Here is a 40,758-nt window from a genome sequence, read left to right on the forward strand (position 1 = left end):
TCACCCTCTCGGGCTTTCCTCCGGGCGCTTCCCTTCGGTCTTGCGTTTCCGACTCTATCAGATCCTTTTCTCGGCCTGACCCCCAGTCAGCGGGGTTTGTCTTCCCGGCCCTTGGGCCGTTCCGACGAGTGAGACTTTAGCGGATTCCCGGCTCCCGAGCGAATCGGGGGCCTGCGTCCTTTCGAACGCGGATTCCTCATTTCGCGAATACACATGCCAATGAAACGACGGCAGACGCAGACACGACTGTCACCGAGTAGTGGTGGTACTTGCGGAATGGCTGTCCGGGGACCGACCGGAGTCGGCGCTCACGTCGGACAACTCGGAGAACAGTACGGAGGGACCCCGGGCGTGTCAACTTCGCTGCGGACGGCACCCTTGCGTCGTACTCTGGGACGCGTGACGACGCGTACGTGCACCCAGTTCTGGTGGGCCGCCTGACGGCGGCCGTACGCACGTATGCACTCAACGGCCGCCGCTTCGGCGGCCGTTCTCGTTTCTCCCTCCGGAGGCCGGCCGGCCGGTAGCGGCGGTCCCGACCAGGAGGTGGAGAGATGAGTGGAGAGATGAAGCGGGTCTTCAGCGGGGTCAAGCCGACCGGGCATCTGACGCTGGGGAACTACCTGGGGGCGATGCGGCAGTGGGCCGCGGTCGACCAGCACCGGGCCGACGCGCTGTTCTGCGTCGTGGATCTGCACGCCCTGACCGTGGACCACGATCCGGCGCGGGTGCGACGGCTCAGTCGGCAGGCGGCGACGCTGTTGCTCGCCGCCGGGCTCGATCCGCGGCTGTGCACCGTGTTCGTGCAGAGTCATGTGGACGAGCACGCCCGGCTGTCGTACGTACTGGAGTGCGTCGCCACCGACGGGGAGATGCGGCGGATGATCCAGTACAAGGAGAAGTCCGTGCGCGAGCGGGAGCGCGGCGGGAGTGTGCGGCTGTCGCTGCTCACGTACCCCGTGCTGATGGCGGCGGACATCCTCGCCTACGGGACCGACGAGGTGCCGGTGGGCGAGGACCAGGCGCAGCACGTGGAGCTGGCGCGGGATCTCGCGGCGCGGTTCAACCACCGGTACGGGCGCACGTTCGTGGTGCCGCGGACGACGGTGCCGAAGGTGGCGGCGCGGGTGATGAACCTGCAGGAGCCAACGTCGAAGATGGGCAAGTCCGACGACTCCGGGCCGGGCATCGTCTATCTGCTGGACGAGCCGGACGTGATCCGCAAGAAGGTGATGCGCGCCGTGACCGACAGCGGGCGCGAGGTCGTCTACGACCCGGAGGCGCGGCCCGGGGTGGCGAATCTGCTGGAGATCCTCGCGGCGTGCTCGGGAGGGGACCCGGCGGATCTGAGCGGTGCGTACGCGTCGTACGGCGCGTTGAAGAAGGACACCGCGGAGGCCGTGGTCGAGGTGCTCAGGCCCGTGCAGGAGCGGCACCGGGAGCTGTGCGCGGATCCCGGTCACGTGGAGGAGGTGCTGCGGGACGGCGCGGAGCGGGCCAGGGCGATGGCGCGGCCGACGGTGGACGCGGCCTATCGCGCGATCGGGCTGTTGCCGGCCGTTTCCGGGGCGGAGGCCGTGCTGAACGCGGCCCGGTAGGCGCGCGGGCTGGTGGCGAGGCGCGAGGCGAAGTGCTGGCGCATCGTGACCTCGCTGCCGAAGCCGGCGCGGCGGGCGACCTCGGGCATGGGGAGGTCGGTGCGTTCGAGGAGTTTCTGCGCGGCGGCGAGGCGCTGGTCGAGCAGCCAGCGCAGCGGGGTGGTGCCGGTCTCGGCCGTGAAGTGGCGGGCGAAGGTGCGCGGGGCCATGCCGGCGCGGGCGGCCAGGGCGGCGACGGTGAGCGGTTCGTGCAGGTGGCGCAGGGCGTGGTCGCGTACGGCGGCGAGGGCGTCGGCGTCGCGGTCCGCGCGCGGGGTGGGGCGCTCGATGAACTGGGCCTGGGTGCCGGCGCGGAAGGGGGCCGTGACCATGGCGCGGGCGATGGTGGCGGCGGCCTCGGCGCCGTGGGCGGTGCGGACGAGGTGGAGGCACAGGTCGATGCCTGCTGCCGTACCGGCGGCGGTCCACAGGTTGTCGTCCTCGATGAACAGCGCGCCCGGGACGACGGTGACGCGGGGGTGGTGGGTGCGCAGGAGGCCGACGAGGTTCCAGTGGGTGATGGCGCGGCGGCCGTCGAGGAGTCCGGCCTGGGCGAGGGTGAAGGCGCCTCCGCAGAGCGCGGCGATGGTGGTGCCGCGCGCGTGGGCCCGGCGCAGGGCGGCGAGGACGGGGGCCGGTGCCGGGGTGAGGTGGTCGTCGAGGCCGGGGACGACGACCAGGTCGGCGCGGTCGAGCCAGCTCAGGGTGCGGTCGGGCTGGAGGGTGAGGCCGCCGCGCATCGGGACCGGGGTGGTGGTGTCGGGGGCGACGCGGCGCAGGTCGAAGGCGGGGGCGCCGCGGTCGGTGCGGTCGGCGCCCCAGACCTCGGTGATGACGGAGACGTCGAAGGCGCGGATGCCGGGGAAGGCGACGAGTGCCACGCGGTACATGCCTGGCAGTAAACCATCGATCGATGTCTTTTGACCCTCTGGGGCGGGCGGTGTGCGGGCGGCAGGATCGAGGGCATGGAGATCGCGGAGAACGCAGCGCTGGTGGTCGTGGACGTGCAGAAGGGCTTCGAGGAGCAGGCCTTCTGGGGGCCGCGGAACCATCCGGAGGCCGACGGCAACATCGCGGCGCTGATCGACGTGTGGCAGGCGTCGGGGCGGCCGGTGGTGTTCGTGCGGCACGACTCGGTGCAGCCGGGGTCGCCCCTGCGGCCGGGGCAGGCGGGCAACGACTTCAAGGAGTACGTGGCACAGCGGCGCGGGAAGGGGGCCGGTGGCGAGCTGCTGGTGGCGAAGAGCGTGAACTCGGCCTTCTACGGGACGCCGGATCTGGACGCCTGGCTGAAGGGGGCGGGGATCTCGCAGGTCGTGCTGGCCGGGATCCAGACCAACATGTGCGTGGAGACGACCGCGCGGATGGGCGGGAACCTGGGGTACGACGTGGTGGTGGCGTTCGACGCGACGTACACGTTCGACCTGGCTGGGCCGTTCGGCTGGCGGCTGGGCGCGGACGAGGTGGCGCGGGCGGCGGCGGTGTCGCTGCACGGGGGCGGGTTCGCACGGGTGGTGAACACGGCGGAGGTCGTGGCCGCGGCGAGGTGACCGCCCCCGGCGGGCGGGTCAGCTGCTGCCGGAGGCCAGTTCGCGGCTGCGGTCGCGGGCGGCTTCGAGGGCGGCGATGAGGGCGGCCCGTACGCCGTGGTTCTCCAGTTCGCGGATGGCGTTGATGGTGGTGCCCGCGGGGGACGTGACGTTCTCGCGGAGCTTGACCGGGTGTTCGCCGCTGTCGCGGAGCATCGTGGCGGCGCCGATCGCGGACTGGACGATCAGGTCGTGGGCCTTGTCGCGGGGCAGGCCGAGCAGGATGCCGGCGTCGGTCATGGCCTCGACCAGGTAGAAGAAGTACGCCGGTCCCGATCCGGAGAGGGCCGTGCAGGCGTCCTGCTGCGACTCGGGGACGCGGAGGGTCTTGCCGACGGCGCCGAAGATCTCCTCGGCGTGGGCGAGGTGTTCGGCGGTGGCGTGACTGCCGGCGGAGATGACGGACATGGCCTCGTCCACGAGGGCGGGCGTGTTCGTCATGACGCGGACCACGGGGGTGCCGGGGGCGAGGCGCTCCTCGAAGAAGGCGGTCGGGATGCCGGCGGCGCCGCTGACGATCAGGCGGTCGGCGGGGACGTGCGGGGCGAGTTCGTCGAGGAGGCTGCCCATGTCCTGCGGCTTGACCGTGAGGATCAGGGTGTCGGCGGTCTTGGCGGCCTCCGCGTTGCTGACGGGGGTGACGCCGTAACGGGTGCGGAGTTCCTCGGCGCGTTCCGGGCGGCGGGCGGTGACCAGGAGGTCGGCCGGGGCCCAGCCGGCCCGGATCATTCCGCTGAGCAGGGCTTCGCCGATCTTGCCGGTGCCGAGGACTGCGACTTTCTGGGTCATGGTGCGGGGCCCTCCGGGGGTTGCGTCGTCCAGGTTCATCCTCGCACCGGGGGTGGGCCGGTGGCTGGGTTGTCCGGTGGGCGGACGCCGGGCCGGGGCGGGCGGGGGCGGCACCGGACGGAGGGCTCTCGCAGCCCAGCGCTGCGCAGTGCCGCCCGCGCCCGCCCGGTGCCGCCCGAGCGGCGTGGTCTGCCGCAGGTCACTGGGTGCGGCGGCGGAGGGTGGCCGCGCCCAGGCCGAGCACGAGCAGCGCGCAGCCGGCGACGATCAGGACGTCCCGTACGAAGGCTGTCGTCATGTCGGTGTGGTGGAGGACCTCGTTCATGCCGTCGACCGCGTAGGACATGGGGAGCGCGTCGGAGACGGCCTCCAGGGCGGGGTGCATCCTGTCGCGCGGGGTGAACAGGCCGCAGAGGAGGAGCTGGGGGAAGATCACCGCCGGCATGAACTGCACCGCCTGGAACTCGGAGGCCGCGAAGGCCGAGACGAAGAGGCCGAGGGCCGTGCCGAGCAGGGCGTCGAGCAGGGCCACCAGGAGCAGGAGCCAGGGGCTGCCGGTGACGTCGAGGCCCAGGAGCCAGACCGCCAGGCCCGTGGCGAGGGCGGACTGGACGACGGCGAGCGCGCCGAAGGCGAGGGCGTAGCCCGCGATGAGGTCGCCCTTGCCGAGCGGCATGGCGAGGAGGCGTTCGAGGGTGCCGGAGGTGCGTTCGCGCAGGGTGGCGATGGACGTCACCAGGAACATCGTGATCAGCGGGAAGATCCCGAGCAGGGAGGCACCGATGCTGTCGAAGGTGCGGGGGCTGCCGTCGAAGACGTAGCGCAGCAGGAGCAGCATCAGGCAGGGGACCAGGATCATCAGCGCGATGGTGCGCGGGTCGTGGCGCAGCTGGCGCAGGACCCGGGCGGCGGTGGCCGCGGTGCGGGACGCGTTCAGGGCACGGGGCGCGGCGGCGGGGTGCGTGACGGTGGGCGTGGTGGTCATCGGATCCGCTCCTTGTCGCGGCCTGCCGCCGCCGCCTCGTCCACGAGGTGGAGGAAGGCGGCCTCGACGGTGTCGGTGCCGGTACGGGTGCGCAGGGCGTCCGGGGTGTCCTCGGCGAGGATCTCGCCCTCGCGCATGAGCATGAGGCGGTGGCAGCGCTCGGCCTCGTCCATGACGTGGGAGGAGACGAGGAGGGTGGCGCCGCGGTCGGCGGCGATGGCGTGGAAGAGGGCCCACAGGTCGCGGCGCAGGACGGGGTCGAGGCCGACGGTGGGTTCGTCGAGGACGAGGAGTTCGGGCGCGCCGAGCAGGGCGACGGCGAGGGAGACGCGGTTGCGCTGGCCGCCGGAGAGGTTGCCGGCGAGGGCGTCGGCGTGGCTGGTGAGGTCGACGTCGGCGATGGCCCGGGTGACGTTCTCGTGGCGGCGCTCGGCCGCCGCCCGGCCCGGGTCGAGGATCGCGGCGAAGTAGTCGAGGTTCTGGCGGACGGTGAGGTCGTCGTAGACGGACGGGGCCTGGGTCACGTAGCCGACGCGGTTGCGCAGGGTGGGGTGCCCGGCGGGGCGGCCGAGGACGTCGAGGGTGCCGGTGACCTTGGCCTGGGTGCCGACGATCGCGCGCATCAGCGTGGACTTGCCGCAGCCGGAGGGGCCGAGCAGGCCGGTGATCCGGCCGCGGGGGACGGTGAAGTCCAGGGCGCGCAGGACGGTGCGGGGGCCGCGGACGACGGTGAGGCCGGTGGCGTGGACGGCTGGGGGGTCGGGAGCGGGGGAACCATAATTCATCATGTGAGGAATAATGCTCCTGGGAGTGGGAGGCGTCAAGGAGGGTGGGGCGGGGCTGAGCGGGGATGGGATGGGGTGGGGCGGGCCGGGCTGGGCCGGGCCGGGCGCGGATGCGGGGTCCTCGGCGGTCCGGCGGTCCGGGGTCCTCGGCGATCCGGCGGTTCAGGGTCCGACGGCATGACGGCACGGCGGCGCGACCGGCCTCGGGGTGAGCGGCCTCGGGATGAGCGCAGGCGGCTGTGCGCGGAGCGTGGCAGCCGTGGGGGAACGGTCAGCCCCGGCGGCCGGGGCTCCTCTTCACCGGGTTGCCCGAGCGGCGGGACGCGCGCTTCTCGTGCCGGGCGAGAGCCGCCTCGTACTCCTCGCGGTGGAGTTTTTCGCCCGGGGCCTCGACGAGGGAGCGGACGAAGTACGCGAGGAGGGAGCCGACGAAGCCGATGGCGAGCAGGCCCCGCAGGGCGGACCGGCGCTCGGGGTCGGGGCGTCGGCCGAACGCTCCCCAGGTGTGACTGAAGGCCAGGGCGGTGCAGACGGCGAACACCAGTGCCGTGAGCAGCGTGACGAAGGTGCCGGTGTCGGCGATCCGCAGGCCTTCGTGGGCCAAGCGCAGGACGAGGCAGGAGCCGGCGGTCAGGGCCAGCGAGCCGACGGAGGCGGCGACGCGGCGGGCGGCGTAGCCGCGGTCGTGGTGCAGCCAGGTCGTGCCGAAGAAGCGGAGGGGCTCGGGGCGGGGCCCGGCCGGGACGGTGCCGTCGGCCGGTTCCGCCGGGCCCGCGGGGTGCTCCGGGATGCCGTTCGCTGCGCTCACGCGACGATTATGGCTCCGTACGCCCGCGGACCCGGGCCGGGCTCGGTCCTTGCCGTGTGGATCGTCCCGGCGGCGCGGGGCCCGGCACGCTCCGGCCGACCGGGACACGCCGCATCTCACGGCTGAACCAATCCGCACCTCACGACCCGGACGCACCGCACCTCACAGCCAGGCCGCGCCCCACCTCGAAGGCCGAGCCGATCCGCACCACCTCACGACCGGGACGCACCGCAGCTCACGGCCGGGCCGGCCCGCACGACAGGTCAGGTGCGCCGGACCTCACGGCCAGGCCGATCCGCACGACAGGTCAGGTCCGACGCCGTGTCCGGCCCGGGCCGCACCGGGCGTCGCACGGCAGGTGCCGTGCCGCCGGCCCGCTTCGCGGACGCGGCCTAGGCACAGCGCGGGCGGATGTAGCCGTCGCTGCCCGTGTTGACGTAGGTGTCCGAGATGAACTGGCCGTTGGCGATGTTGTCCCAGATGTTCGACGTGCCGTACGGGCCGGTGACCCAGGTGCCCGGGGACTGGCAGTTGATGGCGACCCGAGTGCCCTCGGGCAGGACCTTGATGATCGGGTAGTTGGTGCCGGGGCCGCTGCGGACGTTGACGCGGTAGCCCGGGGCGATCGAGTAGTAGCGGGTCGCCGTGGTCTCGGCCATCGCCACGGACTCCGCCGGGCCGTTTTCGGCCGCTTCGGCATGGTTGACAGACATGAAGAACCTCCCCCGTTGCACCCCATGACGCCATGGGGTCGCGTTGATACCCCCGAATCACGCCACGGACACCTGTGGGCGACTCGCACGGGGAGGCTAGCAAGCCCCCTCTGTCCCGAACGAGTCATCGACTAGGCTCCGAGCGTCGCGCGCGCGGACGAAACACGGGGGTGGTCCCATGGCGCCACAGCGGAACGCCGGAGCGGGCGCGGAAACGGAACTTCCGGAGTACGCCGGTCACTACCGTCTCGAATCCTGTCTCGGGTCGGGCGGCATGGGTGTCGTGCATCTGGCGCGCAGCACCTCCGGGATGAAGCTCGCGGTGAAGGTCGTGCATGCCGAGTTCGCCCGCGATCCCGAGTTCAGGGGACGTTTCCGGCAGGAGGTGGCGGCGGCGCGCAGGGTGAGCGGTGCCTTCACCGCGCCCGTCGTGGACGCCGATCCGGAGGGCGAACGGCCTTGGATGGCCACGCTGTTCATTCCCGGCCCGACCCTCGCCGAGCACGTGAAGCGGAACGGGCCGATGGACGCCGCCCAGCTGCGCCGGCTAATGGCCGGGCTGGCCGAGGCGCTGCGCGACATCCACCGGGTCGGCGTGGTGCACCGGGACCTCAAGCCGAGCAACGTCCTGCTCGCCGAGGACGGGCCGAAAGTCATCGACTTCGGCATTTCCCGGCCGAAGGACAGCGAACTGCGTACCGAGACGGGCAAGTTGATCGGCACGCCGCCGTTCATGGCGCCGGAGCAGTTCCGGCGACCGCGCGAGGTGGGGCCCGCCGCCGACGTCTTCGCGCTGGGGTCGGTGCTGGTGCACGCGGCGACCGGGCGGGGGCCGTTCGACTCCGACAGTCCCTACGTCGTCGCCTACCAGGTCGTCCACGACGAGCCCGACTTGAGCGGCGTGCCGGACGAACTGGCCCCGCTCGTGCTGCGCTGCCTCGCCAAGGAGCCCGGCGAACGGCCCACGCCGGACGAGCTGATGCGCGCACTGCGGTCGGTCGCGGCGTCGTACGACACGCAGGCGTTCATACCGGCCCAGCGGACCGGGGAGGGCGCGTCGCCGCCGAAGCCCCGCGCCGCCGGGTCCGCGCCCGCCGCCCCGCGCCTGCCCCGCAAGCGCGCCGCGCTGCTGGCCGCCACGGCGCTGGCGCTGGTCACCGGCGCCGGCACCGCCTACCTGCTGGTGGACGACGCCTCCCCCGGGCCGCGTCAGACCCCGGCGGGCGCCTCCGCCCCCTCGGGCGACTTCCGTCCCTGGACGGCCGCGCCGGCGTCCGGGAAACCGGGCATGCCCCGGTGCGCGTACGGCGCCGAGCGTCTGGTGTGCGTGCGGCCGGGACAGCTCAGCGCGCTCGATCCGGCGGACGGCCGTGTGCTGTGGCGACGTGCCCTCGACGGTGCCGGCGATCTCTCGGAGGCGCCGGTCTTCTCGGGCGGGTACGCGCACGTGCGGACGCACGCCGGGAGCCGTCTGGAGGCCGTCGACCCGGCCTCCGGCAGGCGGGTGTGGGAGCTGGACGTCTCCGCCTACCGCGCCTCCCGCCACGCGGGCGGCATGCTGCTGCTGACCGCCGCCGACGGGCGGGTCACCGGCGTGGACAGCAGGACCGGCGAGGCCAGGTGGACCCGGCGGGTCGCGGACGTGCGCAGTCCGTACTTCGCCTCGTTCGACGGCGCTCCGTACGCCCTGTCGGCGGCCCCGGCGGACGGCGGGACGCGGACCCGGGTCACGGCGGTGGACCCGGACACCGGCGACGTGCGCTGGGATGTGCGCCTGAAGGGCGAGTTGACGCCCGTCGGCATCGCGGACGGCAGCGTCGTCCTGCTGGCCGGCAGCGGCAACTACGGGGAAGTCGGCAGCGTCGTCCGCTACGACCCGGAGTCCGGCACTGCCCGGCGGGTGGCCCTGAGCGTCCCGCTGGAGCAGGCGCAGGCCACGGTGCGCGGGGACCTCGTCTGTCTGCTGGGCCTCGGCGGTTCCCTGGCGGTCGTCGACATGGGCTCGGCCACGCAGCGGTGGTCGCTGGAGACGTCCGTGAACCGGGGGTCGGCGCCCGTCACCGACGGGCGGCACGTGTACTTCACCGGTGCCGACGGACGCCTGCTCGCGGTGGACGCCGTAGACGGCCGTCTCCTCGGCCAGACGCGGGCCCGCCTGGGCGGCAACGCGGACCGGCTCGTCGCCACGCTGCCCAGGCCCCGCATGGCCGGCCCGGCCGTCTACGCCACCGCGCCCGACGGCACCGTCTTCGCCGTCGACGGGCGCAGCCCTTCGGCCTGGTAGGCCCCGCCCGCCCGGATCGCTCGGCCTGGTTCCCGCCCGCCCGGCACGGATCACGAAGGGCCGCCCCCGTCGCGCGGAGGCGGCCCTTCGTGATCCGTGCCGGGGGCGGCCTTCCTGATCCGTGCCGGAGGCAGCCCCTCGTGATCCGTGCCTGGGGCGTCAGCCCAGCTTCGTCACGTCCCGCACCGCGCCCTTGTCCGCGCTCGTGGCCATCGCCGCGTAGGCCCGCAGGGCCGCCGAGACCTTGCGCTCGCGGTTCCTCGGGGCGTACGCGCCGTTCAGCGCCTGCTCGCGGCGGGCCAGCTCGGCGTCGTCGACCAGGAGCTCGATCGCGCGGCCGGGGATGTCGATGCGGATCCGGTCGCCGTCCTCGACCAGCGCGATCGTGCCGCCGGAGGCCGCCTCCGGGGAGGCGTGGCCGATGGACAGGCCGGACGTGCCGCCGGAGAAACGGCCGTCGGTGACCAGGGCGCAGGCCTTGCCCAGGCCGCGGCTCTTGAGGTACGAGGTCGGGTAGAGCATCTCCTGCATGCCGGGGCCGCCCTTGGGGCCCTCGTAGCGGATGACGACGACGTCGCCCTCCTTGACCTGCTTGGTGAGGATCTTCTCGACGGCCTCCTCCTGCGACTCGCAGACCACCGCGGGACCCTCGAAGGTCCAGATGGACTCGTCGACGCCGGCCGTCTTCACGACGCAGCCGTCGACCGCCAGGTTGCCGCGCAGCACCGCCAGGCCGCCGTCCTTGGAGTACGCGTGCTCGGCGGAGCGGATGCAGCCGCCCTCCGCGTCCTCGTCCAGCGTGTCCCAGCGCTCCGACTGGGAGAAGGCCTCCGCGGAACGGACGCAGCCGGGGGCCGCGTGCCACATCTCCACCGCCTCCGGCGACGGGGAGCCGCCGCGGATGTCCCACGTCTTGAGCCAGTCGGACAGGGACGGGCTGTGGACCGAGTTGACGTCCTCGTTCAGCAGGCCGGCGCGGTGCAGTTCGCCGAGCAGGGCCGGGATGCCGCCCGCGCGGTGCACGTCCTCCATGTAGTACGTGCGGTGCTTGGCGACGTTCGGCGCGACCTTCGCCAGGCACGGCACGCGGCGCGACAGGGCGTCGATCTCGGTGAGACCGAACGGCACCTCCGCCTCCTGGGCGGCGGCGAGCAGGTGCAGGATCGTGTTGGTCGAGCCGCCCATCGCGATGTCGAGGGCCATCGCGTTCTCGAAGGCGGCGACGGACGCGATCGAGCGGGGCAGGACCGTGTCGTCGTCCTGCTCGTAGTAGCGGCGGGTGAGGTCCATGACCGTCCGCGCCGCACGCACGTACAGCTGCTTGCGGGCGGTGTGCGTGGCCAGCACCGTGCCGTTGCCCGGCAGGGACAGGCCGATCGCCTCGGTCAGGCAGTTCATCGAGTTGGCGGTGAACATGCCGGAACAGGAGCCGCAGGTCGGACAGGCGTTCTCCTCGATGCGGAGGACGTCCGCGTCGGACACCTTGTCGTTGGCCGCCTCGACCATGGCGTCGACCAGGTCCAGCGTGCGGACCGTGCCGTCGACCAGGGTGGCCCGGCCGGACTCCATCGGGCCGCCGGAGACGAAGACCGTGGGGATGTTCAGGCGCAGGGCCGCGTTGAGCATGCCCGGGGTGATCTTGTCGCAGTTGGAGATGCAGATCAGGGCGTCGGCGCAGTGGGCCTCGACCATGTACTCCACGCTGTCCGCGATCAGGTCGCGCGACGGCAGGCTGTACAGCATGCCGCCGTGGCCCATCGCGATGCCGTCGTCGACGGCGATCGTGTTGAACTCGCGCGGGATGCCGCCCGCCTCGACGACCGCCTCGCTGACGATGCGGCCGACCGGCGCCAGGTGGGTGTGGCCGGGGACGAACTCGGTGAAGCTGTTGGCGACCGCGATGATCGGCTTGCGGCCGATGTCCGCACCGGGTACACCGGAGGCGCGCATAAGGGCGCGGGCGCCCGCCATGTTGCGGCCGTGGGTGACTGTGCGGGACCTCAGCTCGGGCATCGTCGCTCGCTCCTTCGGAGAGTTGTGACTCCCGTCGAGCGTACGCCCGTCATCCGGAGAGCGGACAACGTGTCCGGATCGCGGGACGAACGTCTCAGCCGCGCGGGCCCGGCTCAGGGTCCGGTCAGATGCCCCTGCACCACCGGCGCCACGCGCGCGACGATCTGCTCCGGATCGGCCGTGGCCAGCGGCTCCACCTTGATCACGTACCGGATCATGGCGACCCCGACGAGCTGCGCCGCGGCCAGCTCGGCGCGCAGCTGCGCGTCCGGCAGGTCGAGCCGGTCGGCGACGCGGCGCAGCAGCTGGGTGGCGATCAGGCGCCGGAACACGGCCGCGGCGGCCTCGTTGTTGACGGCCGAGCGGACGATCGCCAGCAGCGGGGGCCGGGTCACCGGGTTCTCCCACAGTCCGAAGAACATGCGGGTCAGCCGCTCGCCGACACCGTCGAGCGGCCCTTCGAGGACCTCGTCGCGGACCTTCAGGGCGGGCGCGAAGGCCACCTCGACGGCCGCTTCGAAGACCTGTTCCTTGGTACCGAAGTAGTGATGCACGAGCGCCGGGTCGACGCCGGCCGCCTTGGCGATGCCGCGCACGGACGTCTTCTCGTAGCCGCGCTCGGAGAACTCCTCGCGGGCGGCGGTGAGGATGCGGCCCCGGGTGTCGCCGGACTCCGTGCGCGGCGGCCGGCCCCGGCGCCGGCCGGGTGCGGGGGCCGCCGTGGGGGCGTCGCCCGTGCCGTGCGTCGCCGGCTCGGCGTCGGTCATCGCCGCTGCACCCGTGCCGCCGACGCCAGGTGCAGGCGCGTGAACGCGAGCGCCTCGGCGAGGTCGGCCTCCCGCTCGGCGCTCGACATGGCGCGGCGGGTGTTGACCTCGATGACGACGTGACCGTCGAAACCGGTCAGGGCCAGGCGCTCCAGCAGCTCGGCGCAGGGCTGGGTGCCGCGGCCCGGGACAAGGTGCTCGTCCTTGGCGGAGCCCCGGCCGTCCGCGAGGTGGACGTGACCGAGCCGGTCGCCCATCCGGTCGACCATCTCGAGCGCGTCGGAGCGGGCGGTCGCGGTGTGGCTGAGGTCGATCGTGAAGTGCCGGTAGTCGTCCTTGGTGACGTCCCAGTCGGGGGCGTAGGCCAGCATCTCGCGGTCGCGGTAGCGCCAGGGGTACATGTTCTCGACGGCGAACCGCACGTCGGTCTCGTTCGCCATGCGCCAGATGCCGTCGACGAAGTCGCGCGCGTACTGCCGCTGCCAGCGGAACGGCGGATGCACGACGACCGTGCTCGCGCCGAGCTTCTCGGCCGCCGCCCGGGCCCGCTGGAGCTTGGTCCACGGGTCCGTGGACCACACCCGCTGCGTGATCAGCAGGCAGGGCGCGTGCACGGCGAGGACCGGGATGCGGTGGTAGTCGCTGAGTCTGCGCAGCGCCTCGATGTCCTGGCTGACCGGGTCGGTCCACACCATGACCTCGACCCCGTCGTACCCGAGGCGTGCGGCGATCTCGAAGGCCGTCGCCGTCGACTCCGGATACACGGAGGCCGTGGACAGGGCGACCTTCGCATCCGGGACGCGCACGACTGGCTCTGCCATGGTGGACAGATTACGGGGTGCGGTGGCGCGGACGCGGGGTGCCTCCTGGCCGTTGTGGTGTTTGCCACGGACCCGTGCCGGCCGGCCGCGCGGTCACCCCGGTCACCGCGGTGTCACTCCGCGGGCATGTGGTCGAGTCGGCGCAGGATGATGCCCTCCCTGAGCGCCCACGGGCAGATCTCCACCGACTCCACGCCGAACAGGTCCATCGCGCCCTCGGCGACCAGCGCGCCCGCGAGGAGCTGGCCCGCCCTGCCCTCCGAGACGCCCGGGAGTTCGGCGCGCTCGGCGGCGGTCATACCGGCCAGGCGCGGCACCCAGGCCTCCACGGACTGCCGCTTCAGCTCGCGCTGCACGTACAGGCCCTCGGCGGAGCGGGCGGCGCCGGCTATGCGGGCCAGCTGCCTGAACGTCTTGGACGTCGCCACGACGTGGTCGGGCGCGCCGAAGCGGGCTATCTCCCCGACCGTACGGGCGATCTCCGTACGGACATGGCGGCGCAGCGCCCTGACGTCCTGCGCGTCGGGCGGGTCGCCGGGCAGCCAGGCGGCGGTCAGGCGGCCCGCGCCGAGCGGCAGCGACACGGCCGCGTCGGGCTCCTCGTCGATGCCGTACGCGATCTCCAGGGAGCCGCCGCCGATGTCCAGGACGAGGAGCTTCCCGGCCGACCAGCCGAACCAGCGGCGGACGGCGAGGAAGGTGAGCCGGGCCTCCTCGGCGCCGGTGAGGACGGTGAGCTCGACGCCGGTCTCGGCACGCACGCGTGCGAGCACGTCGTCGGCGTTGCGGGCCTCCCGCACGGCGGAGGTCGCGAACGGCAGCAGGTCCTCGACGCCCTTGTCCTCGGCGGCCACCAGGGCCGCCTGGACGACCGCGACCAGCTTGTCGACGCCCTCGGGGCCGATCGCCCCGTCGTCGTCGAGGAGTTGGGCCAGGCGCAGGTCCGCCTTGTGCGAGTGCGCGGGCAGCGGGCGCGCGCCCGGGTGTGCGTCCACCACCAGCAGATGCACCGTGTTCGATCCCACGTCGAGGACACCGAGTCTCATGTACGGAACGCTACTGCCCGCCGCGCGGCCCGCGGCCCCCGCGTGGGTGGCGAGAGCGGTCCCGCCAGGGGTGCCGGGCGACTTACCCTGGTCGGGTGCCAAAGACGAACAAGGCGAAGAACGGCAAGAGCGACAAGAACGGCAAGACCGGCAAGAACAGCGAGAACGACAAGAGCGCCAAACTCCGCAAGAAGGACAAGGTGGCCGGGAAGGCCGGTTCGGCCATGGGTTCTTCGCAGGTGACCGTGCCGGGAGCGGAGCAGCAGGCTCCGGTGGGCGACGAGAAGGGGATCGACTTCGCCCGCGCGTGGGTGGAGTTTCCCGATCCGGCGGACGACGAGCAGGTCTTCCGCTGCGATCTGACATGGCTGACCTCTCGCTGGAGCTGCATCTTCGGCAGCGGCTGCCAGGGCATCCAGGCGGGCCGCGCGGACGACGGGTGCTGCACGCTGGGCGCCCACTTCTCCGACGAGGACGACGAGCGCCGGGTCGCCGGGCACGTGGCGAGGCTCACGCCGGACATCTGGCAGAACCACGCCGAGGGCGTGCGGGGCGGCTGGACCGCCGTGGACGACGAGGGCTCCCGGCAGACCCGCCCCTTCCAGGGCTCGTGCATCTTCCAGAACCGGCCCGGGTTCTCCGGCGGCGCGGGCTGCTCGCTGCACATCCTGGCGCTGCGGGAGGGCCGCGAGCCGCTGGAGACCAAGCCGGACGTGTGCTGGCAGCTGCCGGTCCGGCGGACGTACGACTGGATCGACCGGCCCGACGACACGCGCGTGCTGCAGGTGTCGATCGGCGAGTACGACCGGCGCGGCTGGGGTCCGGGCGGCCACGACCTGCACTGGTGGTGCACGTCGGCGACCTCCGCGCACGGCGCGGGCGACCCGGTGTACGTGTCCTACCGGGCGGAGCTGACCGAGCTGATGGGCAAGGCCGGCTACGACCGCCTGGTCGAGCTGTGCGAGCAGCGCCTGTCCTCACAGCTGCCCCTCCTGGCACCGCACCCGGCGGACCCCACCGGCTGAACCGGCTGAACCGGACACCTGTCGGCCACGAGGGTCTTTCGCTACGACGCCACCCGGCCCGAACGGCGACGGCTCACCCCGCGGACCCCGCCGCCGGACCGCACACCCGCCGGCCACGAGAGCCTTTCGCCACGACGCCGCCCGAGCCGAACGGCGGCGCCTCCGGGGACGACGACGGCCGGCCGGTCGGCTCACCCGGCGCACCCCGCCGACCGGCCCCCCGCCGGTCACCGGGACCTCCGCTACGACGTCGACGGACTCGGCGCACCGCTGCCGCTCGGCGGCGGTGACGAACCGCCCGAGCCGGACGGCGACGGCTCACTCGGCGACGCCTCCGGCGGCGACGACGGCGGGTCGGTCGGCTCGCTCGGCGTGGGCTCCGGGGGGGCCGGGGCGGACGGCGTCGGCGACGGGCTCGGCGGCGGGCCGCCCGGACTGCTCGGCACCGGGGCGGGACGGGGGCCCGGGTCGGACGGGCTGGGCGCCGTGCCGTACCCCTCGATGGAGACGACCGAGCCCGCCGGGGCGACGGCGACGCGCGCGCTCCAGTACCCGGACGGCTCGCGCAGATGGTCGACGTACACCTTGACCGTCAGCGTCTGGCCGGGCCGCAGCGTGCCCGAGGACTGGCTCAGGTACAGCCAGGACGCCCGCGTGGACGCCGACCAGCGCACCGGCGCCGAGCCGGTCGCGGTGAGGGTGATCAGCGTGGTGTCGCCGCTGTGCCCGGCCGTCACCGCCAGGGCCGCCGCGCCCTTCTTGCCGCTGCCCGTGACGCTGACGACCTCCACGGACACGTCGGGGCCGCCGCGCCCGAACCGGCCGTCGGGGGTGCTGGCGTTGCCGGCGTTCTCGGAGCCGCCCGCCGTCTCCCCGTCGAGCGCGCCCGGGCCGTGTGCGTCTGGCGCGCCGGCCGAGTGGCCGCCCTCGGCCTCGCCGACCGGGGTGCCGCGGTAGGCCGCCCACAGGGCGAGCACGGGCGCGGCGACGACCGTGGCGACGACGGTCGTCGTGACGGCACGCGTGCGCAGCCGGTCCCGCCGGGCGGCCCGGTCCCGCGGGTCCATCGGGAATCCGCGCCGGTCGAAGCGCGGGGCGTGCCCACGCGCGCGCGTGGCGTGCGCCATCGCGGCGTGCAGGGCGGCGCGGGGCGCGACCAGCAGGGGCAGTTCGGCGGGCGTGACGGCGGTGCCCGGCCAGCGGCCGGGGATGGCGCGCTCGGCCGTGCGGCGGCAGCGCGGGCAGTCGTCGACGTGCCGGACGAGTTCGCGGCGCAGCGCCGAGCTGAGGACGAGCTGGTTGTCGCCCGTGAGGTGGGCCACGCTCGGGCAGGTGCCGGTCTCCACGACGGCGAGGGCCGCGCGCGTGCGCTCGACCTCGCAGGCGGCGGCGGCGAGGAGCTCCTTGGCGGCGGCCGGTTCCATGCCGACGACGGCCGCGACCTCGTGCGGGGCGAGGTGGTGGCGCACGGCGAGTTCGAGCGCCTCGCGCTGCTCCGGGGTGATCCCGGCTGCCTCGGGCCAGGCCAGCAGGGCGAGTTCGTGGCGGCGGTGCTGCTGGACGTCCTCCGGTACGGCCGGCCCGGTGGACCGTTCCGCCCGTTGCCGGCCGGCGCCGGACCGGCCCGCCGCGTGGGTGCCCGGACGTTTCTGCTGAGCCGCGGCGAGCTTGCGCAGGCACGACCAGCGGGCCAGGGCGTACAGCCAGGCCCGGCGGTCACCGGCCGACTCCGGGACGTGCCGGCCGCGCCGCTCGGCGAGCGCGAGGACGTCGCCGAGGGCGGCGGTGGCCGCGTCGTGGTCGCACAGCACGGACAGGCAGTAGGTGAACAGGCCGTCGAGATACGGCTCGTAGCGAGCGGGCGGCCGTTCCGCCAACGTACGGGCCGCCGCGTGGTCGCGCGCCTCCCGGCGCGCCCGGTGCGCGCCGGTCGTGCGGGTCGGGGTCTGCGGACTGCTGCTCATCATCCGGCGACCGTAGGCGCCGGTGGACGCCCCCTTCCTCCCCCTTGAGCACTTTTAATCCGTACGGGTGAAACGATCCCTCATAAGGGGGCCGGGGCCAGTTGTTCGAGGAGCGTCACGGCCTCGGCGGCCCGTTCGCAGCGGGCGGCCGGTGCGCGCCGGTGGGGATCGGACGGCCCGTTGTCGGTGCCGGGGGCTACGGTGCACCCATGGCTGCCCGTACGAAGACCACCAAGGACCGCCCGTCCTACCGCTGCACCGAGTGCGGCTGGCAGACGGCCAAGTGGCTCGGCCGCTGCCCCGAATGCCAGGCCTGGGGCACCATCGACGAATACGGCACGCCCGCGGTCCGTACGACGGCGCCGGGGCGCGTCACCACGTCCGCCCTGCCCATCGGCCAGGTCGACGGCAAGCAGGCCACGGCCCGCTCCACCGGCGTGCCCGAGCTGGACCGGGTGCTCGGTGGCGGCCTGGTGCCCGGCGCGGTGGTGCTCGTCGCGGGCGAGCCGGGCGTCGGCAAGTCCACGCTCCTGCTCGACGTGGCGGCCAAGTCGGCCAGCGAGGAGCACAAGACGCTGTACGTGACGGGCGAGGAGTCGGCGAGCCAGGTCCGGCTGCGCGCCGACCGCATCAAGGCCATCGACGACCACCTGTATCTCGCGGCCGAGACCGACCTGGCGGCCGTGCTGGGCCACTTGGACGCGGTCAAGCCGTCCCTGCTGATCCTCGACTCGGTGCAGACGGTCGCCTCCCCGGAGATCGACGGTGCACCCGGCGGCATGGCCCAGGTGCGGGAGGTGGCGGGGGCGCTCATCCGGGCGTCCAAGGAACGCGGGATGTCCACCCTCCTGGTGGGCCACGTCACCAAGGACGGCACGATCGCGGGCCCGCGCCTGCTGGAGCACCTCGTGGACGTGGTGCTGCACTTCGAGGGCGACCGTCACGCGCGCCTGCGCCTCGTACGCGGTGTCAAGAACCGCTACGGCACGACGGACGAGGTCGGCTGCTTCGAGCTGCACGACGAGGGCATCACGGGCCTGACCGACCCGAGCGGCCTGTTCCTGACCCGCCGCGCCGAGCCCGTGCCCGGCACCTGCCTGACCGTCACCCTGGAGGGCCGCCGCCCGCTGGTCGCCGAGGTCCAGGCGCTCACGGTCGACTCGCAGATCCCGTCCCCGCGCCGCACGACGTCAGGTCTGGAGACCTCGCGCGTGTCGATGATGCTCGCCGTACTGGAACAGCGCGGCCGGATCAGCGCCTTGGGCAAACGGGACATTTACTCCGCCACGGTCGGCGGTGTGAAGCTGTCCGAGCCGGCCGCCGACCTGGCCGTCGCCCTCGCCCTGGCGTCGGCCGCGAGCGACACCCCGCTGCCGAAGAACCTCGTGGCGATCGGCGAGGTCGGCCTCGCGGGCGAGGTGAGACGCGTCACGGGCGTGCAGCGCAGGCTCGCGGAAGCGCACCGCCTGGGCTTCACGCACGCCCTGGTACCGGGCGATCCGGGGAAGATCCCGGCCGGTATGAAGGTCCTGGAAGTCGCGGACATAGGGGACGCCCTCCGGGTCCTTCCGCGCTCCCGTCGCCGAGAGGCCCCCCGGGAGGAGACGGACCGCCGGTAGACTTTGCCCTGGTCTCGCCCGTCCGTACGACCGAGTGTGCGACACGGGAGCGCCCCAGAACCTGTGACCGGAGGAGTGCAGTGGCAGCCAACGACCGGGCAGCAGCTCCCGGAAAGTCCGGTGGGAGTGCCGGTTCCGATGGCCTGATGCGCGCCTCGCTGAGCGCCGTGGCTCCCGGCACACCGCTGCGTGACGGCCTGGAACGCGTCCTTCGCGGCAACACGGGCGGTCTCATCGTGCTCGGCTCCGACAAGACCGTCGAGTCGATGTGCACGGGCGGATTCGTCCTGGACGTCGAGTTCACGGCGACGCGGCTGCGCGAGCTGTGCAAGCTCGACGGCGGCATCGTGCTCTCCTCCGACCTGTCGAAGATCCTCCGGGCGGGCGTCCAGCTGCTCCCGGACCCGACGATCCCCACGGAGGAGACCGGCACCCGGCACCGCACGGCGGACCGCGTCTCCAAGCAGGTCGGTTTCCCGGTCGTCTCCGTCTCCCAGTCCATGCGCCTGATCGCCCTCTACGTCGACGGCCAGCGTCGCGTCCTGGAGGACTCCGCGGCGATCCTGTCGCGCGCCAACCAGGCGCTGGCGACCCTGGAGCGCTACAAGCTCCGCCTCGACGAGGTCGCGGGCACGCTGTCGGCGCTGGAGATCGAGGACCTGGTGACCGTCCGGGACGTGTCGGCGGTCGCGCAGCGCCTGGAGATGGTGCGCCGTATCGCCACGGAGATCGCCGAGTACGTGGTGGAGCTGGGCACCGACGGACGTCTCCTCGCCCTCCAGCTGGACGAGTTGATCGCGGGCGTCGAGCCCGAGCGCGAACTGGTCGTCCGGGACTACGTCCCCGAGCCGACCGCCAAGCGCTCCCGCACGGTCGAGGAGGCCCTGGCCGAGCTGGACAAGCTCAGCCACGCCGAACTGCTCGAACTGTCCACGGTGGCCCGCGCGTTGGGCTACACCGGCTCCCCCGAGACGCTCGACTCGGCGGTCTCCCCCCGTGGCTTCCGCCTGCTGGCCAAGGTGCCCCGCCTGCCGGGCGCCATCATCGACCGCCTGGTGGAACACTTCGGCGGCCTCCAGAAGCTCCTGGCCGCGAGCGTGGACGACCTCCAGACCGTGGACGGCGTGGGCGAGGCCCGGGCCCGCAGCGTCAGGGAGGGCCTGTCGAGGCTGGCTGAGTCGTCGATCCTGGAACGCTACGTCTGACCCTGCCGAGCCGCCCCGGCACCGCGGGGCCGGGACGTCCGCAACAGCCCTGTGGGCCTTGTCCGCGACGTGGCGCCTGCCGCGCTCCGGGCGACGACGCCACACCGCGGAGACGGCCTAGTCGGCTTCGAGCACGAACGACGTCTGTACCTTCGCGAATCCGGGCGCCTTCGCCTCCACCAGGTACGTGCCCGCCTTGGCCGACCCGGCCTTGGGGGTGGCGCACTTCGGGGCGCTGGGGCTGCGGTCCCACTTCACGGTGTACGTGATGCCGCTGTTGGCGGGCACCCGGTACAGGCGGCTGCCCACGCTCTTGGGACAGTGCTCCGACGCCCAGAACGCGTCGTCGGCGGTGGCCTGAGTGATCGTCAGCACGGCGTTCCTCGGCCCGAGGTCGATCTTGCAGTCGCTGCCGGAGATGTTCCGCGCGGCCAGCACGAAGGTCGGCGTCTGCCCGGGCTCGTAGGTGTTGCGGAGGCTGCGCAGGCTCAGCTTCACAGCGCCGGGCGTGCAGTTGGGCAACGTGGACCCGGCAGGAACCGTGTCACCGGACCCCGTGCCGACACCGGTCCCGGAGCCGCCACCGCCACCGGCACCGCCGGCGCCACCCGCGTCACCGTTGCCGCCGTCGGCCGCCCCGGAGCCACCGCCCGAACCGGCCCCGCCCCCGGACTCGTCCCCGGAGCCGTCGCCGGAACCCTCACCGGAGCCGCTGGAGTCCCCGCCCTCCGACTCGTCCCGCCCGCCCGGCGCCTGACTGATCGCCGGGCCGGAACTCGACGGTCCCGGAGTGATCGTGGGCGCGGGATTCTTGCCGTTGGCCCCGTTCCGGCTGCCGTCCCCGCCCCCGCCACCCGCAGTGACGACCCAGGTGATCAGCAACGCCAACAGGGCGACGACGGACAGGAGTACGGCCCTCCGTCGCCAGTAGATGGAGGAGGGAAGCGGCCCGACCGGATTGCGCAGAGATCCCACGGCGCAAACTGTACGAGAGATCGGGGCCTTCGCTTGTCCCACCCGCCGCCCTGGTCCACAACTTTTCCGGATCATCATCTTGCAAACACCCCCCACGCCCCTGACTTTCGTCAGGGGCGGTTACGCGGGGATCGCAGCGCGTGACCGGACCGGCGGCCCGGCGGTGGCCGGACCGGGCGCCCGACGCCACTCAGCACGACCCACCACTCACCGCCACGGCTGCCGACGTGACGCCCCACATCACTGACGGCCACGGCTGCCGACATCACGCCCACCACTCACGCCACGGCTGCCGCCATCACGCCCCACACGACTCGCCGGGGCGGCGCGATCACGCGCACGGGTTTCCCCGGCGCCCCGCACGGGCGCCCGCGCACAACCCGACCGGTGGCACCCCGCCCGCACCGGCGCCCCGGACCACCGCGCACCACCGCCGCCACTCACCCGGACACCTCACACACCGCGCACTCCTCACATCCGCCTCCTCCCCGCGAGCGCCCCTCCCACCGAGGCGCACACCACACACCACCCGCCTCCGATGCGGGCCGCCCCCACACACCACGAACCGCCCGCCCGCCGCCTTGCCCCCGCCGGGCCGCCCCCGCATGGCAGGATCGGAAGGCCATGACTGCGCCCACGAAGCCCCCGCACGGCGGCACCGCCGACCCCGCGTCCGAGCGGATCGCCGGAGAGCCGCTGCACTCCCCCGTCATCGACTGGTTCGACGAGCACGCCCGCGACCTGCCGTGGCGGCGCCCGGAGGCCGGTGCCTGGGGGGTGATGGTCAGTGAGTTCATGCTCCAGCAGACCCCGGTGAACCGCGTCCTGCCCGTCTACGAGCAGTGGCTGGCCCGCTGGCCGCGCCCCGCCGACCTCGCCAAGGAGGCACCCGGCGAGGCCGTCCGCGCCTGGGGCCGGCTCGGCTACCCGCGCCGCGCCCTGCGCCTGCACGGGGCCGCCGTCGCCATAGCGGAACGGCACGGCGGCGACGTACCGGCCGACCACGCCCAGCTCCTCGCGCTGCCCGGCATCGGCGAGTACACGGCGGCTGCCGTGGCGTCGTTCGCGTACGGGCAGCGGCACGCGGTGCTGGACACCAACGTCCGCCGGGTCTTCGCCCGCGCGGTCACCGGCGTGCAGTACCCGCCGAACGCCACCACCGCCGCCGAACGCAGGCTCGCCCGGGAACTGCTGCCCGAGGACGAGGGCACCGCGGCCCGCTGGGCCGCCGCCTCCATGGAGCTCGGCGCGCTGGTGTGCACGGCGCGCAACGAGCAGTGCCACCGCTGCCCGATCGCCGCGCAGTGCGCCTGGCGGCTGGCCGGCAAGCCCGAGCACGACGGCCCGCCGCGCCGCGGCCAGGCGTACGCCGGCACCGACCGCCAGGTGCGCGGCCGGCTGCTCGCGGTGCTGCGGGAGGCGCACGCGCCCGTGCCGCAGCACGCCCTCGACCGCGTGTGGCACGAGCCCGTGCAGCGCGCCCGGGCACTGGACGGACTCGTCGCCGACGGCCTGGTCGAACCGATGCCGGGTGGCCTGTACCGGCTCCCGCTGACCTGACCGACCGTCGGCTGCACGGGTCCTCCGGGGCTCACTCGTCCGTGTCACCGGTGGCTCACAGGGCGCCCATGGCCGACATCGCACCCATGGCGCCCATGGCACCCACTGCGCCCATGGCTCCTATGGCTCCCATGTGGCTCGTACGGCCTCCTAAAACCGCTATAGCCGCACCATCCGGGCCGCCTCCGCGCCCCTCCCCACCCTCCGTTACACAACCGACGGACAGCCGCGCGTTTCCCGCAGGCTCCCTCGCACAGTGCCGTGACAAGCCGTCCGTAGCTTCTGTCGCGTGCCCGGCGGACCCGGGCCGACTACGGATCACAGGCAGTGGGACCGGCGGCGGCAGGCCGGCCGGCGCGGGGACAGGGGAGGCGGTTCACCATGGCGCAGGGCGAGGTGCTCGAGTTCGAGGAGTACGTCCGCACCCGGCAGGACGCGTTGCTGCGCAGCGCCCGGCGCCTGGTCCCGGACCCGGTGGACGCCCAGGACCTGTTGCAGACGGCGCTGGCACGGACGTTCGGCAAGTGGGACGGCATCGTGGACAAGCGGCTCGCGGACGCCTACCTGCGCCGGGTGATGATCAACACCCGTACGGAGTGGTGGCGGGCGCGGAGGCTGGAGGAGGTGCCCACCGAGCAGCTCCCGGACGCCTCCGTGGACGACTCCACCGAGCAGCACGCGGACCGCGCCCTGCTGATGGACGTGATGAGGGTGCTCGCCCCGAAGCAGCGCAGCGTCGTCGTACTGCGACACTGGGAGCAGATGTCAACGGAGGAGACGGCCGCCGCCCTCGGCATGTCGGCCGGAACGGTCAAGAGCACGCTGCATCGGGCGCTCGCCCGGCTCCGCGAGGAGCTCCAGGCCCGCGATCTGGACGCACGCGCGCTGGAGCGTGAGGAGCGGGAGCGTTGCGCGGCCTGACCGGCGCCGGTGCCACACGGGCACGGGACAGCTTCCGGGCGGTGAGCACGGCGTGGGCCGTGCTCACCGCCGTCGCCCTTTCCGTGTCCGCCTGCGGGACCGGCGGCACCGGCGCCCGCGACGAGGGCCCGGCGCACGCCGACACCGTTTCGAGCGCCGCCGCCGTGCCCTCGGCGCGTCCGGCGCGGACCCCCGACCGGGTGGACGCGGTCCGGCTGGTGAAGGACGATCCGCGGGTGTCGGCGGAGGTCAAGCGGGAGCTGAAGCCGTGCGTGGCCGACGAGTACCCGGTCGACGTGTCGTACGGCCACCTGACCGGGGGCCCCGCCGAGGACGTCGTCGTGAACGTGCTGACCTGCGGCGACGCGGTGGGCGTCGGCGCGTACGTGTACCGCCTGGAGGGCGGCGCGTACCGGAACGTGTTCCGCGCCGAGGAGCCGCCGGTCTACGGGGAGATCGACCGGGGCGACCTGGTGGTGACCAAGCAGGTGTACGAGAAGGGCGACCCGGTGTCGAGTCCGTCCGGCGAGAACGTGATCACCTACCGGTGGTCGGCGGGGCGTTTCTCGGAGCAGTTCCGCACGCACAACGACTACAGCAACGCCGTCGGCGGGGACGTGTCGCCGGCGCCCGCGAGCTGATCCGTGTGAACCGATCGGCCCCGTCGGACGATGAACAGGTGAACGCGGACACCGAATGACGCGTCCCACAAGTGAGAACGCCAGCTGCGACACGAGGACTGAGAGCACCGGGATGGCAGACCAGACCCACGTCCTGTTCGTGGAGGACGACGACGTCATCCGCGAGGCGACCCAACTCGCCCTGGAGCGGGACGGCTTCGCGGTGACCGCGATGCCCGACGGCCTGTCCGGCCTGGAGGCCTTCCGGTCCAGACGGCCGGACATCGCCCTGCTGGACGTCATGGTCCCCGGCCTGGACGGCGTCAGCCTGTGCCGCCGCATCCGCGACGAGTCCACCGTTCCGGTGATCATGCTGTCCGCGCGGGCCGACTCCATCGACGTGGTGCTCGGCCTGGAGGCGGGCGCCGACGACTACGTGACGAAGCCGTTCGACGGTGCCGTCCTGGTCGCCCGCATCCGCGCGGTGCTGCGCCGCTTCGGACACGCGAGCGGCGACCGGGCGGAGTCCCCCGCGTCCGACGACACCGGCGGCGTGCTGACCTTCGGCGACCTGGAGGTCGACACGGACGGCATGGAGGTGCGTCGGGCCGGGCAGCCGGTCGCGCTCACACCGACGGAGATGCGGCTGCTGCTGGAGTTCTCCTCCGTGCCGGGCACGGTGCTCTCCCGGGACAGACTCCTGGAGCGCGTGTGGGACTACGGCTGGGGCGGTGACACCCGCGTCGTCGACGTCCACGTGCAGCGGCTGCGCACGAAGATCGGCCAGGACCGCATCGAGACGGTCCGCGGCTTCGGCTACAAACTGAAGGCCTGAGCGGACCATGACGCGGGGGTTTCTGGGGCGCCTGGCCGCCGGAGCAGCGGCGCACACGAGCATCCGTACCGGCCTGCGGTGGAAGCTGAGCGCGGCCATCGCACTGGTCGGCGCGCTGGTCGCGGTGGCGCTGAGCCTGGTCGTGCACAACGCGGCCCGGGTGTCCATGCTGGACAACGCGCGCGACCTCGCGGACGAGCGCATCATGATCGCCCAGCGCAACTACGAGCTGTCCCAGCGGCCCAACTTCCCGAACGTGAAGCTGGACGACCCGGACCTGCCGGCGGAGCTGCGCAGACGTGTGGCGGCGGGGCGCCGGGCGACGTACGTGTCGGACCGGGCCGGGGGTCCGCCGGACATCTGGGCGGCTGTGCCGCTCAAGGACGGGCACGTGATGTCGCTGCACACCGGTTTCACCGACCGCAGCACGGACATCCTCAAGGACCTCGACCAGGCCCTGGTGATCGGCTCCATCGCGGTCGTCCTCGGCGGCAGCGCGCTCGGGGTGCTGATCGGCGGGCACCTGTCGCGCAGGCTGCGGAAGGCGGCGGCCGCGGCCAACCAGGTCGCCCGGGGCGAACCGGACGTGCGGGTGCGGGACGCCATCGGCGGAGTCGTACGGGACGAGACGGACGACCTGGCGAGCGCGGTGGACGCCATGGCGGACGCGCTCCAGCAACGCCTGGAGGCGGAGCGCCGGGTCACGGCCGACATCGCGCACGAGTTGCGCACCCCGGTGACCGGGCTGCTCACGGCGGCCGAGCTGCTGCCGCCCGGCCGGCCGACGGAGCTGGTGCTGGACCGGGCGAAGGCCATGCGCACGCTGGTCGAGGACGTGCTGGAGGTGGCCCGGCTGGACGGGGCCTCGGAGCGGGCCGAGCTGCAGGACCTCATGCTCGGCGAGTTCGTGAGCCGCCGCGTCACGGCGAAGGACCCGGCGGTGAAGGTGCGGGTGGTGCACGAGTCGGAGGTGACGACCGACCCGCGCCGCCTGGAGCGCGTGCTGTTCAACCTGCTCGCCAACGCGGCCCGGCACGGCGAGCCGCCCATCGAGGTCACCGTCGAGGGCCGGGTGATCCGGGTCCGCGACCACGGCCCCGGGTTCCCCCGGGACCTGCTGGCCGAGGGCCCGAGCCGGTTCCGCACCGGCAGCAAGGACCGCGCCGGGCGCGGCCACGGACTGGGCCTGACCATCGCGGCCGGCCAGGCCCGGGTGCTGGGCGCCCGGCTGACCTTCCGCAACGTGCGCCCGGCCGGCGCGCCGGAGCACCTACCGGCCGAGGGCGCGGTCGCGGTGCTGTGGCTGCCGGAACACGCGCCGACGAACACGGGCAGCTATCCGATGCTGCCGTCCGGTCAGTGACCCGCGCACTGCGTGCGGGCGCGCGGCGTGGGGCGGTGATGCGGGCGGGTCTGTCCGGTGGGCCTCGCCGCGGAATCGGCCACGGCGCGCTCGCCGAGCGCGCCGTGATCGGCCCGCCGGAAGGAGACCCACCGGGCGGAGACCCGGGCGGAGACGGTCACGTCCGGCCGGGTACTCGCTCGCCGCGCGGGCGCCGGCCCGGTCAGCAGGCCCAGTCCTTCGTGGCGTCGAGGCCGCCCTCGCGGGGCTGGGTGAAGGAGAACCAGTTGCCGGAGTCGTCGCGGAACAGCGCCTCGACGCCGTAGGGCCGCTCCTGCGGCTCCTGGAGGAACTCCACGCCGCGGTCCTTGAGCTTCTTGTAGTCGCCGTGGATGTCGTCGGTGGTCAGCACGCCCGCGCCGAGCACGCCCTTGGTCACCAGCTTCCTGACCATCTCCGCGGACTCGGGGTCCATCCCGCTGCCCGGGACCATCAGCGTCAGTTCGACGTCGGGCTGGCTGGGGGAGCCGACGGTGAGCCAGCGCATGCCGCCCTCGCCCATCGTCATGTCGGTGCGGACCTCCAGGCCGAGCTTCTCGGTGTAGAACTCCTTGGCCCGGTCCTGGTCGAGGACCCAGACGGTCGCGATCTTGAGTCCCTTGATCATGGCGGTGCTCCTGTCTGCGGCGGGTGCGCGGGCGAAGGGCCCGCACCGTCACCGTAGGACCGGGCGCCGTCAGTCCGCTTCTTCAGAATTGCGGTCCGCCCGGCCCGGTCCGGAACGGAAGCCGCCGGCCCAGAGCATCGCGTAGCAGCCGGGGATCAGGGCGGCCCCGCGGCCCACGTACTGCGCGCGGTACTCGCTCGGGGTGAGGCCGGTCCACGCCTTGAACCGCCGAGAACGTGCCGAGGCTGCTGAAGCCGACGAGGGTGCAGATCTCGGTCACCGTGAGATTGGCGGTGCGCAGCAGGTCCTCTGCCCGTTCGATACGGCGGTGGGTCAGGTACTGCCCGGGGGTCTCGCCGTACGCCTCCTTGAAGCCCTCAGGAAGTGGTAGCGCGAGTACCCGGCGTGTGCGGCCACGGCGTCCAGGTCGAGCTCCGGATCGGCCCAGTCCCGGTCCATGGCGTCCTTCGCCAGGCGCAACTGCCGCGTCTTGTCCATGGACCGATGGTGGCACGGGGGTCTGACAGGACAGCGCCGGGGAAACGCAGCCGGCCCGTCCGGTGTGCGGCGGACGGGCCGGCAGGTGGATCGTGGGCCGGGGCAGCCAGGCCCTCGGGTCTCAGACCGACTCGGGCTGCCCCGCCTTCGCCGGGGCGTCGTCGGCCGCGTCCGGGCCGGGCTCGGCAGGCCCCGCCCCCTTGAGCGGCACCTCCTTGACGAACACCGCCGCCACCAGCGACAGCACCGCCACCACCGCGCCCAGCAGGAACGCCGCGTGCGTGCCGTCGGACACCGCGTACTGGTAGGCCTCCCGCGCCGCGTCGGGCAGCTTGGCGAGGCTCGCCGCGTCGAGCTGCGCGGACTGCTCGGTGATGTCGCGGCCCAGCGCGCCGCCCCGTTCGGCCATGACCTCCTGGACGCGGCTGTTGAACAGCGCGCCCATGACCGCGACGCCGAAGGAGGAGCCGAGGGTGCGGAAGAGGGTGGTGGTCGAGGACGCGACGCCCATGTCCTTCATCTCGACGCTGTTCTGCGCGACGAGCATGGTGATCTGCATCAGGCAGCCCATGCCGAGACCGACCACGGCCATGAAGACACCGGAGGTGAAACGGCTGGTGCCGGTGTCCATGGTCGACAGCAGGTACAGCCCGACGACCATCAGGGCGCTGCCCGCGACGGGGAAGATCTTGTAGCGGCCGGTGTTGGTGGTGAAACGGCCGGCGACCATCGAGGTGACCAGCATCGCGCCGAGCATCGGCAGGAGCAGCAGCCCGGAGTTGGTCGCGGACGCGCCCTGCACGGACTGCTGGTACAGCGGCAGGAACAGCGTGGCGCCGAACATCACGAAGCCGGTGATGAAGCCGATGAGGGACATCAGCGTGAAGTTGCGGCTGCGGAAGATGTGCAGCGGCACGACCGGCTCGGCGGCCCTGGTCTGCCGGAACACGAACCCGACGAGGGCGGCGACGCCGATGCCGATGAGTTCCATGATCCGCGCGGAGGTCCACGCGTACTCGGTGCCGCCCCAGGTGGTGACGAGGACGATCGCGGTGATGCCGATGGTCAGCAGCGCCGCGCCCAGGTAGTCGACGCGTGCGTCGGCCCGCTTCTTCGGCAGGTGCAGGACGACGCTGATGGCGGCGAGGGCGACGGCGCCGAGCGGCAGGTTGATGTAGAAGGCCCAGCGCCAGCCCCAGTGGTCGGTGATCGTGCCGCCGACGAGCGGTCCGCCGATCATCGCCAGCGCCATGACGCCGGCCATCATGCCCTGGTACTTGCCGCGCTCCCGGGGCGGGATCAGGTCGCCGATGATCGCCATGACGCCGACCATGAGACCGCCGGCGCCCAGGCCCTGCACGGCGCGGAAGCCGATGAGCTGGCCCATGTCCTGCGCCATGCCGCTGAGCGCGGAACCGATCAGGAACAGCACGATCGAGGACAGGAAGGTGCCCTTGCGGCCGTACATGTCGCCGATCTTTCCCCAGATCGGGGTGGAGGCGGCGGTCGCGAGCGTGTAGGAGGTCACCACCCACGACAGGTGCTCCAGGCCGCCCAGCTCGCCGACGATCGTCGGCATCGCGGTGCCGATGATCATGTTGTCGAGCATCGCGAGCATCATCGCGATCATGAGGGCGAGCAGGACGACCCGCACGCTCCTGGGTTGTCGGCCGGTGTCCGTTTCCGCCGCGGGTGCCGCTGTGTCCGCCATCATTCCCCACTCCCCCACTACTTACTTGCCGCCCGGCTAGTTGTCTACACTGGGGAAAGTAGACGCGTAACTTGCCGGGCGTCAAGTAAGTTTCCGGAAGAGCGCGGTAAGAGGAGGATGGGCGGCACCATGGACGGCACCAAGCAGCGGCGCCGCGGGGACACCCGCCAGCGCATCCAGGACGTCGCGCTCGAACTCTTCGCCGAGCAGGGCTACGAGAAGACGTCCCTGCGCGAGATCGCCGAGCACCTCGACGTCACGAAGGCAGCGCTCTACTACCACTTCAAGACCAAGGAAGAGATCCTGGTCAGCATCTTCGAGGACCTCGCGAGGCCGATCGAGGAGCTCGTCGAGTGGGGCGGCGGGCAGCCGAAGACCCTGGAGACGAAACAGGAGATCGTGCGCCGCTACAGCCAGGCGCTGACGGGCGCGTCCCCGCTGTTCCGCTTCATGCAGGAGAACCAGGCGACCGTACGGGAACTGCGCATCGGCGAGACCTTCAAGCGCCGGATGCTCGACCTGCGGGACATCCTGGTCGACCCGGACGCCTCCCTGGCCGACCAGGTCCGCTACTCCAGCGCCCTGTTCACGCTGCACGCCGGCCTGTTCGTCCTGCAGGACCTCGACGTCGACCCCGAGGACAAGCGCCGGGCCGTCCTCGAGGTCGCCACGGACCTGGTCACCCAGGCCCACGAAGGCTCGTCGCGCACCGAACGCCCTTAGACGCGCACGCCCTTGGAGCGAAGGAAGGCGGCCGGGTCGACGGCCGAGCCGTAGTTCGGGGTCGTCCGGATCTCGAAGTGCAGGTGCGGGCCGCTGGAGTTGCCGGTGTTGCCGGAGCGGGCGATGTGCTGGCCCGTCTTCACGATCTGGCCGATCCGCACGTCGATGCGGGACAGGTGCGCGTACTGGGAGTACGTGCCGTTGCCGTGCTTGATGACGATGGCGTTGCCGTAGGCGGGGCCGTCACCGGCGCCGTTGCCGCCGGCCTTGACGACGGTGCCGCCGTGCGCGGCCATCACGTTGGTGCCGGTCGGCACGGCGTAGTCCTGGCCGGAGTGCTTCTGCGTCCACATGCCACCGGCCTGGGCGAACTTGGCGCTCAGCCGGTACTTCTTCACCGGGTCGACCCAGGAGGCGGTCTTCTTCTTCGCCGCGGCGGCGGCCTTCTTCTTGGCCTCGGCGGCGGCCCTCTGCTTCGCCTCGGCGGCGGCCTTCTGCTTCGCGGCGGCCGCGGCCTTCGCCTGGGCGGCCTTGGCCGCCTTGGCCGCCTTGGCCTCCGCGGCCTTGGCCTGGGCGGCCGCCTGCGCCTGGACGGCACTGGCGGTGGTGGACGAAGCGGCGGCCGTGGTGTCGGCGGCGGCCGCGACCCCGGCTCCCAGCACGACCGAGACTCCCAGGCCGGTGGCCAGGACGGCGGCGCGGGTGCGGAGCAGGGACGTACGGAAGGTGCGGGACGTGACGCGCTGGGACATCGAAACCTCATGGGGACGGGGGCATGAAAACACCCGGCGCACAGGACGCCGGATGGCTATCCCTTGGTAACCCGGACCCCCACGGACTCCCAAAAACGTGATCTACGACGCCAGCTAGTACGTAAGCCCGAAAGACCTCGACCATTGACAGAGGCCCCATCCAGCCCCAATTCGCCCAAGATGGCCAAGTCGGGCCTACCCCTCGCGATGGAATGTCCGTTTTGCCCATCGGGCGTTTTCCACTAAGTCGGCTAGTACGGGACAAAAGGCCTGTGCGGCATGTCACCGCTGACCGAGATCGAAAGACTGCGGAATGTGACCGGCGCTACGCTGGCCAGCCGCGACAGCACCGAACACGGGGAGGGACACGGCGAGATGGAACCGGCCGCAGGAATCAGGCTGGCGTCGAGCGTGGTCGTTCCCCTCGTCAGAAAACTGTTCGTCACGGAGGGACCCGGAGCCGGACTGGTCGACAAGCCCGTGCGGATATCGGGCCACGTCTCCTTCCGGGGCGAGAAACGCACCCTCACCGGGGCCGACCTGCACCGGCTCTCCGCCGAACTGGTCCGGCAGGCCCTGCGCGGCGGCGGCGAACGCCCTGTCCCGGCCGACGAGGAGCAGGCCGTCGTGCACGCCCTCGCCGACACCCTGCACGCCCTGGGTGACCTCACCATGACGGACGTCCAGGCGGTGGAGCTCGGCCACGAGGCCCTGGCCGCCGCCCTGCGCGCCGCGAGCGGCCACCCCGAGCGGCACCTCTCCCTGGACGCGAGCGTGTTCCACGGCCGGCTCCTGGACACCGCCTGCCTGCACATCCTGCACTTCTTCACACAGCGCTCCACGTTCGTGCCCCGCGCCCTCGTCGAACAGACCCGGCGGCAACGCGAACTCGTCGCCGCCATCGACGAACTCATCGCCCGCACCCCGGCCACCGGCGGCACGGACCCCGCCTTCGAGCAGCGCTACCTGTCCTACGTCGCCACCCGCCACAGCCACCTCACGATCTACGGCATCGACCTCGTCAACTCCCCCGACCGCTGGCCCCTCGACGCCGCCTACCTCAGCCTCCAGGCCCTCGGCCCCGACGAGGACGGCCACGCCACCGGCCCCGGCCGACTGCACATCGCCTCGGCCGCCACGCCCCGGCCCGCCGAACAGGCCCTCGCCCAGCACGACCGGGTGCTGTTGCGCGGCGTCGCCGGCTCCGGCAAGACCACGCTCGTGCAGTGGCTCGCGGTGACCGCGGCCCGCGGCGAACGCGGCCACCGCATCCCCTTCGTGCTGCCCCTGCGCACCCTCGTCCGGCGCCCCGACGGCCTCCCGGCGCCGGACGCCTTCCTGGCCGCCGTACGCGTCCCGTTCCACGCGAACCAGCCGTCCGGCTGGGCGGACCGGGTGCTCACCGACGGACGCGCGCTGCTCCTCGTGGACGGCGTCGACGAGATCCCCGACCGGGACCGCGAACGCACCCGCCGCTGGCTGCGCGAACTGCTCGACGTGTATCCCGGCAACCAGTGGCTGGTCACCTCCCGCCCCTCCGCCGTGCGGGAGGACTGGCTCACCCCCGACGGCTTCACGGAACTCGTGCTCACCCCGATGAGCCGCGACGACGTGGCCGCGTTCATCGCCCGCTGGCACGCCGCCGCCCGCGCCGGCGCGACCGGGGCGGACGCCGACCGGCTGGCGGGCTACGAACGCTCCCTGCTCGACGCCGTCGGCACCAAACCCGACCTCGGCCGCCTGGCCACCAACCCCCTGATGTGCGGGCTGATCTGCGCCCTGCACCGCGACCGGCGCGGCTATCTCCCGCACGGCCGGCAGGAGTTGTACGACGCCGCCCTGTCGATGCTGCTGGCGCGGCGCGACGAGGAGCGGGACATGTTCCCGCGGGGCGACGCGGACAGCGACGTCCACCTCACCGAACTCCCGCAGATACAGCTCCTCCAGCGCCTGGCGTACTGGCTGATCCGCAACAACCAGTCCGAGATGGACCGGCACCGCGCGGTGCGCATCGTGGCCGACGTCCTGCCGTCCCTGCCGGCCGCCGCCGCGCAGGGCGACGCCGAGCGGGTCCTCGGCCATCTCCTGGTCCGCAGCGGTCTGCTGCGCGAACCCAGTGTCGGCACGGTCGAGTTCGTCCACCGCACCTTCCAGGACTACCTGGGCGCCAAGGCGGCCGTCGAGGACGGCGACTTCGGACTGCTGGTGCGCGGCGCCGCGGACGAACAGTGGGCCGACGTGTTCCGCATGGCGGTCGCCCACGCCCGCCCCCGCGAACGCGCCGAACTCCTCGGCGGCCTGACGGAGTCGGCGGCCCGCCTGGACGAACCGGCCGCCACCCGCGTACGGCTGCTCGCCCTGGCCTCCCTGGAGCACGCCACCCAGCTCGACCCGGGCGTGCGGGCCGCCGTCGAGCGGAACGCCGCCGCCCACATCCCGCCGCGCGGCCTCGAGGAGGCCCGCGCGCTCGCCTCCGTGGGCCCGCTGGCCCTGGAACTGCTGCCCGGCCCCGAAGGACTCGGCGACGAGGAGGCGCGGGCCGTCGTCGTCACCGCCTCGCTCATCGGCACGGACGCCGCGCTGCCCGTCCTCGCCCGCTACCGCTCCCACCCGGCCCTGGACGTACGCGCCCAGCTCACCTGGACCTGGAACCGCTTCCCGACCCGCCGCTACGGCGAGGAGGTCGTCGCCCACCTGCGCGAGGAGGACCTGTTCTTCACCGCGCACTCGGGCGAACACCTGCGTTTCCTGCGCGAGTTGGGCGGCCGGCGCGGGCTCCAGCTGGTCGGCGACATCGATCCGGCCGACATCGCCGCCGGGCTCGTCCCCGACCGGCTCACCGAGCTCGTCGTCCGGGGCAACGAGCGGCTGACGGACCTGAACTGGCTGACGCCCCTGCACCGGCTCACGTACTTCGACCTCAGCCGCTGCCCCCTGGTGGACGACCTCACCCCGCTCGCGTCCCTGCCGCTGACCTGGCTGTCGCTGGACTCCATGCCCGGCCTGCAGGAACCGGACCTGCTGTCCGTGCTCGGCGAGTCGGCCACCCTGGACCAGCTCGACATCGGGCTGACCCTCCAGGGCGACTCCCTCGACGAGGCGCTCCCCACCGAACTGCCGCTGCGCTACCTGCGGCTCACCAAGAACGCGGTGTGGAGCACCGGCCTGCGCGGTCTGCACCGGTTCCGGTCGCTGCGGCAGCTCAGCCTCGCGAGCCTCTTCACGGAGCTGACCGCCGGGGACTACGAGGAGATCGCCCGGCTGCCCGCGCTGGCGGAGCTGCGCATCAACTGGGACGCCGTCGGCTGGAAGGGCCCTCCGCTGCCCGGCGTCACCGGCCTGCGCCTCAACAGGGTGCACGGCACGGAGGACCTGAGCCGGATCCCGGCCCTGTTCCCGGACCTGCGCGAGATCACCGTCGTCCTCGCGCCGGAGACGGACGCCCTGCCGGACGAGCTCCTCGCCGCGCTCCCCGTGACCCCAACGGTCAAGAAAATCCGCGGCGTTGTGTGACGCACGCCTCTGGCCACCTACCGTCCGGTAACCCTACGGTTCCTCCCGCGCCACCCTCACCAATGAGCATGCCCCTGACACGCAGACCGGTCAGGGCAGCGACCCGACGTGAGAGGAACCCCCCACCGTGAACAGACGCCCCTGGATCCACCGCATCGCCGGCACCGCCGTCGCCACCGCCGCGCTCGTGGCCCTGGCCGGCCCCGCCGAGGCGGTGACGACCGCGAGCGCCACCACCACGGCCACCAGCGCCTCCGCCACCGTCACCGCGGCCGACGTCGACTACGACACCTGGCAGAAGGACTGCCAGGTCGTGATGGACCAGGCCCTGCCGTACCTCAAGCAGCGGATCGCGAACACGAAGCCGGGCGAGAAGCAGGCCGTCGTCCTCGACATCGACAACACCGCCCTGGAGACCGACTTCGGTTTCAGCTACCCGCAGCCCGCCAACAAGCCGGTCCTGGAGGTCGCCGAGTACGCCCAGGACCACGGCGTCGCCCTGTTCTTCGTCACCGCCCGGCCGGGCATCATCTACTCGGTCACCGACTACAACCTCAAGAACGTCGGCTACCAGGTCTCCGGCCTGTACGTCCGCGGCTTCTTCGACCTCTTCAAGAACGTGGCCGACTACAAGACGGCCCAGCGCGTCGACATCGAGTCGAAGGGCTACACGATCATCGCGAACATCGGCAACAGCCCCACCGACCTGTCGGGCGGTCACGCCGAGAAGACGTTCAAGCTGCCGGACTACGACGGCCAGCTTTCCTGACCTCACGGACACCCGAAAGGGCGCTGCCCCGGGACCGGGTCCCGGGGCAGCGCCCTTTTTCGTTCAGGCCGAGCGCGGCGCTTACGCGTCCTTGCTCAGGTTCGGCCCGGCACCGCCGGCCGCCTGCTCGATCGGCGGGACGTCGGGCAGCGCCGACTTCTCCTCGCCGCGGAACGTGAAGGTCTGGGCCTCGCCCTCGCCCTCGGTGTCCACGACCACGATGTGACCGGGACGCAGCTCGCCGAAGAGGATCTTCTCCGACAGCGAGTCCTCGACCTCGCGCTGGATCGTGCGACGCAGCGGACGCGCGCCCAGCACCGGGTCGTAGCCCTTCTTGGCCAGCAGCTCCTTGGCGGACGGGGAGAGCTCGATGCCCATGTCCCGGTCCTTCAGGCGCTCGTCCACCTTGCCGATCATCAGGTCGACGATCCGCAGGATGTCGCCCTGGGTCAGCTGCGGGAAGACCACCACGTCGTCGACGCGGTTGAGGAACTCGGGCCGGAAGTGCTGCTTCAGCTCGTCCGAGACCTTGTTCTTCATGCGCTCGTAGTTGGTCTTCGTGTCACCCGCGGCGGCGAAGCCCAGGTTGAAGCCCTTGGAGATGTCCCGGGTGCCGAGGTTGGTCGTCATGATGATGACCGTGTTCTTGAAGTCCACGACCCGGCCCTGGGAGTCGGTCAGCCGACCGTCCTCCAGGATCTGCAGCAGCGAGTTGAAGATGTCCGGGTGGGCCTTCTCGACCTCGTCGAAGAGCACCACCGAGAACGGCTTGCGCCGCACCTTCTCCGTCAGCTGACCGCCCTCTTCGTAGCCCACGTAACCGGGGGGCGAACCGAAGAGACGCGAGACCGTGTGCTTCTCGCTGAACTCCGACATGTCGAGGGAGATCAGCGCGTCCTCGTCACCGAACAGGAACTCGGCGAGCGCCTTGGACAGCTCCGTCTTACCGACACCGGACGGACCGGCGAAGATGAAGGAACCACCCGGACGCTTCGGGTCCTTGAGGCCGGCGCGCGTACGGCGGATCGCCTTCGACAGCGCCTTGACGGCGTCGGTCTGGCCGATGACCCGCTTGTGCAGCTCCTCCTCCATGCGGAGCAGGCGGCTGGACTCCTCCTCGGTCAGCTTGAAGACCGGGATGCCGGTGGCCGTGGCGAGGACCTCGGCGATCAGGTCGCCGTCGACCTCGGCGACGACGTCCATGTCGCCGGCCTTCCACTCCTTCTCCCGCTTGGCCTTGGCGGCGAGGAGCTGCTTCTCCTTGTCGCGCAGGGAGGCGGCCTTCTCGAAGTCCTGCGAGTCGATCGCGGACTCCTTGTCGCGGCGGACGCCGGCGATCTTCTCGTCGAACTCGCGCAGGTCCGGCGGCGCGGTCATCCGGCGGATGCGCATCCGGGAACCGGCCTCGTCGATCAGGTCGATCGCCTTGTCCGGCAGGAAGCGGTCCGAGATGTACCGGTCGGCCAGGGTGGCGGCCTGGACCAGCGCCTCGTCGGTGATCGAGACGCGGTGGTGCGCCTCGTACCGGTCGCGCAGGCCCTTGAGGATCTCGATCGTGTGCGGCAGGGACGGCTCCGCGACCTGGATCGGCTGGAAGCGGCGCTCGAGGGCCGCGTCCTTCTCCAGGTGCTTGCGGTACTCGTCCAGCGTGGTCGCACCGATGGTCTGCAGCTCACCGCGGGCCAGCATCGGCTTCAGGATCGAAGCGGCGTCGATGGCGCCCTCGGCGGCACCCGCACCGACCAGCGTGTGCAGCTCGTCGATGAACAGGATGATGTCGCCGCGGGTGCGGATCTCCTTGAGCACCTTCTTCAGGCGCTCCTCGAAGTCACCGCGGTAGCGGGAGCCGGCGACCAGGGCGCCGAGGTCCAGGGTGTAGAGGTGCTTGTCCTTGAGGGTCTCGGGCACCTCGCCCTTGACGATGGCCTGGGCGAGGCCCTCGACGACGGCGGTCTTGCCGACGCCGGGCTCACCGATCAGGACCGGGTTGTTCTTGGTACGGCGGGACAGCACCTGCATGACCCGCTCGATCTCCTTCTCGCGCCCGATGACCGGGTCGAGCTTGGACTCACGAGCGGCCTGGGTGAGGTTCCGGCCGAACTGGTCGAGGACCAGGGACGTGGAGGGCGTGCCCTCGGCAGGACCGCCGGCGGTGGCGGTCTCCTTGCCCTGGTAACCGGAGAGCAGCTGGATCACCTGCTGCCGCACGCGGTTCAGATCTGCGCCCAGCTTGACCAGGACCTGGGCGGCGACGCCCTCGCCCTCACGGATCAGGCCGAGCAGGATGTGCTCCGTGCCGATGTAGTTGTGGCCGAGCTGCAGCGCCTCGCGGAGCGACAGCTCCAGCACCTTCTTGGCACGGGGGGTGAAGGGAATGTGGCCCGACGGCGCCTGCTGCCCCTGGCCAATGATCTCCTCCACCTGCTGGCGGACCGCCTCGAGCGAAATCCCGAGGCTCTCAAGGGCCTTGGCGGCGACACCCTCACCCTCGTGGATCAGGCCCAGGAGGATGTGCTCGGTGCCGATGTAGTTGTGGTTGAGCATCCGGGCTTCTTCCTGAGCCAGGACGACAACCCGCCGCGCGCGGTCGGTGAACCTCTCGAACATCGTTAATCGCTCCTCAGAGCGGTCAGGCAGTAAGGGGAACTTCCCCTCCCTGTCCTTCCGCAGCTTAGTCCCGCAAGCGGGGACCGCTCATTCCAACTGCCGACACCGTCCTTGGCCTCCTGACCCCGAACGCCGACATGTGCTCCAACCCGATGGTGCGAGACGATGTTCCCGCAGGCCAGGCAGTTACCCCCTTCGCCAGTACGCCGATGGCGAACGTGAGACGTCCTGTTCTGCGTGTCGCCCCCTCCCACTAGGGATGTCTTACCCGCTCGCACTGACAGTCCATGCCGCGCGCCCCCGTTCCCTCCGCTACGGGCGAACAACCTTGCGCCTCCCCACAGCCCCACGCGCCCCCTTGTTCGACACGCTGCGCACACGTCGTGACACCCAGCGTAACTCGCGCGCCCTGCGGGCGGTTGCTCCTGACATGGTTGACGCCCTCCCTCCGGCCGCGGCCCCGGAAACGGCCGGGCCCGAAGCCGTGACCGCCGCCGTGCCGCCGCCCCGCCGGCCGCTCGAACGGGCCGGGCGGGCCGAGTGGACACCGGAGGACGGCCGCGACAGCCACGACGCCCGGACCCGGCACTGGTACGAGAACGAACTGGGGTGGCCCACCGTGCCCGGGTCTCCCGTACGGCTCGCCGTGGGCGTGCGCTTCGACGTGCTGGACGTTCCGGCGGAGGCGGGTCGCGCGGCGCTGCGACGCCTGGCGCCGGGCTCTCCGGTGGCCCTGCGGGGCGAGCGGATGCGGCTGCTGGTGGCAGCCGGCAGCGCGGAGGAACTGCCCGGGCTGCTGGAGTGGCTGGACTGGGGCGGGCTGGCGCTCGACCTGGCGGCGATGGGCGCGGGGGACGTCATGACGGCACCCCCGCCTCCGAGGCGCACGGCTTCTCCCGGTCCTGCCATCCCCGGCGCCCGTGTCGACCCTGTGGGCGCTGTGGGCCATGCAGGCCCTGCGGGCGCTGGTGGCCTCGGATGCTCTGGGGGCGCCGGTGGCCCCGGCGGCGCCGTGGGCTTCGGCGGTTCGCAGGGGGCCGCGGTGTGGGTGCGGCCCCCCGAGCCCGGGTGCGAGGTCGAGGCCTCGCTGCCGACGCTGTCGGCACTGGGGGGCGATGGGAGCGCCCCCGATCTCGTGCGGCTGGTCGACACGGTGGCCGCGCAGTGCCACCGGGTCCGGCTGCGGCGTGCGTGCACCCGGCCGCCTGCCTGGTATTCGTAGGTCGGTATGGCCGGCTATCAGCCGTTGGCCTTCTCGTAGGCCTCGCGAATGGACGCGGGAACACGGCCGCGGTCGTTCACCTCGTAGCCGTTCTCCTTGGCCCACGCGCGGATGGCCGCGGTGTCCTGGCTGCCGCCGGAAGTGGCGCGGGCCTTTCCGCGTCCGCCCGAAGCACGGCCTCCCGTACGACGACCACCCTTCACGTAAGGCTCGAGAAGGCCACGGAGCTTGTCCGCATTGGCGGTGGTGAGATCGATCTCGTACGTCTTGCCGTCCAACGCGAACGTCACCGTCTCGTCCGCCTCGCCGCCGTCGAGGTCATCGACAAGAAGGACCTGAACCTTCTGTGCCACCGGATTTCCTTTCATCGATAACTTGAGGACCGGGGGTGTCGGCATCCGCCGTATCGCCGTCCCCTGTTATATGCAGTACTGCAGTACGTCGGAAAGCAAACCGCTTTTGCCGGAAAAACACAAACCCCCGGGAGAGACTCACAGGCCAGGGCCCGACCGGAAACATGCGCGTTTCGGACATAGGGCACCGGGGCAAGCTTCCGGTCGCGTCAATCGCCGGCGATCACAGATGGAGAAGCATCCGGCTGTTGCCCAAGGTGTTCGGTTTCACTCGTTCGAGTCCGAGGAACTCCGCGACGCCCTCGTCATAGGAACGCAGGAGCTCGGCGTAGACATCGGTGTCGACCGGCGTCTCACCGATCTCGACGAAGCCGTGCTTGCCGAAGAACTCCACTTCGAAGGTCAGACAGAAAACCCGGCGAACGCCGAGCCAGCGTGCCGTCTCCAGCAACTTCCCCAGCAACTGATGGCCGACGCCGGCGCCCTTCAGGCCCGGCTTCACGGCGAGAGTACGGACTTCCGCGAGGTCTTCCCACATCACGTGCAGGGCGCCGCAGCCGACCACCTCGGCGTTGTCGTCGCGTTCCGCCACCCAGAACTCCTGGATGTCCTCGTAAAGCGTCACCGTCGCTTTGTCCAGCAGGATGCGGTCACGGACGTAGACGTCAAGGAGACGGCGCACCGCCGGGACATCGCTGGTTCGGGCCCGCCGGACGGTGATGGCTTTCGCGGTGACTTCGGGGCGGTCTGCTGACATGTGCGGACGCTATCGCCCGCCGCCGTCCGTTGCGGAGCCGGGGTTCTCGACGGGGTTGTCGGTGGGGTTGTCCGTGGGGTTGTCGGTGGGCTTGTCACCGGGGTTGTTCTCCGGGGTATCGCCCGGGGTTTCCGGTGCCTGCACGATGCGCAGGGCGTCCCGGAGGGCCTGGCGCTGTTCGTCGCTCATCATCGCGAAGAAGGCGACGAGTGCGGCGGCGGGGTTGTCACTCTGCGACCACGCCTCGTTCATCAGAGCCGCGGAGTAGGCGGCTCGTGTGGAGACCGCCTCATATCGATAGGCCCGGCCTTCCGCCTCGCGGCGCACCCAGCCCTTCTGATGGAGATTGTCCAAAACGGTCATCACAGTGGTGTACGCGATCGAGCGCTCCTGCTGGAGATCTTCCAGGACTTCTCGAACGGTCACCGGGCGGTTCCACTTCCACACCCGCGTCATGACCGCGTCTTCGAGTTCTCCCAATGGGCGAGGCACTCTCAGCACAATAGTGGGAGATCGCGGTTACGGCGTGCGGAACATGCGCTTTGCCGACAAACGGAACAAAAAGGGCGTACGGCTCGCGACTGGTGGGGCGGCCGGGACTGCCGGGAGCGAGCCGGGGCGGCCGGGATCCGGGGCTGCCGGGCGAGTCGTCGCAGGCGCGGGGGCCGGCTCAGGCGTCCTTGGGGGTGGCGGGCTGGTGGGCGGCCTCCGCGCGCGCGAGCGCGGCGTCGACGGCCGCGTCCTCCTTGGCCTTGTTGGCGCCGCCCTGGGTCTTCACGATCACGCGGATCAGACCGATGAAGAACACGGCCATGACGACCGGCGGCAGGAGAGCGGAGACGTAGTCCATGAATCCAGAGTAACTACGGGGAGGGGGATGGAC

At 72.2% G+C, this 40,758-nt stretch carries 35 protein-coding genes and 1 pseudogene; 15 read left to right on the forward strand and 21 right to left on the reverse strand.

Annotated elements, in window-relative coordinates; translation table 11 throughout:
• Positions 1 to 566 precede the first annotated feature (566 nt).
• Positions 567 to 1,598 carry a tryptophan--tRNA ligase gene (trpS, locus tag QC282_RS29850; protein ID WP_279552730.1) on the forward strand — a complete coding sequence of 344 codons (1,032 nt, stop codon included), beginning with the start codon at positions 567 to 569 and terminating at the stop codon, positions 1,596 to 1,598.
• Here the strand turns inward: trpS and QC282_RS29855 are convergent.
• The gene (locus tag QC282_RS29855; protein ID WP_279552701.1) at positions 1,532 to 2,527 is read right to left on the reverse strand and encodes a GlxA family transcriptional regulator; all 996 of its coding nucleotides are present in this window, start codon (positions 2,525 to 2,527) and stop codon (positions 1,532 to 1,534) included. The two genes, trpS and QC282_RS29855, sit on opposite strands and share 67 nt — an antisense overlap.
• Positions 2,528 to 2,602: 75 nt before the next feature.
• Here QC282_RS29855 and QC282_RS29860 point away from each other — a divergent pair, with 75 nt between their 5' ends.
• On the forward strand, positions 2,603 to 3,187 hold the full coding sequence (locus tag QC282_RS29860) for a cysteine hydrolase family protein (protein WP_279552702.1): 585 nt from the start codon (positions 2,603 to 2,605) through the stop codon (positions 3,185 to 3,187).
• 18 nt (positions 3,188 to 3,205) lie between these two features.
• On the opposite strand, the gene proC is transcribed toward QC282_RS29860, so the two are convergent.
• From proC to QC282_RS29885, 5 genes are all read right to left on the reverse strand, one after another.
• Positions 3,206 to 4,015 (reverse strand): pyrroline-5-carboxylate reductase, encoded by an 810-nt coding sequence (gene proC, locus QC282_RS29865; protein ID WP_279552703.1) that lies wholly within the window; start codon positions 4,013 to 4,015, stop codon positions 3,206 to 3,208.
• Between the two features lie 199 nt (positions 4,016 to 4,214).
• Positions 4,215 to 5,000: an ABC transporter permease gene (locus tag QC282_RS29870; RefSeq protein ID WP_279552704.1), complete on the reverse strand. Its 786-nt coding sequence runs from the start codon at positions 4,998 to 5,000 to the stop codon at positions 4,215 to 4,217.
• The gene (locus QC282_RS29875) at positions 4,997 to 5,788 is read right to left on the reverse strand and encodes an ABC transporter ATP-binding protein (protein ID WP_279552705.1); all 792 of its coding nucleotides are present in this window, start codon (positions 5,786 to 5,788) and stop codon (positions 4,997 to 4,999) included. Before QC282_RS29875 ends, QC282_RS29870 begins: the two co-directional genes overlap by 4 nt.
• Positions 5,789 to 6,056: 268 nt before the next feature.
• Complete coding sequence (locus QC282_RS29880) at positions 6,057 to 6,575, reverse strand: EamA/RhaT family transporter (protein WP_279552731.1); 519 nt, start codon at positions 6,573 to 6,575, stop codon at positions 6,057 to 6,059.
• A gap of 410 nt (positions 6,576 to 6,985) precedes the next feature.
• Positions 6,986 to 7,252, reverse strand: coding sequence for an SH3 domain-containing protein (locus QC282_RS29885; protein ID WP_279552732.1), 267 nt, complete (start codon positions 7,250 to 7,252; stop codon positions 6,986 to 6,988).
• Positions 7,253 to 7,484: 232 nt separating this feature from the next.
• Between QC282_RS29885 and QC282_RS29890 the strand changes: the two genes are divergently transcribed.
• Entirely contained in the window at positions 7,485 to 9,590 is a 2,106-nt protein-coding gene (locus tag QC282_RS29890; RefSeq protein ID WP_279552706.1) for a serine/threonine-protein kinase, read from the forward strand.
• Between the two features lie 159 nt (positions 9,591 to 9,749).
• Here QC282_RS29890 and ilvD read toward each other — a convergent pair whose 3' ends face one another.
• The 4 genes from ilvD to QC282_RS29910 all read right to left on the reverse strand — a co-directional run bounded on the left by ilvD (position 9,750) and on the right by QC282_RS29910 (position 14,237).
• Positions 9,750 to 11,603 (reverse strand): dihydroxy-acid dehydratase, encoded by a 1,854-nt coding sequence (gene ilvD / locus QC282_RS29895; RefSeq protein ID WP_279552707.1) that lies wholly within the window; start codon positions 11,601 to 11,603, stop codon positions 9,750 to 9,752.
• 113 nt (positions 11,604 to 11,716) lie between these two features.
• Positions 11,717 to 12,370 carry a TetR family transcriptional regulator gene (locus tag QC282_RS29900; RefSeq protein WP_279552708.1) on the reverse strand — a complete coding sequence of 218 codons (654 nt, stop codon included), beginning with the start codon at positions 12,368 to 12,370 and terminating at the stop codon, positions 11,717 to 11,719.
• Entirely contained in the window at positions 12,367 to 13,191 is an 825-nt protein-coding gene (locus tag QC282_RS29905) for a sugar phosphate isomerase/epimerase (RefSeq protein WP_279552709.1), read from the reverse strand. The genes QC282_RS29900 and QC282_RS29905 overlap by 4 nt, the downstream gene beginning before the upstream one ends.
• Positions 13,192 to 13,304: 113 nt before the next feature.
• Positions 13,305 to 14,237: a Ppx/GppA phosphatase family protein gene (locus QC282_RS29910; RefSeq protein ID WP_279552710.1), complete on the reverse strand. Its 933-nt coding sequence runs from the start codon at positions 14,235 to 14,237 to the stop codon at positions 13,305 to 13,307.
• 224 nt (positions 14,238 to 14,461) lie between these two features.
• On the opposite strand from QC282_RS29910, the gene QC282_RS29915 reads away from it, so the two are divergent.
• A complete protein-coding gene (locus tag QC282_RS29915; RefSeq protein WP_279552733.1) occupies positions 14,462 to 15,262 on the forward strand; it encodes a hypothetical protein in 801 nt (266 codons plus the stop codon).
• A gap of 242 nt (positions 15,263 to 15,504) precedes the next feature.
• Here the strand turns inward: QC282_RS29915 and QC282_RS29920 are convergent, their stop codons facing one another.
• Positions 15,505 to 17,229, reverse strand: coding sequence for a hypothetical protein (locus tag QC282_RS29920; RefSeq protein WP_279552711.1), 1,725 nt, complete (start codon positions 17,227 to 17,229; stop codon positions 15,505 to 15,507).
• 206 nt (positions 17,230 to 17,435) lie between these two features.
• On the opposite strand from QC282_RS29920, the gene radA reads away from it, so the two are divergent.
• A complete protein-coding gene (gene radA / locus QC282_RS29925) occupies positions 17,436 to 18,845 on the forward strand; it encodes a DNA repair protein RadA (RefSeq protein WP_279552712.1) in 1,410 nt (469 codons plus the stop codon).
• Between the two features lie 80 nt (positions 18,846 to 18,925).
• Entirely contained in the window at positions 18,926 to 20,050 is a 1,125-nt protein-coding gene (disA, locus tag QC282_RS29930) for a DNA integrity scanning diadenylate cyclase DisA (RefSeq protein ID WP_279552713.1), read from the forward strand.
• Positions 20,051 to 20,167: 117 nt separating this feature from the next.
• On the opposite strand, the gene QC282_RS29935 is transcribed toward disA, so the two are convergent.
• Entirely contained in the window at positions 20,168 to 21,025 is an 858-nt protein-coding gene (locus QC282_RS29935) for a hypothetical protein (RefSeq protein ID WP_279552714.1), read from the reverse strand.
• Positions 21,026 to 21,649: 624 nt separating this feature from the next.
• On the opposite strand from QC282_RS29935, the gene QC282_RS29940 reads away from it, so the two are divergent.
• From QC282_RS29940 to cseC, 5 genes are all read left to right on the forward strand, one after another.
• On the forward strand, positions 21,650 to 22,585 hold the full coding sequence (locus tag QC282_RS29940; RefSeq protein WP_279552715.1) for an A/G-specific adenine glycosylase: 936 nt from the start codon (positions 21,650 to 21,652) through the stop codon (positions 22,583 to 22,585).
• A 381-nt stretch (positions 22,586 to 22,966) separates the two neighbouring features.
• Entirely contained in the window at positions 22,967 to 23,506 is a 540-nt protein-coding gene (locus tag QC282_RS29945; protein ID WP_279552716.1) for a SigE family RNA polymerase sigma factor, read from the forward strand.
• Complete coding sequence (locus QC282_RS29950) at positions 23,494 to 24,147, forward strand: hypothetical protein (RefSeq protein ID WP_279552717.1); 654 nt, start codon at positions 23,494 to 23,496, stop codon at positions 24,145 to 24,147. The genes QC282_RS29945 and QC282_RS29950 overlap by 13 nt, the downstream gene beginning before the upstream one ends.
• Before the next feature lie 112 nt (positions 24,148 to 24,259).
• Entirely contained in the window at positions 24,260 to 24,961 is a 702-nt protein-coding gene (cseB, locus tag QC282_RS29955) for a two-component system response regulator CseB (protein WP_279552718.1), read from the forward strand.
• A 7-nt stretch (positions 24,962 to 24,968) separates the two neighbouring features.
• Positions 24,969 to 26,324, forward strand: coding sequence for a two-component system sensor histidine kinase CseC (gene cseC / locus QC282_RS29960; RefSeq protein ID WP_279552719.1), 1,356 nt, complete (start codon positions 24,969 to 24,971; stop codon positions 26,322 to 26,324).
• A gap of 202 nt (positions 26,325 to 26,526) precedes the next feature.
• Here the strand turns inward: cseC and QC282_RS29965 are convergent, their stop codons facing one another.
• The 3 genes and pseudogenes from QC282_RS29965 to QC282_RS29975 all read right to left on the reverse strand — a co-directional run bounded on the left by QC282_RS29965 (position 26,527) and on the right by QC282_RS29975 (position 29,179).
• Positions 26,527 to 26,970 (reverse strand): VOC family protein, encoded by a 444-nt coding sequence (locus QC282_RS29965; RefSeq protein ID WP_279552720.1) that lies wholly within the window; start codon positions 26,968 to 26,970, stop codon positions 26,527 to 26,529.
• Positions 26,967 to 27,468 (reverse strand): annotated as a pseudogene (locus tag QC282_RS29970) (helix-turn-helix transcriptional regulator). Before QC282_RS29970 ends, QC282_RS29965 begins: the two are co-directional and overlap by 4 nt.
• 121 nt (positions 27,469 to 27,589) lie before the next feature.
• Complete coding sequence (locus tag QC282_RS29975; RefSeq protein ID WP_279552734.1) at positions 27,590 to 29,179, reverse strand: MDR family MFS transporter; 1,590 nt, start codon at positions 29,177 to 29,179, stop codon at positions 27,590 to 27,592.
• A 117-nt stretch (positions 29,180 to 29,296) separates the two neighbouring features.
• Between QC282_RS29975 and QC282_RS29980 the strand changes: the two genes are divergently transcribed.
• Positions 29,297 to 29,902 (forward strand): TetR/AcrR family transcriptional regulator, encoded by a 606-nt coding sequence (locus tag QC282_RS29980; protein WP_279552721.1) that lies wholly within the window; start codon positions 29,297 to 29,299, stop codon positions 29,900 to 29,902.
• Here QC282_RS29980 and QC282_RS29985 read toward each other — a convergent pair.
• Positions 29,899 to 30,654: a M23 family metallopeptidase gene (locus tag QC282_RS29985; protein ID WP_279552722.1), complete on the reverse strand. Its 756-nt coding sequence runs from the start codon at positions 30,652 to 30,654 to the stop codon at positions 29,899 to 29,901. The two genes, QC282_RS29980 and QC282_RS29985, sit on opposite strands and share 4 nt — an antisense overlap.
• Before the next feature lie 315 nt (positions 30,655 to 30,969).
• On the opposite strand from QC282_RS29985, the gene QC282_RS29990 reads away from it, so the two are divergent.
• Entirely contained in the window at positions 30,970 to 34,167 is a 3,198-nt protein-coding gene (locus QC282_RS29990) for an NACHT domain-containing protein (protein WP_336621095.1), read from the forward strand.
• A gap of 127 nt (positions 34,168 to 34,294) precedes the next feature.
• On the forward strand, positions 34,295 to 34,936 hold the full coding sequence (locus QC282_RS29995; RefSeq protein ID WP_279552723.1) for an HAD family acid phosphatase: 642 nt from the start codon (positions 34,295 to 34,297) through the stop codon (positions 34,934 to 34,936).
• Positions 34,937 to 35,017: 81 nt separating this feature from the next.
• Here the strand turns inward: QC282_RS29995 and QC282_RS30000 are convergent, their stop codons facing one another.
• Positions 35,018 to 37,543, reverse strand: coding sequence for an ATP-dependent Clp protease ATP-binding subunit (locus QC282_RS30000; protein ID WP_279552724.1), 2,526 nt, complete (start codon positions 37,541 to 37,543; stop codon positions 35,018 to 35,020).
• A gap of 430 nt (positions 37,544 to 37,973) precedes the next feature.
• Between QC282_RS30000 and QC282_RS30005 the strand changes: the two genes are divergently transcribed.
• Complete coding sequence (locus tag QC282_RS30005; RefSeq protein ID WP_279552725.1) at positions 37,974 to 38,765, forward strand: SCO3374 family protein; 792 nt, start codon at positions 37,974 to 37,976, stop codon at positions 38,763 to 38,765.
• A 17-nt stretch (positions 38,766 to 38,782) separates the two neighbouring features.
• Here QC282_RS30005 and QC282_RS30010 read toward each other — a convergent pair whose 3' ends face one another.
• The 4 genes from QC282_RS30010 to QC282_RS30025 form a co-directional block, all read right to left on the reverse strand.
• Entirely contained in the window at positions 38,783 to 39,118 is a 336-nt protein-coding gene (locus tag QC282_RS30010) for an Lsr2 family protein (protein WP_279552726.1), read from the reverse strand.
• Positions 39,119 to 39,341: 223 nt separating this feature from the next.
• Positions 39,342 to 39,875, reverse strand: coding sequence for an amino-acid N-acetyltransferase (locus QC282_RS30015; protein ID WP_279552727.1), 534 nt, complete (start codon positions 39,873 to 39,875; stop codon positions 39,342 to 39,344).
• A 9-nt stretch (positions 39,876 to 39,884) separates the two neighbouring features.
• The gene (locus QC282_RS30020) at positions 39,885 to 40,367 is read right to left on the reverse strand and encodes a BlaI/MecI/CopY family transcriptional regulator (protein WP_279552728.1); all 483 of its coding nucleotides are present in this window, start codon (positions 40,365 to 40,367) and stop codon (positions 39,885 to 39,887) included.
• Between the two features lie 178 nt (positions 40,368 to 40,545).
• A complete protein-coding gene (locus QC282_RS30025; RefSeq protein WP_279552729.1) occupies positions 40,546 to 40,725 on the reverse strand; it encodes a hypothetical protein in 180 nt (59 codons plus the stop codon).
• Between the last annotated feature and the right edge of the window lie 33 nt (positions 40,726 to 40,758).

Origin of the sequence: Streptomyces sp. DH24, assembly GCF_029813775.1 — a bacterium.
Taxonomy (GTDB): domain Bacteria; phylum Actinomycetota; class Actinomycetes; order Streptomycetales; family Streptomycetaceae; genus Streptomyces.

What these genes read in the sequence shown, in the direction of transcription:
- QC282_RS29975 (WP_279552734.1), bottom strand. Translation starts at nt 29,179, where the DNA reads ATGGCGGACACAGCGGCACCCGCGGCGGAAACGGACACCGGCCGACAA.
- QC282_RS30000 (WP_279552724.1), bottom strand. Translation starts at nt 37,543, where the DNA reads ATGTTCGAGAGGTTCACCGACCGCGCGCGGCGGGTTGTCGTCCTGGCT.
- QC282_RS29980 (WP_279552721.1), top strand. Translation starts at nt 29,297, where the DNA reads ATGGGCGGCACCATGGACGGCACCAAGCAGCGGCGCCGCGGGGACACC.
- QC282_RS29940 (WP_279552715.1), top strand. Translation starts at nt 21,650, where the DNA reads ATGACTGCGCCCACGAAGCCCCCGCACGGCGGCACCGCCGACCCCGCG.
- radA (WP_279552712.1), top strand. Translation starts at nt 17,436, where the DNA reads ATGGCTGCCCGTACGAAGACCACCAAGGACCGCCCGTCCTACCGCTGC.
- QC282_RS29900 (WP_279552708.1), bottom strand. Translation starts at nt 12,370, where the DNA reads ATGACCGACGCCGAGCCGGCGACGCACGGCACGGGCGACGCCCCCACG.
- QC282_RS30015 (WP_279552727.1), bottom strand. Translation starts at nt 39,875, where the DNA reads ATGTCAGCAGACCGCCCCGAAGTCACCGCGAAAGCCATCACCGTCCGG.
- QC282_RS29920 (WP_279552711.1), bottom strand. Translation starts at nt 17,229, where the DNA reads ATGATGAGCAGCAGTCCGCAGACCCCGACCCGCACGACCGGCGCGCAC.
- cseC (WP_279552719.1), top strand. Translation starts at nt 24,969, where the DNA reads ATGACGCGGGGGTTTCTGGGGCGCCTGGCCGCCGGAGCAGCGGCGCAC.
- QC282_RS29985 (WP_279552722.1), bottom strand. Translation starts at nt 30,654, where the DNA reads ATGTCCCAGCGCGTCACGTCCCGCACCTTCCGTACGTCCCTGCTCCGC.
- QC282_RS29860 (WP_279552702.1), top strand. Translation starts at nt 2,603, where the DNA reads ATGGAGATCGCGGAGAACGCAGCGCTGGTGGTCGTGGACGTGCAGAAG.
- QC282_RS30005 (WP_279552725.1), top strand. Translation starts at nt 37,974, where the DNA reads ATGGTTGACGCCCTCCCTCCGGCCGCGGCCCCGGAAACGGCCGGGCCC.
- QC282_RS29885 (WP_279552732.1), bottom strand. Translation starts at nt 7,252, where the DNA reads ATGGCCGAGACCACGGCGACCCGCTACTACTCGATCGCCCCGGGCTAC.
- QC282_RS29945 (WP_279552716.1), top strand. Translation starts at nt 22,967, where the DNA reads ATGGCGCAGGGCGAGGTGCTCGAGTTCGAGGAGTACGTCCGCACCCGG.
- QC282_RS29910 (WP_279552710.1), bottom strand. Translation starts at nt 14,237, where the DNA reads ATGAGACTCGGTGTCCTCGACGTGGGATCGAACACGGTGCATCTGCTG.
- QC282_RS29965 (WP_279552720.1), bottom strand. Translation starts at nt 26,970, where the DNA reads ATGATCAAGGGACTCAAGATCGCGACCGTCTGGGTCCTCGACCAGGAC.
- QC282_RS29890 (WP_279552706.1), top strand. Translation starts at nt 7,485, where the DNA reads ATGGCGCCACAGCGGAACGCCGGAGCGGGCGCGGAAACGGAACTTCCG.
- cseB (WP_279552718.1), top strand. Translation starts at nt 24,260, where the DNA reads ATGGCAGACCAGACCCACGTCCTGTTCGTGGAGGACGACGACGTCATC.
- QC282_RS29905 (WP_279552709.1), bottom strand. Translation starts at nt 13,191, where the DNA reads ATGGCAGAGCCAGTCGTGCGCGTCCCGGATGCGAAGGTCGCCCTGTCC.
- QC282_RS29915 (WP_279552733.1), top strand. Translation starts at nt 14,462, where the DNA reads ATGGGTTCTTCGCAGGTGACCGTGCCGGGAGCGGAGCAGCAGGCTCCG.
- QC282_RS29855 (WP_279552701.1), bottom strand. Translation starts at nt 2,527, where the DNA reads ATGTACCGCGTGGCACTCGTCGCCTTCCCCGGCATCCGCGCCTTCGAC.
- ilvD (WP_279552707.1), bottom strand. Translation starts at nt 11,603, where the DNA reads ATGCCCGAGCTGAGGTCCCGCACAGTCACCCACGGCCGCAACATGGCG.
- trpS (WP_279552730.1), top strand. Translation starts at nt 567, where the DNA reads ATGAAGCGGGTCTTCAGCGGGGTCAAGCCGACCGGGCATCTGACGCTG.
- QC282_RS30025 (WP_279552729.1), bottom strand. Translation starts at nt 40,725, where the DNA reads ATGGACTACGTCTCCGCTCTCCTGCCGCCGGTCGTCATGGCCGTGTTC.
- proC (WP_279552703.1), bottom strand. Translation starts at nt 4,015, where the DNA reads ATGACCCAGAAAGTCGCAGTCCTCGGCACCGGCAAGATCGGCGAAGCC.
- QC282_RS29875 (WP_279552705.1), bottom strand. Translation starts at nt 5,788, where the DNA reads ATGATGAATTATGGTTCCCCCGCTCCCGACCCCCCAGCCGTCCACGCC.
- QC282_RS29870 (WP_279552704.1), bottom strand. Translation starts at nt 5,000, where the DNA reads ATGACCACCACGCCCACCGTCACGCACCCCGCCGCCGCGCCCCGTGCC.